We start from the raw sequence: 57,671 nt of genomic DNA, 5'->3' as shown, positions 1-57,671 counted from the left end.
GTGAACGGGACTCTCCCGCCACGCGTCAACGGCAAGTTGTTTGTGACTGCAGTCATAACTTACTCGCCGCGCGCTTGTGGCGCAAATCACAAGCCCATTGGACGTTAGGGAACCATGCAACCGGTCGCCGACAAGGCACACCTGGCGACTTGCAGTTGCTTCACCTTTCAGGTGAGGCATGGGGGCCATCGCGGGCCAGGGATCGGCCGGCCCCGTGGCGTTGCCACGAACGGCATGCGGATCGGTCAGCTGTTGGAGTAGAGCACCTGCAACGCCGCACGCAGGCCCTCGAGGCGGCCCAGGGGGCCTGCCCCCGCTTGGCGCAGCGGTTCGGCTTCGTCCAGCGCCTCCCAGAAACCTTCCGTGGGCATTGACGGCGGCGGGACGATGAACCAGCAGTGGGCCAGCGGGTCTGCGGGGCCACGGATGCCCGCGTCGGCCAGGAAGACGGAGATGTCTTCGGGTACCGTCCCGGAATCCGGCACGCCCCCGGGACGGGCCTCGCGCGGCAGGCAATAGACGGCGTCCGGCACTCCGAGCTCCAGAATGCCGGCGACGGCGAGGAATCCGAAGCCGCTGAGTGGCACCTCGACCGCGCCTGGAGGCGGGTCTGCCACGGGGACGGAATCCCAGTTGACCGCATTCATGCTTCCTCCTTGGTCGGCGGACGAGGCACTGGACCCCGGCGCGGCCAGCCTAGCCGACGCACATCGGCCGCGATAGGGCACGGCCGCTTCGTCTCATGCGGCTGCGGCCGGACTCCGCCGGTCCCGGGGGGACCAACCCGGGATGGGGCGCTCCCCATACCGCCCATCGAGCAGTATGGGCAATGGCAATACCGTGACGGCCCTAGATAACGAAAATCCTGCTGCTGAGGTGCCGGTATTCGATCCCGACAGTCAATCCTGACCGGCGCCCGCGCCTTCAGTCAGCTCATTGATGGCCGCCACGAATAGCGGAAGGCCGCATTGTTCCAAGTGCGACAGGCATTCGGCCATGGTCAGCGCCGGATCCTGATACGCGGCGACCTGCTGCTCAAGACAGCGAAGAACAGCAGACCGGTGGAGATCCAACTGGTCAAGCAGGAAATCATCCGGGCCAACAACTTCCACCTCGAAGGGTTTACTCGAGGCGGGCGGAAAGTCCTTCAAATTGAACGTCACCAACAGCTCGGCGTTTGCTCGCACGGCTGCCGCAAGAACGTGCCGGTCTTTTTCGTCGCAGGTCATTACCCCGGTCAGGCTTTCGTAATCCTCCACGAGTGCGTCCGGGAAATGCTCACGCATGGCGTTGATTCTTCGTCGCGCCGACGTTGGTTCCAGATCGATCTTGAGTATCAGATTTCGTTCCAGTTCGACGAGAATTTCTTCCGACCAGAGGATCCGATACGTCTTGGCCTCGGCCAGCCGGAGTAGCAGATCGACAAGTGTTATTGGCAGCAGGACGCATGTATCCATAAGGACCGGGAAGGGCACGGCTATCGGGTCGAGTGTCCGTCGGGGACTCGGCGGACGGAACCGTCGCGGGCAGATTCCCTTGCCAGCTCGTCCAAAGCGGAACGGCGTTTGCTCCGCGCTTCACTTTCGTATTCAACAAGATCCCGCAACATCACACGGCGATGACGGCCCACCTTGGAGAAAGCAATCTCGCCTCTCTCGAGAAGTTTCACCAAGGTTGGCCTCGAATACCCGAGGAAGTCGGCGGCTTGTTGAGTCGTCATCCGGGTGTCCGTCGGCATGACGGTGACGCCCCGACCGGCTGAAAGCGCCTCAGCAATCTGGAGAAGCGCGTCAAACAGTTCATGAGGCACCTGATGCTGTCTTCCGTCGGCGGCAACAAGCGTTGGAGCGGCCTGTTCCATCGAAACGCTAGCCTTCAGGAACCGAAAGAACTCTTGGTCCTGGTCGGCGTCGTCCGATAAATATGTCTGTTTTGCCAGCATTGTACTCACGGACTCATCCCGTCAATATTCGAAATATTCGAAACTTCTGGTTTCAATCTACTCCGCCTTAGCCACCCGTCGCAATGTCTTTCCTGCGCTGGGGAGCTAGGCCGAGCTTTGGAGCTCACCGGTTCTTCAGGTGAACTTTTCTGAAGCATCGCAGCACCCCATTACCTTTCTAGACATCCCCAGCACCCAACCCGTTGGGCAAGAACCGGGATTGCCGGCCTGTTGGCCCCGGCGCGCGGCCCGCCCGGACAGTTCGGCCCTCGCATTGCGGGCCATCCCGCCCGGACCGGGCCGGCTACCAGGCGTCGCGCGGGCTCAGCCGGGCGGCCGCCATGGAGGCGCCCAGGATGATGGTGCGCATGAAGCGCTCCGCGGCCTCGATGAGCAGGCGCTCCCCGTCGTCCACCGCTTCCTGCAGCGTCATCGGGATCGGTACGATGGAGGCGATGGCGTCGATCCCGATGTCGTGGACGTCGCGGCAGCCCTTGCCCAGCGTCCCGGCCAGCGCCACCACGGGCACCCCGTGCAGCGCCGCCCGGCGGGCGACCTCGGCGGGGACCTTGCCCCGGGGCGTCTGGAAGTCGATGGCGCCTTCGGCGGTGATCACCAAATCGGCACCGCGCAGCAGCCCGTCCAGGTCGATGCCGGCCAGCCCGGAGTCCAGGATCGCCTCGAAGCGCGGCATCAGCACCGCCCCGAGGGCGGCCAGCCCGGCGCCAAGCCCGCCCGAGGCACCGGTTCCCGGCGCGTTGGCGAAGTCGGTGCCGCGGGCGGATTCCAGCGCATCGCGGCGCAGCACCGCCGCCCAGTGCTCGAAGCCGGCGGACATGGCCTCGACCTGCGCCGGGGTGGCGCCCTTCTGCGGGCCGAAGACCCGGGCCACGCCGCGCGGGCCGGTGAGCACGTTGTGCTGGTTCAGCGCGAGCATGATTTCAACGTTTCCCGCGGCGATCGCCGGGTGCAGCCCCTCAAGATCGAGCCGGTCGATGCGCGCCAGGTGGTTGCCGCCGGCCGGGACCTCGCGTCCGGCGGCGTCCAGGATCCGCACGCCGAGTCCCTGCAGCGCGCCCATGCCGCCGTCCGAGGTGCCGGAGTCGCCGCAGCCGACGAGCACCTTGTCGGCACCGGCGTCGATCGCCGCGGCGATGAGCTCGCCGACCCCGTAACTGGTGGTCATCCCGGGGTCTCGTTGGTCCCGCGGGACCAGCCGCAGTCCCGCGGCGGCGGCCATCTCGACCACGGCGGTGCCGGTGGCGTCCCCGCCGAGCATCGCGAAGTGGGAATCGACGGGCGCGCCGACGGGGCCGGTGACCCGTGCCGGGACCAGCCGTCCGCCGGTGGCGCAGGCGAGGGTCTCGGCGGTGCCTTCGCCGCCGTCGGCGATGGGAACGGCCTTGACCACCGCGCCGGGCAGGGCGCGGCGGACGCCGGCGCCGATGGCCTGGGCGACGGCCGCGGCGTCGAGGGATTCCTTGAATCCGGAGGGTGCAACGAGGATGCGTCGGGGCAGGGCGTTGGACATGGTGGTGGTTCCTTAACTGTTGGGGAGGTGCTTGGGGGCGGGGACGGGTGGCTAGAGGAAGAGCGGCAGGCCCATGGCCGGCCAGATCCAGAAGGCGAAGACCAGCACGAGGGCGACCATGAGCGGTCCCAGCACGGCGCTGAGCCGCAAAAGGTCCGCGGGCTTGTAGGTGTCCACGCCCTCGATGTCGGAGAACAGGTTGACGGGTTTCGCGCTGCTGGTCAGCGTGTGGCAGAAACCGGCCGCGGCGGTGGAGGCGAAGGCGATCGTGACCGCGTTGACCCCGAGGCCCGGGGCCAGCGAGACGACCAGCGGGATCAGCACCGCGGAGCGGGCCGAACGCGACTGGATGACCAGGTGCGCCGCGGCGGACATGAGGACCACCAGGACGGTGAACACCCACCCGGCGGCCGCGCCGAGTCCGTCGACCGGGCCCAGTACGCTGGCCGCCAGCCATTGCGCGGCGCCGGTCCCGACCAGCGCGGTGCCCAGGGTCAGCGTGGCGGCCATGAAGATGAGCATCGACCACGGCACGGCCTTCAGCGCCTTGGCCAGGGGCACCGAGCCGAAGCCGGGGCTGGCCACGAGCAGGGAGCCGAGCAGCGCGACGATGGCCGGGTGCAGGTGGTGCAGCGGTTCGGTGCACCAGAGCACCACGACCGCGGAAATCAGCAGGGCTGCCCGGGACTGGCCGACGGTCAGCGGACCGGTGAGCGGGACCGGGGAATGTTCCTGCAGCTGCTCGATGCCCACCGCCAGCGCCAGGCGCCGGTCCCCGGGCCGGGTGAAGAGCCGGAGCACCAACTCGGCGCACAGGTGCGAGGAGGAGAAGGCCAGCGGCAGCCCGTAGAGCAGCCAGCCGGCGAAGGAGAAGCCCTCGTATCCGGAGGTGGTGAGGATCTGGCTGGTGATCAGGTGCGCCCCGGCGCCCAGGTAGGAGGCGACGGCGGAGAGCAGGATGACCGAGGGGAAGACCAGCGAGAGGGCCAGCACCACCCGGCGGCGCTCCTGCAGGGCGCGGGCCAGGGCGATGAACACCGGGATCGCCAGGGCGGCCCGCCCCGAGGTGGAGGGCACCGCGAAGGCGGTGGCGACCAGCACCCCGGTGGTCAGGTGGATGAGCTGGCGGGGGCTGCGGGCGCCGGCGACGATGTAGGCCGCGGCCCGCGTGGCCAGCCCGGTGGCGGTGATGCCGGCGGCGATCACGAAGGCTGCCAGCAGCAGCCAGATGGTGTCCTCGCCGAGCGAGGCAAACAGCTCGTCCTCGGGCAGCACGCCCATCAGCACCAGCACGAGTGCGGCGCCGAGCGCGACGAAGGTGTCGCCGACCGGGGAAAAGATCCACAGCCAGATTGCGACGGCAAAGACGGCCAGCGTCAGCGCGCCCTGCGCCGGCAGTGCCTGGGCGCTGCCGGCGGCCGGCCCGAAGGCGCTCGCGGCGCACCAGAGCAGGAACACTGCCAGCAGCGCGGCGGCGAGCAGGGCCGCGAAGCGGCGGCGGTTCCAGCGCTGCCGCCCCGGGTCTGCGTTGGCGGTTGCCGCCCTGCCTGCCGGGGCCGCCGTCGCATAGCGGAAACGGGCCGGGGTGCCGGTGGCGGTGTCGGTGTCGGTGGTGTTCACGATTCCTCCCCGAGGGTGCTGGCGAGCCGGTCGGCGAAAGCGTCGTCCGGGCGGCGGGCGGGCGCCAGTGCCTCCAGCGGCACCGAGATCCCGAACCGGGTGTCCGCTCCGTCCCCGGATTCGACCCAGGCGGTGCCCTGGTGGGCCTCGGCGACCGCCTTGACCACGGCCAGGCCCAGGCCCATGCCGGGGTCCGTGCCCGCGGCGCTGCGGTAGCTTTCGAGCAGCGCGCGTGCCCGCTCCGGGTCCAGAGGCGCGCCCGGGTTGGCCACCCAGAAGCTGGCGGATCCTTCGTCGACCGAGGAGCCGATGCGGATGGTGTCGCCCGGCCCGGTGTGCCCGACGGCGTTCTCGATGAGTTGGCGCACCGCGTCGGCGATGCGGGCCCTGTCCAGCCACGCGTCGGCATGGCCGGTCGCCTCGATGCGGAAGTGCCGTTCGGGGTGGGTCCCGGGTCGCGATGCCTCCGCGGCGACGTCCGCCGTCACCTCGCCCACCGAGACGCGGGCGGGCTTCACGAAGCCGGGGTTCCCGCTTTGGGCCAGCACGTCGAGGTCCGCGAGCGTCCGTCCCATCCGGCCGATCAGCGCCTGGGCGCCGCAGGCGATGCGGGCGCGCTCGGCACCCGGCAGGTCCTCGTCGATGAGTTCGCGCAGGGCGGCTGCCACCCGGCGCTGGGGCTCGTTGAGGTGCTCGCGGGCCTCGGCAATGAAGTGGCGCTGCGCCAGGTGCGAGGCCTCCACCCGGTCGAGCATGGCGTTGAGCGTCTCGGCCAGCTGGGCCAGGTCGTCCCGGCCGTCCACCGGAATGCGGGCGGAGAGGTCGTGCGCGGTGATGGACTCGGCGGTTTCGCGCACGGTGCGGATCGGGCGCATGATCTGCCGGGCAACCAGCCAGGCGATCCCGGCGGTCAGTCCCAGCCCGCCCACGGCCACGCCGAAGAGCAGCACCGCCTGCCGGTTTGCCTCTTCCTGCGCGGCCCCGGTGAATTGCGCGACGACAAGGTGCGCGCGGCGTTCCGGCGGGGTGGTTGCCGGCTCGCCGGCGGCGACGGCCGCGGCCTTGCCCCAGCGCACCGTCCCGTGGGCGGTCTCGTAGACCCCGGCGGTCTGCGCATCGCGCAGGATCCGTTCGACCAGGGCGGCATCGCCGACCAGGACGTTGCCGGTCGTATCGGCCACGCCCTGCGCCGCCAGCACCCGGCCGCCGGCAACGCCGACGATCGCCTCGCCGGCCAGCGGCTGCTGCCTGGCCAGGTAGCGCTCCATCAGCGCGTCCATCGAGGTGAAGGGCCGGGCCGTCCGCGGATCCAGTCCCTCGGCGGCGAAGGTGCGGAACTCCTCGATCTCCTGCACGACGGCCACGTTGGCCGCCTCGGCAACCTGCCCGGACATGACCGAGCGCATCGTCACCGTCACCGCGAGCAGTGCCAGGGCGGTGGTCAGCACGATCCAGCCGACGATCCGCCAGCGTGCCGACACGGCCGAGCCCTGCCGGTCGCGCCCATCAGTCCTCGCCATGGCTGCGCTCCTCGGTCGGGGCCTGCGCGGTCGGCGCCAGCGGGGACGCGAGCTCGACGACGATGGGCTGCTGGTGCGGCAGCGGCGGGTTGGCGGTGTTTGCCAGGATTTGGCTGGCGGTCGCCAGTCCGGCCGGAATGGCCAGGACGACGAGCAGGAGAAGTATGCGGCGGATCATGCTCCCAACATTAGAAACGCCTTGTGAGAGCAGAATGATGTGGCCGTGAGAGGCAAATGAGAACCGCCTGCAGGAAGCGGGAGGCACCGCACGCCCGCCCGCCCGATCTCCATTCACAGAGAACGCACAGTGCGATGCTGGCATCGATTCGCCGGGACCGGTCGTTGAACCAAGCAGAGATCCCGTCAAACCAACCCCTGGAGCCCTTTGCCTTCAATGAGCACAGCCACGACCGCGGCAACCGCCACGCTACCGAACCCTCGGCACGTCGATGCCGTTTCCGAGGGGTTGCCGCGCCGCCGGACCGTCGTGTTGCTGGGCATCGACGGAGCCGGAAAAACCACGACCGCGAAGGCGCTCGTCGGGACGCTGCGCCATTCCGGAACGCCGGCCCAACTGCTGCGCAACCCGGCCGGGCGCCGTTGGATGTCACGCGTGGGCGATCGCTTCGGAACCGCTTTGACGCCCGCATGGGCCAATCGGCTCGAATCGGTGGTGCGCTGCTTCAATGTCCTTCTCGCGCACGGCCGGGCCTCCGGATTTCCCGGCACCACCGTCATGGACCGCCACATTGCCTGTCAGCTGGTGCTGCGTTCGGTCCGCGGGCTTCCCCGGGGCGCCCTTCTGCAGTGGCTGCTGGCCCGGCTTCCGCGACCCGATGCGACGATCCTGATTGACGTCCCCGCCGAAGTCGCCCACGCCCGGATCCTTGCACGCGGCGAGGACAGCGAAAGCCTCTCCTATTTGAGGTCGGCGCGGGAGGCCTACCTGGAGATGGCGCTGGCCGGGGGCTGGCACATCATCGACGGATCCGGCACGCCGCAGCAGGTGGCCGGCAAGACACTGCGGGCCGCGACGGGCAACGACTGAGACCGCGGGTGCGGACCGGTCTATAGATGGCGGATTCTTGCCGTCCCTCGCATATCCCCTTCTTCTTCGCCGGCATCCGCCCGCGCCGGGAGCATTTTCGGCTTTACCGCCCGGATTAGTGTGCGCACGGCCACAAATTTAGATTTCGCGAAGAAGTGCAAATCTTTCCTCCAAGACCCCCTAGCTGACTCTGGAAAAGTGCGGAAATGTAGTTCCTACGCAGAAAGAACGCCGGAACAACCTACCGGGATCACGAAGACGATCCTGGCCCGGCACCCGGCAATCCAGCAAGGAGAAGGCAATGACCGAGCAAAATTCGACCGAGAACCGCATCGCTGCAATCGAAGAGGATTGGGCAAGCAACCCGCGATGGACCGGCACCACTCGTGATTACTCGGCAGCAGACGTCGTGAAGCTCCAGGGCTCCGTCCAGGAAGAGCACACGCTGGCCAAGCGCGGTTCGCAGAAGCTTTGGAAGCAGCTCACCGAGGAAGCCCCGTCCGGCGGATACACCAACGCACTGGGCGCCCTGACCGGCAACCAGGCAGTGCAGCAGGTCAAGGCCGGCCTCCGCGCCATCTATCTTTCCGGTTGGCAGGTCGCGGCCGATGCAAACCTTTCGGGCCAGACCTACCCGGACCAGTCGCTCTACCCGGCCAACTCGGTTCCGCAGGTCGTGCGCCGCATCAACAACGCATTGCTTCGCGCCGACCAGATCGAGCACGCCGAGGGCATCAAGTCCGTCGAGGACTGGCTCGTCCCGATCGTGGCAGATGCAGAGGCCGGCTTCGGCGGCCCGCTGAACGCCTACGAGCTGATGAAGTCGATGATTTCCTCCGGCGCCTCGGGCGTCCACTGGGAAGACCAGCTCGCTTCGGAGAAGAAGTGCGGCCACCTCGGCGGCAAGGTCCTCATCCCGACCCAGCAGCACGTTCGCACCCTGAACGCCGCCCGCCTGGCAGCAGATGTCGCCGGCACCCCGTCGGTTGTCATCGCCCGCACCGACGCCGAGGCAGCCACCCTGATCACCTCGGACGTCGATGACCGCGACAAGCCGTTCATCACCGGCGAGCGCACCGCCGAAGGCTTCTACAAGGTCACCAACGGCATCGAACCCTGCATCGCCCGTGCCAAGGCCTATGCTCCGTACTCCGACCTCATCTGGATGGAGACCGGCACCCCGGACCTGGAGCTGGCCCGCAAGTTCGCCGAGGCAGTCAAGGCCGACTTCCCGGACCAGATGCTCTCCTACAACTGCTCCCCTTCCTTCAACTGGAAGAAGCACCTGGACGATGCAACCATCGCCAAGTTCCAGCGCGAACTCGGTGCCATGGGCTTCACCTTCCAGTTCATCACCCTCGCCGGCTTCCACGCCCTGAACCACTCGATGTTCGACCTGGCCCACGGCTACGCCCGTGAAGGCATGAGCGCCTACGTCGAGCTCCAGGAAGCGGAATTCGCCTCCGAGGCACGCGGCTACACGGCCACCAAGCACCAGCGCGAGGTCGGCACCGGCTACTTCGACGACATCGCCACCGTCCTGAACCCGAACGCCTCGACCCTGGCCTTGGCCGGGTCCACCGAAGCCGGACAGTTCCACTAAGCACCCACCGGGCGGCTTCCCGCCCACGGCACCGGCGGGGCCGACCCTACACGGTCGGCCCCGCCGGGGCACCCGCCTCGGAGCACCAGCATCCAGGCACACCACCACCCACAAACATTTGATTCAAGAAGGAGTCACAGCCATGAACGATCCAATCACCCTGAACGGTATTACTTTGGTCGCTGCCCCAGTCCGCCGGCAGGAAGAGATCCTCACGCCCCAAGCGCTGGACTTCTTGGCCCAGCTCCACAAGGCATTCGACGGTCGCCGTGCAGAACTCATGCAGACCCGCCAGCTGAACCGCGCCCGGATCGCCAACGGCTCGGACCCGAAGTTCCGCCCCGAGACCAAGTCGATCCGTGACGACGAGTCGTGGAAGGTCGCCCCCATCGCCCCCGGCCTGGAGGACCGCCGCGTGGAAATCACCGGCCCCACCGACCGCAAGATGGCCATCAACGCCCTGAACTCCGGCGCCAAGGTCTGGCTGGCGGACCTCGAGGATTCCTCGACCCCCACCTGGTCCAACGTCATCAACGGGCAGCTGAACCTGCGCGCGGTGCTGGACCGCACCATCGATTTCACCTCCCCCGAGGGCAAGGAATACAAGCTGGCCGGCGAGAAGCTCACCGACCTGCCGACCATCGTGGTCCGCCCCCGCGGCTGGCACCTGCCGGAGAAGAACCTCCTGGTTGCCGGCAAGCCCGTTTCCGGTGCGTTGGTCGACTTCGGACTGCACTTTTTCCACAATGCGCAGCGCCTGATCTCCCAGGGCCGGGGCCCGTACTTCTACCTGCCGAAGATCGAGAACCACCTGGAGGCACGCCTCTGGAACGACGTCTTCGTGCTGGCACAGGACCTGGTGGGCATCCCGCAGGGCACCATCCGCGCCACGGTGCTCATCGAGACCATCACCGCCGCCTTTGAGATGGAGGAGATCCTCTACGAACTGCGCGAGCACGCTTCCGGGCTGAACGCCGGCCGCTGGGACTACATCTTCTCCATCATCAAGAACTTCCGCTCCCGCGGCCCGCGCTTCGTGCTCCCGGATCGCGGCATGGTGACCATGACGGCGCCGTTCATGCGCTCCTACACCGAGCAGCTGGTGCGTGCCTGCCACCGCCGCGGTGCCATGGCCATCGGCGGCATGGCTGCCTTCATCCCCAACCGCAAGGACGAGGCCATCAACTCCGTGGCCTTCGAGAAGGTCCGGGCGGACAAGACCCGCGAGGCCAACGACGGCTTCGACGGATCCTGGGTTGCCCACCCCGACCTGGTCCCGGTGGCCCGAGAGGTCTTCGACGCGGTCCTGGGCCAGAACCCCAACCAGCGTGAGCGGACCCGCGAGGACGTCACCCCGGATGACAAGGAACTGCTGAACATCGCAGGCACCGAAGGCAAGATCACCGAGGGCGGCATCCGCAACAACATCGAGGTGGGCATCCGCTACATGGAGGCCTGGCTGCGCGGCAACGGCGCCGTTGCCATCCACAACCTCATGGAGGATGCTGCAACCGCGGAGATCTCGCGTTCGCAGATCTGGCAGTGGATCCAGCAGGCAGCCATCACCGACACCGGTGAACTGGTATCCCGCGCCTGGGTCGAGGCCATGACCGAGGAGGAATTCGAGAAGCTCTCCCGCTTCGAGGGCGACCGTTTCGAGGATGCCCGCGAGATCTTCGAGGCCTGTGCCCTGCGTGAGGATTTCCCGACCTTCCTCACCGTCCAGGCGTACAACCGATTCCTGCGCGAGGCCAAGTCGTTGGAAACGGCCGCCGCGTAAACAGTCTTAGGTGGCGGGGTCAGGGGGCAAGCGCAACGACGCGACCACCCCTTGGATCCCGCCACCAAGAAACAACTTCATAGACTTCGATCGTCCCCACCGGCAGAGCTGCCATCGGCGGGGACGATCGTCTTTAAGCCGCGATCCCCGCGCCCGATGAGATGGACAACGCACCGGGGTGTCTGCAAGGACACCCCCGGTGCGGCTGCAAATGGCCGGCCGCTCCAATGCCACGGAAGATAATGGGACAAGGCCCCGCCTCGGGCCGAACGCAGAAAAGCCCAAGAAGGAGCCCGGTGAGCCAGCCACACAATCCGCCAACGAAACTCTTCACCCGGGATTTCCTGCTCGCCGCCGTCGCCAACCTCTTCATTTCCATGGTCTTCTACCTGCTGATGACCTCCATGGCGCTGTACGCCGTGGACAGGTTCCAGGCCTCCGACAGCGCCGCCGGGCTGGCCTCGAGCGCCTTCGTCATCGGTTCGGTCGTAGCCCGGCTCTTCGCCGGAAAATTGCTGCAGGTCCTGGGGCGCAAGCGGCTGGCCGTTCTCGCCCTGGGCGTCTTTTCCCTTGCGGCAGTCTGCTACATCTTCAGCAGCACGCTGTTGCTCCTGCTCATCGTGCGCCTTGTCCACGGCATGGCGTTCGGCATGGCCAACACCGCCATTGCCACCGCGGTCCAGTCGCTGATTCCGCAAGCGCGGCGCAGCGAGGGAACCGGCTATTTCGGGTTGTCCACCACCCTGTCCACCGCAGTCGGACCGTTCCTGGCCGTGCTGCTGGCCGGCAATGGCAGCTACACCTCCGTCTTCGTTTTCTGCACCATCTTCTCGACCGCTGCCCTGCTCTTCACCGTGCTGGTCCGCATGCCCGAACCGCCGCCAACGGCACACGTGTCCACGGCGCATGCCCGCCGCGGCAGCTTCATCCGTTCCATCATCAGCCCGGCGGCACTGCCGATTTCCCTGGTCATCCTGGTTTGCGGAATCGCCTACTCGGGCATCATTTCGTTCCTGGCACCGTTCCTGATCTCGAAGTCCATGGCGGAGGCTGCCAGTTGGTTCTTCATCGTCTACGCCATCACCGTGCTCCTGTCCCGGCTCTTCGCCGGACGAATCCAGGACCGTCGGGGCGACAATGCCATCATGTATCCCCTGTTGTTCGTGTTTGTCCTGGGCTTGGCCGCGCTCGCGTTCGAGCCCAGCGGCCTGAGCGTGGCTTCCGCAGCAGCCCTCACGGGTTTCGGCTTCGGTGCATTGATGCCCTGTGCCCAGGCCATTGCCGTGTCCGCGGTGACGCCCGCGGAACTGGGCGTGGCCACCTCGACGTTCTTCCTGATGCTTGATGTCGGGATCGGTTTCGGTCCGGTGGCCCTGGGCATGCTCATCCCCCACCTGGGGTACACCGGCATGTTCGGGATCCTCACCGTGCTGGCGGTCCTTGGCATCGGCCTGTACTTCCAGGTCCACGGACGCCATGCCCGCGGCATGCGGCGCAGAGCGGCCTAGCGCGGGTTCCCGAAAATCCGCCCCGGGCTGTCGCGGACGAAGGCGACGACCGTCCAGGCCGCCAGTGCCAATGCCGCCGCCCACAGGATCAGCAGTCCCACTTGCAGGTAGAGGAAGGCACCGACAAAGGATCCGAGCGTGATCATGGCCCAGAGTGCGCCGTACGGAAGCCACGCCCATTTGGGGCCGCCGACCAGTGCCGCGGCCAGATGCTGCCCCATCTTCACCAAGGCGCCGGTCATGTAGGTCAGTCCCACGCTCACTTCGCCGCGGCGCGTATAGGTCGCGTTGATGGCACCCATGGACATGGCCATCAAGATGGCGGTCAAGAACCCATGGACCGAACCCAAGGTGGTGAATGCCGAGGCCAACAGGAAGACCGAGGACACCGACAGCACGGCCCCGCGCCGGTGCACCGAGGGAACCTGGCTGGCCAGGGTGGCCACGGCCACGCCCAGCACGAAGCCGAGCACCAGCCCAATGGCCAGCGCCCACTCCAAATAGTTGCCTTCTGCGAGTCCCGCGCTGGAGCGGGTCGAGTTGCCGCTCATGAAGGAGACAAAGTATCCGCCGAAGTGGATGAACGCCACGCCGTCAACGAATCCGGCTATTGCGGTCAACCCACTGGCATAGGCGATTCCCCGCCACCCCAACGACCGCGCCACCTGTTTTCTCCTCATCCGCGCCAAGGCACGAAGCAACGCTCCGCCCGGGAACCTCAAAATAATTTGCTGCGGCTGCCATGAACAACGGCATCCGGCTCCTGCCCAGTCTAGTGATCCAGCCAATTCCCGCGGCGCACCTCAGGTGATCCGTGCCACGGGATCATGGCGGAATGAGTCCGCCGACTTACCATTGGAGTACCCCCCTTCCTACCAAAGGTTTGTTTTCGTGCCCCAATTTGCCCAGGCGCTTGCCCGCGGACTCAACGTCCGCCACGTCAGGTTCATGGCCCTCGGTTCGGCCATCGGCACCGGGCTGTTCTACGGTTCCGCATCCGCCATCCAGGCTGCCGGCCCGGCGGTCCTGCTGGCCTACATGATTGGCGGCGCTGCCGTCTTCATGGTGATGCGCGCACTGGGCGAAATGGCGGTGCGACACCCGGTTTCGGGCTCCTTCGGCCAGTACGCCTCCAAGTACCTGGGACCGTTTGCCGGATTCATCACGGGCTGGACGTTTGCCTTCGAGATGGCGATCGTGGCGATTGCCGACGTGACCGCCTTCGGCATCTACATGGGATTCTGGTTCCCGGACGTCCCGCGCTGGATCTGGATCCTGGCCGTGGTCTTCTTCATCGCAGCGTTGAACATGATGAAGGTCAAGGTCTTTGGCGAGACCGAGTTCTGGCTTTCGCTGATCAAGGTCTCGGCCATCATCGCCATGATCGCCGGCGGCGTGCTGATCGTGCTCTTCGGCTTCGGCCTGCCCGCCGAGGCGAACCCCGGCATCGGCACCCTGCTTGCCGCCGGCGGATTCTTCCCGAACGGATTCTGGGGCCTGTTGGCCTCATTCTCGATCGTGATGTTTGCCTTCGGCGGCATCGAGACCATCGGCATCACCGCAGGCGAGGCCGAGAACCCCAAGGCCGTGGTGCCCAAGGCGATCAACACCGTTCCGGTGCGCATCCTGCTCTTCTACGTCTGCACCCTGGGCGTGCTGATGATGATCTACCCGTGGAACCAGGTCGGTTCCGAAGGCAGCCCCTTCGTGCAGATCTTCGACAGCCTGGGCATTCCCGCAGCGGCACACATCCTCAATGCAGTGGTCATCACCGCCGCGATCTCCGCGATCAACTCCGACATCTTCGGTGCCGGGCGCATGATGTTTGGCCTCGCCCAGCAGGGCCACGCGCCCGCCTCCTTCGCCAAGATCTCCCGCAACGGAGTCCCGTGGATGACCGTGCTGACCATGGGCATCGTGCTGCTGGCAGGCGTGGTGCTCAATGCGCTGCTGCCCGAGTCCCTGTTCCTGATCATTGCCTCGATCGCCACGTTCGCCACCGTGTGGGTGTGGGTCATGATCCTGCTCTCGCACATCTCCATGAAGCGGGCCATCGCGCGGGAAAACCTTCCCGCCTCGGAGTTCCCCTCCCCCTGGTGGCCGGCGGCCTCGTACGCGGCGCTGGCATTCATGGGTTTCGTGATCGTGCTGCTGGGCGTCATGCCCGCAACCCGGGTCGCCCTGGTGGTGGGCGTGGTGTGGATCGGGCTGCTGTTCATCGCCTACAAGGTGTGGGTGCGCGGCAAGGGCCACGAACGCGCCGAGCTGGTCGACGAGACCGGGCGCGACTACGTACCCGCCGAATCGCGTTAACGGGTCCCGCCCAACCCCGGCTCTCTCATCGACAGGAAGCCGAGCCGTCTGCACAGCGGCTCGGCTTTCCGCGTACCCCTGCCGGAAAGATCACATCGGCGCCCGCGGCGTGCGGGGAATACGCGCCGCGGGCGGGCCGTTGCCAAGGGCATGACTGAAACCCGCTTGAGCGTTGATATTTATTCCGACATTGCCTGCCCGTGGTGCTTCATTGGCAAGCGCCGCTTCGAGAAGGCCGTCGAGGCCCTGCCCTTCGGCGAGAAGGTCGATGTGAAGTGGCATGCGTTCCAGCTGGACCCGTCGCTGCCCGACCACTTTGAGGGCAGTGAACTGGATTACCTCACGCAGGCCAAGGGCATGTCCTCCGACCAGGTCGCCGGCATGCTCGAGCATGTCACCGCCCAGGCCGCGGGCGAGGGCCTGAAGTACGACTTCGATGCGCTCCACGTTGCAAATTCGTTCACCGCACTGCGCTTGCTGGCCCTGGCCAAGGAACGCGGCCTCGGCAACGAAATGAAGGAGGCGCTGCTGTCGGCCCACTTCGAGAAGGGCCTGAACACCGGCAACAACGAAGCCCTGCAGGGCATCGCCGATTCCGTGGGCCTTGACCCGGCCGAAACGGCCGAGGTGCTCGCCGGCGACAAGTACGCCGATTCGGTGCGGGCCGACGGCGTCCGCGCCCGCGAGCTGGGCGTCAGCGGCGTGCCGTTCTTCGTCCTGGAGAACAAGTACGGGATTTCCGGTGCCCAGCCCTCGGAGGTCTTTGAGCAGGCACTGAGCCAGGTCTGGAAGGAAATCGGCGGCGAGAACCTGCAGATGCTCGGAACCACGTCGGCCGACGGCGCGGTGTGCGGCCCCGAGGGCTGCAACTGAGCCCTAGTTCCCCTTGTTGTCCGTCGACGGTTCCGCCTTGGCCGGGGCCGTCGACGTTTTTGCCGCGGCTTTCGGCTTCGGCGGGGTGCAGCCGAGCTTTCCGGGCTTCTTGTTGACGGATTTCTCCTTGACCAGGTCCTTGTACTTGGTGCCGATGACCACGTCCACGGTCTTCCCGGGACGCTTTGCATCGTAGACATACTTCAGGTCCTTGAGGTGCCGCTGCACGGTCATGGCCTGGGCGTAGCCGTCGGGCCCGGAGGTGATGGCCCCGACCACCTGGACGTTGGACAGGCTCGCGTTGCCCACCTCCCCCACCTTGAATCCGCGCTTCTTCAACTTGGTCGCGGTGGCCCCGGCCAGGCCGTAGATCTGGGTGCCGTTCAGGACGTTCACCGTCATCTTGCCCGGATCGATGTAGCTGAATTGCTTGGTGGGGCACGCCTCGTTCACCGCAACGGGAACCTCGGCAGCCGGCTTGGGTTCAAGCGCATCAATCACGAGCGTGCGCGTATTGACAAGGTAGGCCAGCACCAAGGCTGCTGCCAGCATCAAGACCACCAACATCAGGATGATGCCATGCCGGATGCGGCGTCGGCGCTTGATCCGGTCTTCCGTGGTGAACTCGGGGCTCACCAACTCGTCCTCGGAGATGATGTGGTGGCCGTGCCAGTCGTTCGGATCCTTGCTGCGTGCCAATCTGTCCCCTACTCTTCCAACACCAACACGCGCGCGTGCAGGATCGAACGCTGATGCAGCGCCGTGCGGACAGCCCGGTGCAACCCGTCCTCCAGGTAGCGGGTACCCTTCCATTGCACGACGTGCGGGAACAGGTCGCCGAAGAACGTGGAGTCCTCCGCGAGCAACGCGGCGAGGTCCAGGGTGCTCTTGGTGGTCACCAGCTCATCCAGGCGCACTTGCATGGGCGCGACGGAGGCCCAGTCCTTGGGGGTCACGTATCCGTGTTCCGGATAGGGACGCGAATCGCCGACAGATTTGAAGATCACTGGACCAGCTTAGGAAACTTCGAGCGCCGATGGGGGCGATTGGCTGATTTTTGTGCGAGTCGCGGTTGGACTACGTGACCTCGGGGCCCGCGTCAAGGGTTGCGACGCATGGATTCACAGTACGGAACGTGAAGTAACTTTCGCTGTCACAAACCGGTCACCCGGGTGCATTCTTGAACCATGAGTACAGTTCTCACCACCGTTCCGGTCTTAGACATGTCTACCGCACGTCGCGCCGATGGCACTTTTGATGAAGACTTCATTACTGCGTTGCGCGACGCTGCCCACCGCGTGGGCTTCTTCCAGATCACCGGCTTTGGCGCCGGCGAAGGCACGACGCGGGACTTGCTCAAGACGCTGGCCGATTTCTTCGCCCTCCCCGTGGAGCAGAAGCTGAAGCTGGACAACCGCACCTCGGCACAGTTCCGCGGCTACACCCGGCTCGGTGCCGAAATCACGCGCGGTCGCGCCGACTCGCGTGAACAAATCGACTACGGACCCGAACGCGAGGTCCTCGCCGATGTCCCGGCCGATGCTCCCTACCTGAACCTGCAGGGGCCGAACCAGTGGCCGGAGGATTTCCCGCAGCTGGAAGCCGCTGCCATGGACTGGGCACAGCTGATGAACAAGGTCGGCGCCGAACTGCTCTCGGCCCTGGCCGTGGGACTGGGCCTGCCGGAGGAATACTTCGACGAGCCGTTCGCCCAGAGCCCCGCGTGGATGGGCAAGCTGGTGCACTACGTCGGTGGCGGCATCGTTCCCGAAGCTGGCACCCAGGGCGTCGGCGCGCACGCCGACTACGGTTTCATCACCCTGTTGCTGCAGGATGCAGTCGGCGGGCTGGAAGTCCAGCCCTACGGCCAGGACGAATGGATCTCCGTGGAGCCGATCGAGGGCGCCTTGGTGGTCAACATCGGTGAAATGCTCGAGGTCGCCACCAACGGCTTCCTGATGGCAACCATTCACCGTGTCATCGCTCCCCCGGCCGGCGTGGACCGCTACTCGGTGCCCTTCTTCTACTCGCCGCGCCTGGATTCGGTCATCGGCACCGTGCCGCTGCCGGCCAAGCTCGCGGCCGATGCCCGCGGCGTCTCCGACGATCCGAAGAACCCCATGCTGGCCTCCTACGGCGCCAACGTCCTCAAGGGCTGGCTCCGCGCCCACCCGCAGACCGCCAAGGCGCACTACCCGAACCTGGTGAAATAGCACGACGCGCAGCAATGCGGGGTGTTGGTGGCCATAAGGGACCACCCACACCCCGCATTGCTGTCATATCGATGCCGATCAGGTGACCATTCACTAAGCTGTGTCCATGAGCGCCGCACGAACGGGCGACCAGCGCCATGCGGGCAGTTGGTTGTCGTCGCTAGTCCCCCGGATCATCACCAAGGGTGTGCCCTTTTCCCAGCTGCCCTTGCGCCGCAAGGTCGGGTGGTCGCAAATGCCCATGCTCATTGCCGCGGTCACTTCCTGCCTGTTGGCCACCGTGGCCGCTCCGGCGGAAATCTTCGGTGACCAGCTATTTGTTGCAGGTGTGCTGTTGACGCTGTTCAACAGCGTCTTGGCATGGACCGTCCCGTGGAAGTCCATCGGGCCAGAGCAGACGTATCTGGTCATTCCTGCGTTGGGCTTGATCTCGGCCACCTTGATGGCAGCGGGGGCCTACCCGTGGCTTAGAGGCGTGAGCCTGCTGATAGCCTTCCCGATTTTCTGGTTTGCCTGGTCGGGATTCGTCCCGCGCTTGACACTCCTGCTCTCGTTCGTGGTGCCACTGGCCACGAGCTGGCTGCAGCTGCTGCATCACGGAATCCCCTTCACTACGGAGGTGGTGGTCAATCCGCTGTTGATCCCGCTGACCATTCTGGCCCTGGCAACCACCACAGTCATTGTCGAGCACAATTCCGCGTTGGCGGAGCGGCAACTGCGCGCCACGCTGGCCACCAGCAGGCGCCAGACCCGGTTGCTCAACGCGGTGCTCAATGCCGCCAATGTCGGCGTTGTGGTGGTTGACCGCGACGGCCACGATCTTTTCATGAATGACGTCCAGCGCTTCCAGCATCGGCATGCCACCCCGCCGGGAATTCCCGACCCCAACGAGTCCCAGCTCTTGATCCGTGCCGTCTCCGGCGCCTACGAGCTGGTTCCGGAACTTTTGGCGGCCGAGGACCGGCCCGTCATTCGCTCCATCCGCCAGGAGGAGTTCACCGACGAACTCTTTGCGCTCGGCCCGCTCGAAGACCCCATGTACCTCTCGACCTCGGCCCGGTCCTTCTTTAACGAAGACGGCGAGTACGACGGGGCCGTGACCATGTTCAAGAACATCACCCCGCTCATCGAGGCATCCCAGACCCGGGACCGATTCCTGGCCAACGTGAGCCATGAGCTGCGTACCCCCTTGACCTCGATCATGGGGTATCTGGAATTGTTTGAGGACGACCCGACGCTCAGCGATGACCAGAGACAAGCGGTGGATGTCCTCTCCCGAAATGCCGAGCGGATGCTGCACATGATCACCGACCTGCTCACCGCGGCCGCCGGCCAGCACCAAGTCAATATCGCCACCATAGACCTGGGGTCCGTAATCCACGGCCAACTCGAATCCATGCGCCCGCGCGCCGCATCTGCGGGCATCGACTTGATCGAGGGGAACCTGTGCCACGAACCCGTGTTGGGCGACGCGCTGCGCATCGGACAGGTGATCGACAACCTCGTCTCCAACTCAATCAAGTACTCCGGAGCAGGAGGCTCGATCACGGTGGACATGAACTGCAACAGTGAGGAAATCTCGTTGCGGGTGGCGGACACCGGACGCGGCATGTCGCCCAAGGACCTGACGAACCTCTTCACCCGGTTTTTCCGCTCCGAGGAGGCCCGACGTTCCGGACTTCCGGGTGTCGGTCTTGGGCTGGCGATCAGCCACGAGCTGGTGGCGGCCCACGGCGGGCGGATCACGGCCGAGAGCGCACTGGGCAGGGGAACGACGATGACCGTCGTTCTGCCTCGCAAGGACCCGGGCGGCGGCCCCGAATCGTCCACCCGGCAGCTTGGATTCCCGACCATGCATCCGGACTCACGCCGCTAGCACTTGTGCCTTAACGGCAAAGTGTGGGTTCCAGGTGCACCGGAAACCCACACTTTACGTGGTTCGTCATGTCCACTCACGCCCCCATGAAGCGAGTGAAGAACCCTGTATTTGTATCCGCAGACTCGCCATCTTCCCCTTGTTCGGCGGAAACTGATGGAAAATCCGGCGGCTACCGATGACTATCCCTTGCCAACATCAATTTTCCATCCAGTCGAAGACAATATTGACGCACGGTATGCTCAAGAATTCGCGGCATTTCTTGAGGTTGCCTTGAGCATATTTGGGGCCGGATCGTGAGCTTCGCGCGTCAAGATGGGTGGCATGATGCTCGAGCCGATTTTCCCGGACACTGCGGTATGCGCGCAGACCCTGGGAAAACTGTGCTCGGAAGTCGGTCCGGAGTCGGTCAATGAATTCATCGCCCAGTTCAGCTCGCTGTGGCCCACGCGCATTGCACGACTCAACAAGGCGCTCGCATCCAAGGACGCTGCCGCCGGCGAGGATGCGGCACTCTCCTTGAAGTCGGCGGCGACCATGGCCGGCGCCCACATCCTGGCGACGCTGGCGATCCAGCTGCATGCGGCCTTCCGCGATGGCGACGACGCCCTGCAAGGCGAGCTCATCGGCCGAATTACGCGCGCCGGAACCTCAATCCTGGCGGTATTGGCCGAACCCGGCTTCGCAGAGCGTGCCCTGGGAGCCTATCGTCAGGCCGACTAGCGCCTGGCCACTGACCGATACCCCACGCCGCGCACTGTTTCTATCCAGCGTGGGTCCTGGACCGAATCTCCGAGCTTTCGCCGCAGGTTTCCAACGTGCACTTCCACGGACCGCTCATCCGCCGACGAGACGAATGTCCCGGCGTCCGAGTCCTCGTCGCGCAGCCGCCTGACCAAATCGGATTTGGTGCGAATGTGCCCCCTGGCGCCCAAGAGCAAATCAAGGAGGGTGAATTCGGTAGGCGTAACGTTTACCGGTTCACCATCAACGTGGACCGAATACGTGGCTATGTTCATCACCAACCCATTGAGGGTGCGCACATGGTCGGTGTCTCCCGGCACTTCGGGCTCGGTGCCTGACGTGTTTTCGACAGGCACCGTATTCAATGGCATCGTAGGGTGCGTGGTGCGCCTGCGCATGATTGCATCGACCCGGGCACGTAGCTCTCGGGGGCGGAACGGCTTGGTGACGTATTCGTCGGCACCGGATTCCAGCCCCAGGACCGTGTCGATCTCATCGGCCCTCGCTGTCAACATGAGGATGTGCGCGTCGGAGATCATTCGGATCCGCCGGGCAGTCTCGAATCCGTCAATGTCCGGCAAGCCGATGTCCAGGGTCACTAGATCGGGATCGTGGAAGCCAACCATTTCCACACCCGAGACGCCGGAGTCCGTGGAGTGCACGTCAAATCCCGATTGCTGCAGCACGACCTCTAGCAAACCCCGAATGTCGGCATCGTCTTCCACGACCACTGCGGTACGGGACTTGGTCACCACATTCACCTCTTCAGCTGGGTTGAAACGGCGATCCCGGTGGCTCGCCAAGGGCATGTTCGTTAGTCTAACGATTTTCGGGCCTCAAGGCGCTGCTTAAACGAAATCGGCCCTGACGAGATTTCTCAAGTCAAGACCGATTCCGTATCCGCGGAGGATGGGGGATTTGAACCCCCGAGGGCGTGAACCCAACACGCGTTCCAGGCGTGCGCCATAGGCCGCTAGGCGAATCCTCCAGCTTGCTCCAAAGAGCAGGTTCCAGCATAGCGGACATTTTCGGTGACAACTAATCGATGCGTGAAGACCGCATTGAAATGCCCACTCCCCGCTCCTGAAGCACTTATCCGCACATCCCCAGCCGCGCGCGCTCCGGACCCACAGGGCGCGGTGGGGCCCCGACCGCACACGCCCCTTCCAAGCTGTACTGAATTATGGGAAAGTTCGCGGCTCATCAGAGCAATATGGGACCCGAGGGCGGTGGCGTACCTCCTGCCGGGTCACGCTATTACACCGGATTGGACGGCGCCTGGACGGCTTGCGTGGAAGGGTTCCTTGAGCGAACTCCCCTCATGAGGGCCGTTACGAAGCTCACATCCTCGCAATGCCCCCGGACCCCGGCGCAGGGACTCGGGCAACTCCGTGAGCTCAGCCGGATCCGGGCCATGATTGACGGCCTGGAATCCACTTTGCTGGCAGACACCAGCGAAATGGTGCAACGCGGAATGCCCACCCCGCTTTCAGAGGAAAACCCCACGCTCTTTGACTACAAGCGAGAGATCGAGGAGCACGGCTTTCCCCTTTCCCGGGCGGACCAGGATTTGAACCGCTCCTCGTTTGTCGCCGAGGCCGCCATGGTCACCCGCACCTCCGAACGCTCGGCCTTCAACCGCCTGGCTACCGCCGAGGGCCTGCGGTATGTCCATGAGGAGTCCCTGTTCGCCCTGTACTCCGGCAGCATCACCTCACGCACGGCGGCCGCGCTCGTCAAACAGACGCGCGGCATCCCTCGCGCAACTGCCCGACAAATCGAGGCGGGCCTCCTGCCCACGGCGACCACGGCCTCCGACGCCTCGATGTCCTTGCGCATCAAGCGCGCGCGGGAGCGCCTGCACCCGGAACCGGCCGCAGACCGCCGTACGCGGGCCGAGATGGGGCGCTCGTTGATGTGGTGGCCCGAGGAGGACGGGATGGCGGTGCTGCAGGCCTACCTGCCGGCCGAGGACGTGCTTTCGATCTACAACACCGTCTCCACCCACGCCAACCTGCTGCTTTCCAGCGAACAGGAGCGGCCCCTGGGCCAGTTGCGGGCCGATGTTTTCCGGGATTCCCTGATCGACGGCTGGCCGGGGCGAGTCAAGAGGAAACCCCCGCTCTTCGTGGGGCTGACGATTCCGGCGCTGGAACTGCTGACAAACCCGGATCGCGGAATCGCCAACCTTGAGGGATACGGCCCGATTCCCTTGGGGGTTGCCTTGCGCCTTGCTGCAAGGGCCCCCTCGCTGAAGCCCATACTCACCGATCCGTGGACGGGTTCGATCCTGGATCTGGGCCGCAAACGCTACAAGCCCTCGAAAGCACTGCGTGATTTCCTGCGGGTGCGCGACGAGCATTGCCGCTTTCCCGGGTGCCGGAGGGCCCCGGAGCTGTCCGAGTTCGACCACATCGACGATTGGGCCGCCGGCGGTGGGACGTCGGTGCAGAATGCGCAGCTATTGTGCAAGAGGCACCAGATCTACAAGCACGTGCTGGGCTGGCAGGCAGTCTATCTGGGCAACGGATCGCTCCAATGGCGCACTCCCCACGGCGTGACCCAGCTGGAACTGCCCGACGGACTGCTTTACCCGCGCCCGCTGGGGCCCGAACCGCCACCGGTCCAGTTGATGCTGCCGGGAACCACGATCGACGCGCAGACCAAGAGGTTGCTGGGTTGGGACGAGCCCGAAGGCATCCCGGGGTTTCCGGACGATTCTCCCGAACCGTGATCGGGCTTGCCGGGCAGAGCAAGCGTCGCGGATTTCGGGCCGGGGCCCTTCCTCGGGTAGACTATTTGTCGGCCCCTCATGTGGTGTCATCCTGTTGAACTCCCCCAGGACCGGAAGGTAGCAAGGGTAGATGGGCTCTGGCAGGTGCATGAGGGGCCTTTACTATTTGCCCGGGGATCGTTGAGCCCTTCACCTCGAATCCGGGAGTCGAAAGGGAGTAGTCCATGGGTGCCGGTCGGTTCGCCCCCAGCCCCTCGGGGGACCTGCATCTGGGCAATCTGCGCACGGCGATCCTGGCTTGGCTCTTTGCCCGGTCCACCGAACGGAAATTCCTGATGCGCGTGGAAGACCTCGACCGCGCTCGTGCCGGCTCCGAGGCCCTCCAGCTCGCCGACCTCGCCGCCATCGGGCTCTCCTGGGACGGAGATATTGTGAGGCAAAGCGAGCGGTCCGGACTCTACGCCGCCGCCCTTGACGAACTGCGGGCACGCGACCTGCTCTATGAATGCTTCTGCACCCGGCGAGACATCGCCGAGGCCGCCAGCGCCCCGCATGCCGCCCCCGGAACCTACCCCGGAACCTGCCGGGGGCTCACCGAGGCGGAACGCGACGCGAAGCGCGAATTGCGCCCCGCTGCATTGCGGCTCCGCACGAACGTGGACTCCTTCACCGTCACCGATCAGTTGCACGGCACGTACACCGGGGTCGTCGACGACTTCGTGGTGCTGCGCAACGACGGGGTTCCCGCGTACAACCTGGCCGTGGTGGTCGACGACGGACTCCAGGGCGTCGACCAGGTGGTCCGCGGCGACGATTTGCTCTCCTCCGCCCCACGGCAGGCGCACCTGGCACAACTGCTCGGTTACCGCATTCCGGGTTACGCCCATGTCCCGCTTGCCCTGAACTCGGACGGCAAACGCCTTGCCAAGCGGGACGGCGCCGTCACGCTCGCCCAACTTGCGGCTTCGGGCATTGACGCCGATGCTGCTCGCGGCGCGATCCTGGCCTCCCTGGGACTGCCGACGACCTCGTTGGACGCGGCCCTGGCTGCCTTTGAACCAACCTCGCTGCCCACCGACCCGTGGGTGTTCACAACCGATCCGAATGCGCTTGGCACCGGAAAACCGATAGGGTGGCCCTCGTGAGTACAGCTCTTTACCGTCGCTACCGTCCTGACAATTTTGCGGACGTGATCGGGCAGGAACATGTCACCACGCCGCTGATGACGGCCCTGGAAAAGAACCGGGTCAACCATGCCTACCTTTTCTCGGGTCCGCGCGGCTGTGGCAAGACCACGTCCGCCCGCATCCTTGCCCGCTGCCTGAATTGTGCCCAGGGACCGACGCCGACCCCGTGCGGCACCTGCCCCAGCTGCATCGAGCTGGCCAGCGGCGGCCCGGGTTCCCTTGACGTCATCGAGATCGACGCGGCCTCCCACGGTGGCGTCGACGATGCCCGCGACCTGCGCGAACGCGCGACCTTCGCCCCGGTGCGCGATCGCTACAAGATCTTCATCATCGACGAGGCCCACATGGTCACCTCGGCCGGCTTCAACGCCCTGCTGAAGATCGTCGAAGAGCCACCGGAGCACATCAAGTTCATCTTCGCCACGACCGAGCCGGACAAGGTCATCGGCACGATCCGCTCGCGCACCCACCACTACCCCTTCCGGCTGGTGCCGCCCGAGCCGCTGATCAAGTACCTCGAGTACCTGTGCACCGCCGAGGGCGTCACCGTGGCCCCCGGCGTGCTCTCGCTGGTCATCCGCGCCGGCGGCGGGTCCGTCCGCGACTCGCTCTCCGTGCTTGACCAGCTGATTGCCGGTGCCGGGCCCGACGGCCTGGACTACGAGTTGGCCGTTTCCCTGCTGGGCTACACCCATGCCTCGCTGCTTGACGACGTGGTAGACGCCCTGGGCGCCGGCGACGCCGCAACGGTGTTTGCCGCCGTGGACCGAGTGGTGCAGACCGGGCACGACCCGCGACGCTTCGTCGAGGACCTGCTCGAGCGCTTCCGCGACCTGATCATCGTGCGCGCGGTGCCCGAGAACGCCTCCCAGATCATTCGCGGCCTGCCCGAGGACCAGCTCCAGCGCATGCATGCCCAGGCCGCGGGGCTTGGCCAGGCCGAGCTCAGCCGCTGGGCGGATGTCACCAATGCAGGGCTGACCGAGATGACGGGTGCGACGTCGCCGCGCCTGCATCTCGAGCTGCTCTGCGCCCGACTGCTGCTTCCGGCATCCGATGCCACCGAGCGCGGCTTCAATGCGCGCATGGACCGGGTCGAGCGCCGCCTGGCCTACGCCGGCGACGACCTTCCGCCGATGCCTGCCGGCGACGGCGGATACGCACCCGCAGGCGGTTCGACAGCGCCTTCCGGCGCCGCCGGGTACGAGGGCGAAAACACCGGTCAAGGTGCGGCGGCCGTGCGCGAGGCCCTGCGTGCGGCCCGCGCCCAGAAGGAGGGCGGCGCACCCGATGCACCGTCCGTGCCCGAATCCGTCCCGGCCGCATCGACGGTCCAGGAACCGGTGGCCCGCCAGGCATCCGAGCCTGCACCGGCATCGGCATCGGCATCGGCATCGGCATCGGCATCGGCAGAACCTGACACTGCCGCGGCGTCCGCACCGGCTGCCACAGCACCGTCGGCGCCCGACGAGGCAACCCCCTCCGTGGAGGAATCCACCGGCCACTCCGCCGATTGGGGAGGCACCTGGGGACCCGTTCCCGACGCTCCCGCCAACCCCGTCACGGAACCGGTGTCGCCGGCACAGGGTTCCCCAGTGCAGCCCCCGGCAAATGTTCCGCCGTTCAGCATCCTGCCCGACCGTTCCGCCGAGGCAGAGGGCGAGCCCGCTGCACCCGCGCCCGAGCCGGCGCCGATCCAGCAGAACCAAGCCATGGCCGACTTCGCGAAGAAGGTGAAGGAGGACCAAGCAGCCAAGGAGCGTGCCGCCGCCGAGCAGGCAGCGGCCCAACGCGCGGCGCAGGAAAAGGAGGCAGCCGAACAGCGCGCCGCCCAGGAACGTGCGGCGCAGGAACGTGCAGCTGCCGAGCAGCGCGCAGCGCAGCAACAGCAACAGCAACAGCCACAGCAACAGCAACAGCAACAGCAACAGCAACAGCAACAGCAACAGCATGCTCCGTCCCAGCCCCAAGGCACGCAGCGACCCGACACGCCGCAACAGGCCCAGCAACAACGGCAGCAACAGCCTCCGCAGCAGCCTTCACCCCGGCAACAGCAGGGCCAGGCCCCGCAGCAGGGCCAGCCATCGCAACCAAGCCAGGCTCCGGCCGCGCACTCCGGCGGCACGGGATCCGTTGAGATGTTCCGGCGCGCATGGCCCGACATCCTGGAAGAGCTGAAGAGCAACAAGAAGTTCGTCTGGATGATGGTGGCGCCAAACGCCTCGGTGACCGGGTATGACGGCCGCACGTTGACCGTCAGCTTTGCGCACAGCGGCGCACTGACCGCGTTCACCGCGCGGCAGGAAAATGTCGCGATCCTGGGGCAGAGCATCAACAAGGTGCTCGGCGTCAACGTCGAGTTGGCCATCGCAGCAGGAGGTTCCGCACCGGCGGGTGGTTCTGGCCCAAAAGTTGATCGCCGGCCCGAGCCGGCGGTGACCAATGGTCCAGCTGAATCCGCACCACAGCAGCACACCGCCCCCTCCCCCTCCAGTGCGCCCGCTCCCGGCCACCCCGGACGCGGCACCGCACCGCTTCCGGCAACTCCGCAGGACGCGGCACCGCCTGCCTCCCGGCCCGAGCCGGTAGCACCGGAACCCATGGCGGCACCGCCGGCGGCACCTGCCGCACCGCAGCCCGCGGCCCCCCGTCCCGTCGTCCAACCAGCCCAGCCGCAGGCGTCCGCGCAGCCCGCGGCCCCACGGCCCGTTGTTCGGCAGGAACCCGTACAGCCGCCCGCCGACGTCGTGCGCCAGGATCCGGCCCCGGTGCCGGAGCGGCCGGCACCGGCCGTGGCCCCGTCGGACGAGGATCCGGGCTACGGACCGGAGCCCACCTGGGATTCCGAGCCGTGGGACGATGGCGGCGGCGACTGGGATGCCTCTTCGGTTCCCGTGCCCGACTGGGAACCGGACCTCGGCACCGCCGGGGCGGAGCCTGCCCGCGATCCTGGCACGGCAGCACCCGCCCCCGCTGCCGGCGGGACCTCGCGTCCGGCCGCGCCTGCCCCGACTGCCCCTGCCGCACCCAAGGGCTATGTGGCACCCGCACCGTCGCTGGGCGTTGCCGATCGTCCGGTGGCCCCGCCTCCCGGCGCGTCGGCGGCGACCTGGGGCATGCCGGTTCCGGCCCCGGCACCCGCGGCCGAAAACGCCGCGGTGCCCGGCGCACCCGCCGGTCCGCCCGCCGGCGCCAACGGCGGAAAGCTCAGCCGCTACCAGCGGCTGATGAACCGTGCCGCGGGGATCACCGGATCCGCTCCGGCACCCGCGCCCATCACCACGGACCCGGCGGCCGGCGCCTGGGGCAACCCCGACGACGCCCCCGACTTCGCCCGCCCGCGCCCCGCCGCACCGGATGAAAATCCGCGCACCCCCGAACCTTCCAGGGCCGTAGAATTGGATGACACGGAGTTCGTCCCCAGCGACGACGACATCGAGATCGAGGATTCCTCGCTGATCGGCGTCCCTGCCATCGAGCGCATCCTCAACGGCCGCATCATCGAGGAACGCGACGCGCAGGGCAACGTCATCGAGCGGGCCAACCGGCCCCGCTGACCATAGGGCCCCCGGGCCGGTATCCAGCGTGGGAGCGGGCGTGTAGTGTCTGGTGCACGCAAACATAGTTGCAGCGAACAGCAAGATTAGGCAGTGTGAATCCAAGTGTACGAAGGCGCAGTCCAGGAACTGATTGACGAGTTGGGCAGGCTTCCGGGCATCGGCCCCAAGTCGGCCCAGCGCATTGCCTTCCACATCCTGGAGGCCGACCCGGAGGACATGAAGCGCCTGGCCCAGTCGATCTCCGTGGTCAAGGAACGGGTGAAGTTCTGCACCGTATGCTTCAACGTCTCCGAGTCGGAGACCTGCTCGATCTGCCGCGACGAACGCCGCGGCGATGACATCATCTGCGTGGTCGAGGAGTCCAAGGACGTGGTCGCCATCGAGCGCTCGCGCGCCTTCACGGGCCGGTACCACGTGCTGGGCGGGGCCATCAACCCGATCAACGGGATCGGCCCGGAGCAGCTGCACATCCGCGAGCTGATCGCCCGGCTGGGCGACGAGCGCATCACCGAGATCATCCTGGCCACCGACCCCAACCTGGAGGGCGAGGCGACGGCCACCTACCTGGTGCGCACGCTGCGCCCGCTGGGCATCAAGATCAGCCGGCTGGCCTCCGGGCTGCCGGTGGGCGGAGACCTCGAGTACGCCGACGAGGTCACCCTCGCCCGCGCCATCGAGGGCCGCCGCAACACCGCGCCGGCGGCCCCCGCCGCTCCCCTGGTGCGCACCGCGCTGCCGGCCCAGGAACCGGTTTCCGCCTCCTGAGGTCCGCGGCGACTCAGCCGCGCAGGCGCTCCATCTTCGGGTCGAAGAGCGGATCCGCCGCCACCGTCGCGGGAATCCGGCGGCCGAAGTACTCGATCTCGACCTGGTCCCCCTCCACCGTGGTGGCCGGCAGCCAGGCGTAGGCCAGCGGCGTGCGCACCGTGTAGCCGTACGCCGCACTCGTCACGTACCCGGCCGGGGCGCCGTCGAGGTACACCGGCTCCTTGCCCAGCACCATGGATTTGCCGTCGTTGACCGTCAGGCAGCGCAGGGCACGTGCGGAGGGCTTGTTGCGCAGCGCGTCCACCGCCTCGGCACCCACAAAGCCCGTCTTGTCCTTGGCGATGGAGAACCCCAGGCCGGATTCGAACGGGTGGTGCTCCGGGGTCACGTCGGTGCCCCAGAGCCGGTAGCCCTTTTCCAGGCGCAGCGAGTTGAACGCCCCGCGCCCGGCGGCGATGATCCCGTGTTCGGCCCCCGCCGCAAAGAGCACGTCCCAGAGCCGCTGCCCGTTCTCGGCGCTGGCGTAGAGTTCCCAGCCGAGCTCGCCCACGTAGGACAGGCGCATCGCGGTGACCGGGATCCCGCCGATGACCACCTCCTTGCTGCGGAAGTACTTCAGCGAGTCGTTGGTGAAGTCGTCGGCGCTGACCTTGGCCACGACCTCGCGGGCCAGCGGCCCCCACAGCCCGATGCAGCAGGTGGCCCCGGTGATGTCCGCGACGTGCGCCCATGCCGCCGGGTCAGCCGCCGCCTGCCGACGTGCCTCGACGGTGAAGTAGTCCAGGTCGATGTTCCCGTTCACGCCCAGCTGGAAGCGGTCTTCCCCCAGCCGCGCGATGGTCACGTCGGAGCGGATCCCGCCGTCGGCGTTCAGCAGCAGGCAGTAGGTGACCGCTCCGGGCTTCTTGGCGATGTTGCCGGTGCTCAGTTTCTGCAGCAGCCCCAGGGCGCCGGGCCCGGTGATCTCCAGGCGCTTGAGCGGGGTCATGTCGTACATGGCCACCGCGGTGCGGGTCCTGTGGGCCTCCGCCGCCGAGATCGGTGAATGGAACTGGTCGGACCAGGAGTCGCGCTCCGGGGACCGCCACTGATCGGGCAGCGTGTCGAGCAGGTGCCGGTTGGCCTCGAACCAGTGCGGGCGTTCCCAGCCGGCGGATTCCAGGTGGAAGGCGCCGAGTTCGTCCTGGCGGGCGCGGAACGGGCTGGAGCGCAGGTCCCGCGGGGAGGTGCGCGGCTCGAGCGGGTGGCGGATGTCGTAGATCTCCACGAAGTTCTGCTGCGAGGTCTCCGAGACGTATTCCTTGGTGGTTTGCACCGCCTCGAAGCGGGTCACCTCGCCCTCGTGCAGGGAGATGGTGGACTGCCCGTCGATGAGCAGCTCGGCCACGGCCCGGGCGATGCCGGCCGAGTGCGTGACCCAGACGGCCTCGGCCAGGTAGAAGCCCTCCAGCTGCGGGGCGGCGCCCACCAGCGGGCCGCCGTCGGGGGTGAAGGAGAAGATGCCGTTGAAGCCGTCCTCGATGGACCGGGAGCGCAGCGCCGGCAGCAGCACCCGCGAGTCCTCCCAGGAGTCCAGGAAGTCCTCCTCGGTGAAGTCCAGCCGCGAGGGCATCTGGTGATCGCTCATGTTCTCTGCCGACACCTTCGCCAGTGTGTGAAGCTCCACCGGCATCGGGCGGTGGGCGTAGGAGCCGATGCCGATCCTCTCCCCGTGCTCGCGGTAGTACAGGTCCTTGTCCTGGTGGCGCAGGATCGGCAGCGAGGCCCCGTTGGGCCCGGGGTTGTGCCCGGCGAGCTCGGGCAGCGCGTCGGTGGTGACGTATTGGTGGGCCAGCGGCAGCAGCGGCACGCGCATCCCGATCATCTCCCCGATGGCCGGGCCCCAGAACCCGGCGCAGGAGACCACGATGTCCGCCTCGATGACCTCGTCCTCCCCGATCCGCACCCCGGTGACCTTGCCGTCTTCCTGCTCGATCCCGGTGACGGTGGTGTTCCCCAGGAACCGCACCCCGGCCGCGGTGGACTTCTCGATGAGCAGTTGCACGGCCCGTGCCGCGGATGCCAACCCGTCGGAGGGCACCAGGAAGCCGCCGAGCACCGCATCCTCCCCCAGCAGCGGGTAAAGCGCCTTGCACTCGTCCGCGTCGATGAGCCGCGATTCGAGCCCCCAGGAGGTGGCGAAGCCGTGGCGGCGCTTGAGCTCCTCGAGCCGTTCCGGGGTGGTCGCGACCTCAAGCCCGCCGACCTGGTTGAAGCAGGAGGTGCCGTCCTTTTGCAGGGAGAGCAGCTTGTCGACGGTGTAGCTGGCGAACTCGGTCATCGACTTCGAGGCGTTGGTCTGGAAGACCAGGCCCGGGGCATGGGAGGTGGATCCGCCGGCCAGGTGCAGGGGTCCCTGCTCGATGACGGTGGTGTTTTTCCAGCCGCGGACGGCCAGCTCGTCTGCCAGGTTCGCGCCGACGATGCCGGCCCCGATGATGACGACGCGGGGTGCTTGGTTCATGGAAATGCTCCTTTTCGGGGTTATTAGCGGAAGACGACGGTGCGGGTGTTGTTCAGCAGGATGCGGTGCTGGCAGTGCCAGGTGATGGCCCGGGCCAGTGCCTGGGCCTCGGCGTCGCGCCCGATCCGCGCCAGCGCGTCGGCGTCCGGGACGTGGTCGACGCGGAACACCTCCTGCTCGATGATCGGACCCTCGTCCAGGGACTCGGTGACGTAGTGCGCGGTGGCCCCGACCATCTTCACGCCCCGCGCGTAGGCCTGGTGGTAGGGCTTGGCGCCCTTGAAACCGGGCAGGAACGAGTGGTGGATGTTGATGGCCCGCCCGTGAAGCGCGCGGGTCAACTCGTTGGAAAGCACCTGCATGTAGCGGGCCAGCACCACCACGTCCGCCCGGAGGTCGGCAATGACTTCCTGGAGCCGGGCCTCGGCGGCGGGCTTGGTGTCGGCGGTGACGGGAACGTGGATGAAGGTCAGCCCGGCCGCCTCGGCCATGGGACGCAGGTCCTCGTGGTTGGAGACGACGCCGACGAGTTCGGCCCCCAGCGTCCCGGTCCGCCAGCGATAGATCAGGTCGTTGAGGCAGTGCCCGAACTTCGAGACCATGACCAGCACCCGCTGGGCCCGCCCGTCGTGGAACGCGAAGTCCATGTCGAACTCCCCCGCCAGCTTGCCGAATGCCGCTTCCAAGTCCTCGGCGGTGTCCAGCGGATCCCCGCCGGCCAGCGCGGTGCGCAGGAAGAGCCGGCCGCCGACGTGGTCGTCGAATTGCTGGTGTTCGGCGATGTCGAACCCGCGGTCGTCCAGGAACCCGGTCACGGCACGCACGATTCCGGGCTTGTCGGGGCAGGAGAGGGTGAGGACAAAGCGAACGCTGCGCGGGTGCGTGGCATCGGCGGTCGCGGCCGGCTCGTGGATCATGGTGGTCATGTTTGCTCCCTTGGCTCGTTGAAAGGTGGATGGCTGAAAGGTGGTTGTCTGCGGCTGGATGGTGGCGTGCGGATCGTGGAGGTTCATCGGGCATCGGCCCCGCGGCCCGGGCAGCGGTCCCCGGAGGCACAGTCTTCGGTGCAGTCGTGCTTGGTCACCAACTCGAAGGGCACCCCGCCGTGTTCGTCGACGCCGCTGCGGATGGCCCTTTCGACCACCGAGTCGGCCAGCTTCTTGCGCAGCGCCAGCGGGTCGCGGCGCAGGTCCTTGACCAAGGCGATGCACAGGATGAACATGACGGCGGCGAAGGGCAGCGCCGAGACGATGGTGATGTTCTTCAGGCCGTTCAGCGCCTGATCGGGGTTGTCGCCGCCGGCCAGCAGCATGATGGCCGCAACCGCCCCGGTGAGCACGCCCCAGAACACGATCACGCGCCGTGAAGGTTCCAGCCGCCCGTTGGTGCTCAGCGAGCCCATCACGATCGAGGCGGAGTCGGCCCCCGTGACGAAGAAGATGCCGACCAGCACCATCGCCAGGACGGCGATGGCCAGGGTGATCCCCGGAGACGCGCCCAGGTGCTGGATCAGGTCGAACAGGGCGCCCTGGAAGTCGATGGATGGTTCCCCGTCGACCATGTCCACCATCGAGCCGGTGGCCCCGTTGGAGGCCTCCGCCTTGAGCTGGACGTCAAAGGCGGCCCCGCCGAAGATCGAGAACCAGATGACTGACACCAGGGACGGAACCAGTAGCACTCCGGTGACGAACTGGCGGATGGTGCGTCCCCGGCTGATCCGGGCAATGAACATGCCCACGAACGGGGCCCACGACACCCACCAGGCCCAATAGAAGATGGTCCAGCTCGACATCCAGGCCCGCACCGACTCGTCGCCGGCCGATTCGGTGCGCGAGGCCATCGAGGGCAGGTCGCGGACGAAGTCGCCGATGGCCGACGGAATCAGGTTCAGGATCAGCAGGGTGGGTCCCAGCACGAACACGAGCACCGCCAGCAGCAAGGCCAGCACCATGTTGATGTTGGAGAGCCATTGGATGCCCCGTGAGATCCCGGAGACCGCGGAGAGCACGAAGCAAACGGTCAGTACCGTGATGACCCCGACCAGCACCGGGGAGGCGACCTTGCCGACCCAGCCGTTGAATTCGATGCCGCTGGCGATCTGCATGGCCCCGAGGCCCAGCGAGGCGGCGGTGCCGAAGAGCGTGGCGAAGATGGCCAGGATGTTCACGATCTTGCCTGCTGGTCCCTCGACCCGTGGGCCGAACAGGGAGGTGAAGGCCGAGGAGATCAGCTGGCGTCGCCCCAGCCTGAAGGTCGAGTAGGCCATCGCGATGCCTACCACCGCGAACATTGCCCAGGGATGGATGCTCCAGTGGAAGATGGACGTGGCCATGGCCGTCTGGATGGCTTCGGGTGTGCTCCCGTCAACGGTTTCCGGCGGCGGGGCGACGTAGTGGTAGAGCGGCTCGGCAACTCCGTAGAAGACCAGCCCGATGCCCATGCCGGCGCTGAACATCATCGAGATCCAGGAGACGGTGCGGAACTCGGGTTTCTCCCCGTCGCGACCCAGCGGGATGTTCCCGAACCGGCCCAGGGCCAGCCAGAGCACGAAGACCACGAAGAACGAGGCCAACGAGACAAAGAACCAGCCGGTGTTCTCGGTGACCCATGACAGTGCCACGTTGGAGGCATCCGAGAGCGATTTGGTGTTGACAAGCCCCCAGACGACGAAGGCCAGCGCGAAGGCCCCCGCCACACCGAAGGTGACTTTGTCCAGCCCCTCGGGCAGGCGCGGGATCGTCCTGATGGCCCTACGCTCCGATTCGCTGTCCTTCAACTCCTGCAGGATCGCGGTGTCATCGGGCGGTGGCACCGTTTCCGGGTCCTGGGCCAGGTCCGCGTCCGGCCCCTCCAGTTCATCGGCAAGGGCTTCGTCGGTGTTCAATGCCATGGGGAATTCCTTTGACTTGGGAATGCGAATTGCGTCTTTGGAGCCGAATGTGTCGTGTGCCCGGACGGCGCGCCACGTGCTGGGGCCCTATCCGGGAATGATGGCGCCGGGCGGAAGTTTTGGCTGTTGCGTGGTTGAAGCGGATGTTGGACCTCGCGACCCTCCACCCAGCCTCCTGCCAGCGAGGCGTCCTGGTGCGTGCAAACTTTGTGCATTACTCACCCGGCCCTTCCCGTGGTTTGTTTCGGCAATGAAAAGGGTCGTCTCTGTTTCGTATCAATCAACAGCAAGCGTCTCGAGCAACAATCGTGGCCCACCTCACATCTCAAAGTCAAGGGGTTTGCAAACTAATACAAGCGGCTCGCCGAATGCGATGTGTGCCTGGCGGAGGGCCCCGATAACCTCCGCCCTTCGCCACGGCAATATGCGCGACAGGTGTATTGAACCCTGGGCGCTGAATGGAAACTCGAGGTGTTGCGGCCGGCCGGACGGGCGTCTTGCCGATGGGCGTCGCCGGGGGAATCAGTGTCCCGAGACTTCCGGAATCAACCCCGCGGAAGCAGACTGGCATGGCCCTATTGGCCTCGCCCTCTCTTCCGGACGCGACCAGGGTCGGAGGACGCCAGCGGCGGCTTGTCGATCACTACCCGTCCGCCATCCCCTGATGCCGAAGAACGCGGATACAGTGCCTTGCTCGCTTCCCGGCGGAGGTCGCACAGGATGCTGCCTAACGACCGGCCAACGCCTTCAAGGCGCTTGCTGACTTCGGACCTGCCGGGCCATCGGGTCGCATTGGCACCAAGAAACCGGGCCGATCCTCGTGCGAACTCAGAGGTCATCCTCCAGGCGCTCGGTGAGGATTCGCTTCGCCCTGGCCTGCAGGATCCCGAGGGATTCCTTGACCAGGGGCGAAGCGATGCCGCCTTTACGCACGGCGGCGACGATCCTCCGCGAGGGCTTTCCCCGGCCCGAGATGGGCAGGCGCGTCACGTTCTCCGCGCTTCCCAGGGTCGCCAGGCGCGGCAGCAGGCCAACGCCCATCCCCGCCCCGACGAAGGCGATCTGGGTTTCCCACTCGACGGCCTCGTGGGCGATCCTGGGAGTCACGCCGACGGCGGTGAACGCCGCGGTGAACAGCGCATGATAGGTCGACCCCGGGGCCTCGGTGATCCACGGTTCGGTGGCCAGCTCCTCGAGAGTCACCGAGGCCCGCGACGCCAGCGGGTGGTCGGAAGGCAGGATCACATCCAGTGGATCGTTCAACAGCGTGGTCTGCTCAAAACGCGGATCCTCCTCGACGTGCGTATCGGATTGCATGGCCACGATGACCGCCAAGTCGATACGCCCGGCAACCAACAGGTCGAAGCACCGTGCCGGATTCGCCTCGAGCACCTGGACCTCCACCTCGGGGCGCGAGGAGCGCAGGGCCGCGGCCAGCGGCGCGAGGAGTTGGGCTGCCGCGGTGGAAAATCCACCGAGCCCGAAATGCGATTGCACCTGGTCCCCCGCTTCCAGCGCCGCGGCCCGCAACCGTTCCCACTCCGTGACCAAGGTGTCTGAACCCGTCACCAGATACCGGCCGGTGGCCGTCAGGCGCACGCCCCTGCCGTCCTTGGTCAGCAGCTGCATTCCCAACACGCGCTGCAGCTCGCGCAGCTGCGCCGAGACGGCGGACGGCGAGTATCCGGTGAGCTCCGCGGTTGCCCCGACGGTGCCACATCTGGCGAACACCCTGAGCGTGGTGAGTCGTGGATCAATCATGCACACATTCTGCACCAGTATCGCCAAAATCTTGCGCTTTTATTGCAGGGCGCGGATCCCTAACCTCATGAGTAAGACGATTCCGGCAAACACAGTGACGACGATCACCCTCCAGGGCCCCGGCCCGCATGGGATATCAATGCTCCACAAAACCAGGTCACGGGCAACCGAGACGCGGGGCAGCGAATTCCCAGCCATCACCGCAGTCGGCTTGAAAGCCCTCGTTGCCGTTCATCGATTTGAGCTGCAAGCATCAAATAATCCAACTTGCTTCACCAAAACTGACAACAACAATCCTCATAGACAGTCTGATGCGGGCAGCATCACCGTGAAGGTCTGATCGCCAACTCATAGGAGCCATCCAATGTCAGGTAACAAAGCAGTCGCATACAAGGCGCCGGGGATCGTGGAAATCATCGACACCCCGTTCCCCACCTTTGAATTGCAGGCCGGACCCGGCGTCAATCCTGTCAACGTCGGCCGCAAGGTCCCGCACGGGGTCATCCTGCGCACCGTGGCCACCAACATCTGCGGCTCCGACCAGCACATGGTCCGCGGCCGCACCACCGCCCCCGCCGGCCTGGTTCTGGGCCACGAGATCACCGGGGAGGTCATCGAGACCGGCCCCGACGTGGAGTTCATCAAGGTCGGCGACATCGTCTCGGTCCCGTTCAACATCTCCTGCGGGCGCTGCCGCAACTGCAAGGAGGCCAAGACCGGGATCTGCCTCAACGTGAACCCCGACCGCCCGGGCTCCGCCTACGGCTACGTCGACATGGGCGGCTGGGTCGGCGGCCAGGCCGAATACGTTCTGGTCCCCTACGCCGACTGGAACCTGCTGAGGTTCCCGGACCGGGACCAGGCCCTGGAGAAGATCATGGACCTGACCATGCTCTCCGACATCCTGCCCACCGGCTTCCACGGCGCGGTCACCGCCGGGGTCACGGTCGGCTCCACCGTCTACGTCGCCGGCGCCGGGCCCGTCGGGCTCGCCGCCGCCGCCAGCGCCCAGCTGCTCGGGGCCGCGGTCGTCATCGTCGGGGACATGAACGAGGACCGCCTCGCCCAGGCCCGCTCCTTCGGCTGCGAGGCCATCAACGTCGGCGCCGGGGACCCGGCCGACCAGATCGAACAAATCCTCGGCGTCCGCGAGGTCGACTGCGGCATCGACGCCGTCGGCTTCGAGGCCCGCGGCCACGGACACGGCTCCGAAGCCCGGGAGGCCCCGGCGACCGTGCTGAACTCGCTCATGGACCTCACCAAGGCCGGCGGCTCCCTGGGCATCCCCGGCCTCTACGTCACCGGCGACCCCGGCGCCGTGGACGAGGCCGCCCAGAAGGGCAGCCTGTCCCTGTCCCTGGGCACCGGCTGGGCCAAGTCCCTGTCCTTCGCCACCGGCCAGTGCCCGGTCATGAAGTACAACCGGCAGCTGATGATGGCGATCCTGCACGACCGCATCCACATCGCCAAGGCCGTCAACGCCCAGGCCATCACGCTCTCGGACGCCCCGCGTGGCTACGCGGAGTTCGACGCCGGCGCCGCCACCAAGTACGTCCTCGACCCCAACGGCTACCTCAGCAACTAGCCCGCGGTAAAGGATTGCGGGTTGCCCCGGATCCGCTTACAAGCAGGTTGGAGCGGTCGTTGCACCACCAGTCATTTGGGAGTTGCAACCACGTCGTCCTTGATGAAGAAACCACCCAGCGGCGGCAATCCCCTGGGCCAGGCAAGGCCCTCCTCTGGGAACCTCCAACGCACCACTGAGCGGCCCAGAACGCTTGGATAGGGTTTTCACAGCGGCCAGGGAACTAGGATTCCAGCCCCTCAGATGGTGCCCACGGGTACGAGAGACAGCGGCGGGCCTCGGCTTAGGCGTTTCGCGCGGCGCGCACCGGCGACGCGATGTCGGAGCTGTGGTCCGGCTCGTCAGCCGGCGGTGTAGCCCAGGGACGCGCTGACCTGCAGCCCCGCCTGCTTGAGCCCCTCGAGCAGCCCGGGCTCCTTTTCGGGGTCGAAGCGGAAGCTCGGGCCCGAGATGCTCAGAGCACCGACCACCACCCCCAGGTGGTTTCGCACCGGCACCGCAACGGAATTGATGCCCATCTCGAACTCCTCGCGGGCCTGGGCGTATCCGTTCTTCACGACCTGCAGCAAGTCTTCTTCCAGGGCCGTCCGGGTGCGGATGGTGTTGGCCGTGCGCTGCGGCATCTTGGCGACCTTCAGTATCCGGCCGCGTTCGTCGGCGCCCAGTGCCGCGAGCAGGACCTTGCCGCTGGAGGTTGCGTGCAGGGGCGTGAGGCTGCCGAGCCAGTCGTAGGTCGCCAGGGTCGAAGGGCCCATGGCCTGGTCCACGTTCACCGCGTATTCCTCGCGCAGCACCGCAAGGTTGACCGTCTCCTTGAAGTCCTCGGCCAGCGCCTCGAGCACCGGGCGGGCCAGGCCCACCAACGAGAGCCGACCGGGAATGGTGCTGGCCAGCTTCAGGATGCCGAACCCCAGCTCGTATTTTCCGCGGTTGGTGTTCTGCTGCACCATGCCGCGGGCCAGCAGCGAACCCAGCAGCCGGGATGCCGTCGACTTGTGTATCTGCAGCTCTTCGGCGACCTCGCCGACGCCGGAACTTCCGTCCCGGCCGAGGATTTCCAGGATCGCCAGGGCCCGATCCACCGACTGGACGCCACCGGGCACGGCATCGTCGCCGTCCACTTCCGGGCCATGCGTTTCATCGACTGACAAGGGATCTCCGTCCTTCGTGTTCATCTATGCACTGGGTCTTTTCCTCCAGCTTAGGCTGTGGCCCGGGAAACGCACGTGCCCCGGGCCACAGCGACTAGGCGATCCGGGTGCCGGAGGCGAGCCTTCCGGCGGGGGTTTTCAGCCTGCTTCGACCTGCGACCAGGATTCCGCCGGCCAGCAACACCTGGATGCCAAGCCCCAGCGGCCACAACGGGGCAGGGATCGGCGGCAGACCGGTGGTCTTGACGCCGTTCAGGCAGGGCATTTGGTACGCGGGGCCCGCCTGCGAAAAGCGCACCCCGTCGCTGATGGCCCCCATGGGACCGGTAGCCGCGAACATCGAAGGGCCTTCTGTCGCCGGGCCCCGCGGCGCGGCATCTGCCACCACGACAAACGGGTTGGCCGCCAGCAGCCAGGTGATCCGTTCGGTGGCAAAGGTTTCCTGCGTGTACGTCCGGGTATCGCAGGTGTAGTTGTCGCCGTCCCACTCGACGTACGAGTTCTCGGTCATGTATTCATCGGGCCAGACCTGGTTGGACAACTGGACTTCGGTCTTCACCAACTGCAGGCTCAGCCCATAGGCAACCAACGTCCCGATGCCAAGCAGAGCCACCAACAGGTAGGTGACCATGACGGCGAAGAGCGTGCGGTTGGCAAGCGCCGAGACCCCGACCCCGAGTGCGCAGACGACCGCCAGCTGAAGGGCCAGCATGCCCAGCAACACCGGGGCCGCCGGCAGGTAGACGTCCCCGTAGGTCATGGCCCAGCCGATCAGCGGCAGCGTCACCACCAGGAACCCCAGCGATGCCGCCCACGAGGCCAACCACTTGCCCCACAACAGCTGTCCCGGGGTAAGCAGCGTGTTTTGCAGGATCGCCAGGGTCCCGTTGGCCCGGTCCCCGGTGATCGAGTTGGCACTCAGCGCCGGGGCGATGAGCATGCCGAAGAACAGGACAAACGCGATGACCAGCTCGAACATCACCTGGCCGGGGCCGAATTCGTTCTGGCCCGCGCTCAGGGCGGCAAGGCCCACGACGGCGGCGACCACGACGAACCAGATGCCCAGCATGATGTACCAGCCGCGGTTGCGGACGCGCTGCCGGATTTCCATGCCGAACACGGTGCCGATGCCGGCCAGATAACCCAGGGCCGGGGCGGGGGATGCTGCGCGCGGGGGCGTGGAAACAGTCATGGCATTTCATCCTCAAGGCTCAGGTAGGTCTCCTCGAGAAGTCCCGAGGACGGGGCGAAGGCGGCAATGGGTATGCCGGCACCGACCAGCATGCCCAGCAGTGCCGCAGCCTGCTCATCACCGGAGAGCCTCACCTTGGCGCTGCCGCCGTTGTTTTCAAGGTTCGGGTCGTATGAGGCTTCGAGGCCGCTGGATTCGAGCCCGCGGCGCAATGCCTGCAGGTCGAAGCTCACGATGGTGTAACCACGGCCCTGCGTCCCGGACTCGGCGAGTCGCTGGCTGCGCACGGCCTTCCCCTTGGACAGAAACACTGCGGCGTCTGCCATTTCATCGAGTTCCGCCAGGACGTGGGAACTGATCACCACGGCTTTGCCGCTGTCGGCGAGCTGCCGCAGGAGGGTGCGCAATTGCACCCGCGCGCCCGGGTCCAGTCCGCTGGCCGGCTCGTCAAGAAGCAGCACCGCAGGATCGTTGACCAAGGCCCTGGCCAACGAAAGCCGCTGGGCCTGCCCGCGCGAGAGCACCCGGGCCGGGGTGTCCGCCAGCTGTCCGAGGTTGACCACATCCAGCAGCTCGGCGGCCCGCACCCTGGCTTGCGTCTTGCCGATGCCATAGAGCGCCGCAACGGTGGTGAGGATTTCGCGGCTGGTCAGGCTTTCCCAGACGCCCAGGGTGTCTGGCATCCAGCCAAGGATGGCGCGCACCGCACGGGGATCGCCCACCGGGTCGATGCCCTGGATCCGGATGCTTCCGGCATCCGGGCGCAAGAGCGATGCCAGCATCAGCAACAGCGTGGTCTTGCCCGACCCATTGGGTCCGATCAGCGCCGTGACCTCCCCCGGGGCTGCGTGAAAGTCGATGCTTTCCACGGCCTGCACGGTTCCAAAGGAACGGGCAAGGCCACGTGCCTCGATTCCCGGTTCCAGTCCTTTTTGTCGTCCAGGCATCTTGCCCGGACCAGTTATGACGCTTTCCATGAGTTCCCCCACCGTTGGTAGTTTCGAAGTCCCCCGCCCAGTGCTCTAAAGCTACGGACCAAAAGCACGCAAGTCACCCTTTTATCCAATCCGTTACCAAATAGCACCCTTCATTCCTCAACTGCGGCCTGCCGTCCGTCCAAGGTGACCTCGACGACACCGAACCGAGCAAATAGACCAGCCGAGGCGCCCTTTATGACCTAGAACGGTCACGCATTGGGGTCCCGGTGCATCACAATGGCTAATATGGGTTCGGCGCCAACAACTGCCGCGCCCTTCGAAGTCCCACCTGTTCCCGTCCCATGGAGTGTGCTGACGCATGAGCCTGATTGTCCAGAAATTCGGCGGATCTTCCGTTTCAGATGCCGAAGGCATCAAACGTGTTGCCCGTCGGATTATTGACACCAAGTCCGCCGGCCACGATGTCGTCGTGGTGGTTTCCGCCATGGGCGACACCACCGACGAGCTGCTCGACCTCGCCGGGCAGCTGACCGAAGAAGCCCCGGCCCGTGAGATGGACATGCTTCTGTCTGCAGGCGAACGCATCTCCATGGCACTGCTGGCCATGGCCATCGACGGGCTCGGAGCCAAGGCCGCTTCCTTCACCGGCTCACAGGCCGGCATGTTGACCGATGCCATCCACGGCAAGGCCCGCATCATCGAGGTTTCGCCGCAGCGCGTGCGCCGGGCCATCGACCGCGGCTACGTCGCCATCGTCGCCGGATTCCAGGGCATGAGCAAGGAATCCAACGACATCACGACCATGGGTCGCGGCGGATCCGACACCACCGCGGTGGCGCTCGCCGCCGCACTCGGTGCCGATGTCTGCGAGATCTACACCGACGTCGATGGCATCTACACCGCCGATCCCCGCGTGGTTCCGACGGCCCGCAAGATCGAGACCATTTCCAGTGAGGAAATGCTGGAAATGGCGGCTTCAGGCGCCAAGATCCTGCACCTGCGTTGCGTTGAATATGCGCGTCGTTTCGGGGTTCCACTTCATGTGCGATCCTCGTTCAGCACCAATGAGGGAACCTGGGTCCTTCCCAGCCCCGATGACCAGATCAAGATTCAAGAGGGAGAACCCTTGGAACAGCCCATCATTTCCGGTGTCGCCCACGACCGCTCCGAAGCCAAGGTCACCATTGTCGGAGTCCCCGACATCCCGGGCAAGGCCGCCCAGATTTTCCGTGTCATTGCCGGCGCCCACGCCAACATCGACATGATCGTCCAGAACTTCTCAACCTCGGGTTCGGGGCGCACCGACATTTCCTTCACGCTCCCCATGGTCGATGGAAAGCACGTGAAAGAGGCGCTGCGCTCCGCCCAGGCGGAAATCGGTTTCGAGGACATCTCCTACAACGAGAACGTCGGCAAGCTTTCGCTCATCGGTGCTGGCATGCGCTCGAACCCGGGCGTTTCCTTCACCTTCTTCGAGGCCCTGCACCAGGCCGGCGTGAACGTGGACATGATTTCCACCTCGGAAATCCGCATCTCCATCGTTACCGACGCCAACAAGCTGGATGCCGCGGTGCGTGCAATCCACGCGGCGTTCGACCTGGATGCCGAGGACGAAGCGACCGTCTACGGCGGCACCGGCCGCTAGGGTCCATATCCCTTAACGCCGCGCGGTCCGTGGCACCGGGGCACGCCAAGGGGGCGTGCCTTCGGTACTGCGGACCGTTTTTGGTGGTGGGCGTGGTGCGGTGGCGGATCCCGGCGGCGCTCAGACGGGGGTGCCGGGCAGGGCGGGGGCTGTGGAGGTGTACTGGGCGCCGGTGGGGGTGGTGATCAGGATGGTGTGCCGTCCGCCGGTGTCCAGCACTTGTTCTTCCCAGCCGTCCTGTTCCTTGGTCTGGTTGCAGGCGGCGCAGCGTCCGGCGCCGTTGGCTTCGCTGGTCGGTCCGCCGCGGCTGTGTTGGACGACGTGGTCGAAGTGCTTGATCGGTGCGTTGCAGTAGGGGGTGCGGCAGTACTGGTCGCGGATGCGGATCAGGTCCTTGAGCGCCTTGGGGAATTGGCGGGAGCGTGAGTCCATGCCCACCAGGGCCCCGGTGTCCGGGTGGGTGTAGAGCCGTTTCAGGGCCACCTGTGCGCGGCGGCGTTCCCGGTCCTGCGGTTCGCGTCCGCCGACCAGGTTCCTGGCCCAGGTGGACGGGACGGTGCCGTAGCCTTCCAGATGCGCCGGTTCGCTGCTGCCCTGGAGCAGGGTCCTGTCGCTCATTGCCAGGTACAGCATGAGCTGGGTGCCCTCGGCGGTGGACCTGCCGGTGATCCGGTCCACGGCGACGTCGGCCATGATCTGGGCCCGTGTGCGGGTGTCCCCGGCCGCCTGGAGCCTGTCCGCTTCGAGGGTGAGGGCCTGGCGGACCGCCAGGCCGTCCTCGACCGAGAGCATCCCGGCGACCTGCATCATCGCGTCCCGGGCCGGGAACACCGCGAGGTACCGGCAGGACTTGGCCTCCTCCAGGCGCGTCAGCGCGTCGGAGCCGTCGTAGGCGTAGGCGAGCCGGCGGACCCGGTCCACGACGGCGCGCACGCACAGGCCCTTGAGCCCTTCGGGATCGCGCAGCAGGGCGGCGTCGATCTCGCCGCGCTGCGCCGCGGGGAGGTTCGCGGTTTCGCGGTCGATGGTCCGCGCCTGGGCCTCGCCGATCTTGCCGCGCACCAGGGCGATGAGGGTGAATGGCAGGTCGGCGAGCAGGCGGCCGGAGAAGCCCAGGAAGGCCCTGCCCTGTTCCGGGGATTCGCGGCGTGCCAGGGCGATTTGGGCCCCGACCCCGTAGGACGGGTTGTTTTCCCGCACCCCGGCCTCGGTGCGCCGGGCCACGACGTCGGCCTCGAGCATGGTTGCGGACATGACCTGGGCGCCGGCCGCGGCGCCCTTGACCTCCTCGGCCAGGGCGATCTTCTCGTGAAGCTCCCGGGCGGTGCCGCCCGTGTCCAGGGCGGCCAGCCCGTCGCGCACGTATCTCAGGAACGCCAGGTCGTCGTCGTGGCTTCGCCCCGGCACCGGCGGGAGGCAGGCGGCGGGTGGGGCCGGAAAGTATTCGTCGGGAGGTTCGCCTCTGGATCCTCCGCTGGGATATTTATCGAACATATCTCCATTATACGCCCGAAAACCCCCGAAAAGAAGGGTGAAAAACAACGCAAATCATCACAAATACACACGTCAAGCACGCTTTTCGGTTATCCACAATGCTGCGCGGGGGCCTTGACAAACATCGCCGAACGGGAGGGAACGGTCCGGGGATTAAGCCTTTCCCGGCCGGCCCGGCGATAATGAATGGATGCCCTCCCCCTCGCTTGCCTGGCTGCCCGAAGAGCAGTGGCTGCCGTCCGCCGCCGCCCATCAGGCGCGCGCGAAGCGCTTTGGCGAGCCGTTCACCGAGCGCCGGATGAAGCGCCAGAAGCACCCGATCGAGGACTTCCTCTTCACCTATTACACGCAGAAACCGGGACAGCTTTATCGCTGGCATCCCGGTCCCGGTGTGGTGCTTTCCGGGGACGGCGCGAAGGAACGCGGGAATTGGAAGTTCTATCGCGAGGTGCTGCATCCCGAGACCGGCGAGCGCGGCTACACGGTGGACCTCGAGGCATTTGCGCAAGCGCGGGCCGAGGCCATCCGCTTCGCCAATATCATCCTGGCCGGAACCGCCACCCGGGCCGCCAACTTCGCGTGCTTCGGGCTGCACGAATGGGCCATGGCCTACAAGTCCGCAGACAACGGGATCCGGCACGAATACCTGCCCCTGCGCCTGGGGGCCGCGGGGACCGACGCGGTGGTAGAGGAACACAAGATCCGCTGTACGCACTTCGACGCATTCAGGTTCTACACCCCCGAGGCCGTGCCGCTCAACGAATTGCAGCCGACCCGCGAAACCCAGCGGGACCTTGAGCAGCCCGGGTGCCTGCACGCCAACATGGACCTGTACAAGTGGGCCTACAAGCTCACCCCCGCGGTGCCCAGCGACCTGGTCATGGACTGCTTCGAACTGGCGTGGGACATCCGCACCATGGACATGCAGGCATCCCCCTACGACCTGGCCGACTGGGGACACCCGCCCATTGCCATCGAGACGCCCGCGGGCAAGGCCGAGTACGTGCGCCTGCAAAAGGACTTTGCCGACCGGTCACAGGTGCTGCGCCAACGCCTCTTGGCCGTTGCCCATTCACTGCCGGTGGCACAGACTTAAGAAGGGCCGCCACCGGCAGCCCACGGCAACGTCCCCGGATCGGCGGAGAGAACATGCGGGCGCAGAAACACTTGATCGTCACGGCGTTGTTGGTGGGCGCGGGCGTGCTGCTGGCCGGATGCGCCGATGCCGGCGGACCCGGCGCGTCGCCGGGCGCACCGTCCTCCGGCCAGGCGCCAACCGCGGACCTGCAGATTTCGATCCGGGCCAACGGCACCGACGAAAGCGCGCACCACCACCTGCTGTGCAACGGCCCCCTGGCCCTGGAACAGAGCGAACATCCGCGGGCCGCGGCGGCCTGCGCCCTGCTGGATGCCAGCCCCCAGCTGCTCGCCCCGCCGGCGGCCGGCGCCACCCGGATGTGCACCCAGCAATACGGCGGCCCCGCCGTCGCCCGGGTCACCGGAACGTTGGGCCCACGCACGGTGGAACGCGGCTTCGACCTGCGCGACGGCTGCGGGATCTCCGACTGGACCGCTGCACTGCCGCTGCTGGTCGACCAGCCCACCGGGCAATTGCAATAGGGGGGCGGGCTCAGTCCTGGACCAGGTAGCGGTGCTCGGGCCGCCCCCGGCTGCCGTAGGCCAGCTCCAGGCGCAGCGATCCGGCCTGCACCAGGTTGGCCAGGTAGCGCTGGGCGGTGGCGCGGGAAATGCCCACCGCGGTGACCACCTGCATGACGGTGGCCGGCTCCCCCGCGGCCGCCACGGCCGCGAGCACGGCCTGCTCGGTGGGCGTCGCCACCACGGTGCCGGCCTCCTCGCCGGCCAGCAGGGTGCGCTGGGCCCGGTCGATGGCCTGCTGGTCCAGTCCCGCGGCGGTGTCCAGCTGCCTGCGGTAGCGGGCATAGGCGCGCAGCCGGGAGGCGAGCACCTTCGGGTCGAAGGGCTTGACCAGGTACCCCAGCGCGCCGCGCCGGATGGCGGTGCGCACCGCATCGACCTCGGTCGCGGCCGAGAGAACGAAGGCGTCCACGTCGAGGGTCGCCAACAGGTCGAGCCCGGAGCCCTGCGGCAGGTAGACGTCGAGCAGCAGCAGGTCCGGCTTGCCCTCGGCCACGGCGCGGGGCACCATGCGGGCATCGTGCACCGGTGCCAGGGCGCGGAAGCCCGGCACCTCATCGACGTAGCCGGCGTGCAGCGCCGCCACCCGGAAGTCGTCGTCGACCACCAGGACCTTGTAGTCGGAGTCCTCGTTCATCGTGCATCGGTCCTTTCGGCAGATCCTGCATCGGTGGACAGCACCCCGGGCAGGCGTGCGGCGAAGACCGCGCCCGCCGCCGGGTGCGCGGTGGTTTCGGGGGCCGGGCCGTCGGGGCGGCGGCCGCCGGGGTCGGCGATCCAGACCTCCCCGCCGCGGGTGCGGGCCAGCCGGCGCACCAGCGGCAGCCCCACGCCCTGGCCGCGCTCCGGGGAGTCCGGCAGCGCCCCGGTGCTGACCCCCTCGGCGAAGACATCGAGCCCGGGCTCGACCCCGGCACCGGAATCGGCGACGGCCAGGTGCAGCGTGGAGCCCTCGGAGAGCAGGTCGACCTCGACCCAGCGCGGGGCCGGGCCCTGGACGGCGGCGCGCAGCGCGTTGTCGATGAGGTTGCCCAGCACCGCGGTGGCGTCCTGCGCGTCGATGAGGCTTCCGTACAGCGCGCTGGCATCCCCCACGCGCAGCACCACGCCGCGCTCGTACGCCTGGACGCCCTTGGCCCCGAGGAAGGCACGCAGGTAGGTGTCCTCGATGGCCGCGAGGTTCTGCACGGGTTCGCGCACCGGCCCGGACTCGATGACCTCGCCGAGGTAGTCCTGGGCCTCGGCCACGTCCCCGTGGTGCAGCAGCCCGGAGATGGTGTGCAGCCGGTTGGCGAATTCGTGGCGCTGGGCGCGCAGGGCCGAGGCCATGGTCTCCACCGCGTCCAGCCGCGAGCCCAGGGTCTCGATGGTGGTCACGTCGCGCAGCAGCACCACCTGTCCCAGGTCGGCGCCGTCGCGGCGCACCGGATGCACCGTGGCCACCAGCGCCGCGTGCTCGGTTTCCAGGCGCAGCGTGGCCCCGTCGCACGAGGCGATGGCGGCAACCAGCGGCGCGGGCAGGCGGGCCTCGGTGTAGGGCAGCCCGATGATGTCGTCGGATTCGTGGCGGTGCGGCAGCCCCAGCATGATCCGCGCGGCCCGGTTGCGCACGGACACCCGCCCGTCGGGGCCGATGCCGATGACCCCGTCGGCCACGCCGTAGAGCACCGCGTCGCGGTCCCGCAGCAGCTGCGCCATCTCGGCCGGCTCCAGCCCCAGGGTCTGGGCCTTGAGCCGGCGCACCAGCCAGCGGGTCGAGGCCGCGGACAGCCCCAGGGCGCCAAGCCCCAGCCCGAACACCCAAAAGCCGGCGGTGCGCAGCCGGGCGGCCAGTTCCTGGACCCCGACCCCGACGCTGACCTCGCCGACGACGGTGTCGCCCTGCGGGGCGAAGACCGGCACCTTGGCGCGCACCGACTCGCCCAGGGTCCCGTGCTCGCGGGAGACCGATTCCTGGCCGGACAAGGCAACGGGATCGGTGGAGACCCGCTGGCCCAGCAGTGCGGGGGTCGGGTGTGCCAGCCGGATCCCGCGGTCCTCGGTGACCACGACGAAGAAGGCGCCGGTGCGCGTGCGCACGGCCTCCGCCGCGCCCTGCACGTACCCGGCGCGCAACGCCGCGGGCTCCAGCGAGCCGGCATCGGCATAGCCCTTCACCTGCTCCCGGATCTCGGGGTCGGCGGCCAGCGTGCGCGCAATGGCCAGGGCGCGTTCCTGGGCCTGCTCGTTGACGCGTTCGACGGTCGCCCACATGGCGCCGGCCGCGGCGGCGAGGATCATCAATCCCACCACCGCGAATTGCAGGCTCATGATCCGGGCGGCGAAGCCGCGGGAGGGCTTGGGCTCTTGGGGCATGCAATCAGTCTAGGACCCTCGTGGGCTTTATGAGCAAAAAAGGATTTAGGGGAAGAAGGGTGCTTTGTGGGCACAACCACACCCGCGTGATGCGCACCACGTAGCGTGTATATCCGTGGTGCCAGGAGGGCCGGTTTCCGGCCGCCCAACCCGCACCGACTCCCATCACTCGCGTAATTCGCAACACTTTAGAAGGAGACCCCCATGCTGGTAGCACTCGGGTTCCTGATGGTCGCCACGTTCATGGCGCTCATCATGACCAAGCGCATGACCCCGTTGCTGGCGCTGATCATCGTGCCCACCGTCTTCGGCCTGTTCGCCGGTGCCGGCCTGGGGCTCGGCGACATGGTCATGGACGCCGTGAAGTCCATGTCCGGAACCGCCGCCCTGCTGATGTTCGCCATCATGTACTTCGGCATCATGATCGACGTGGGGCTCTTCGACAAGCTGGTCGACGGCATCCTGAAGCTGGTCGGCAACGACCCGGCCAAGGTCGTCATGGGCACCGCGCTGCTCACCGGCCTGATCTCGCTGGACGGCGACGGCTCCACCACCTTCATCGTGGTCACCGCAGCGCTGCTGCCGATCTACCAGCGCCTGGGCATGAGCCCGGTCGTGCTGACCTGTGTGGCGGGTTTGACCAACGGCACGCTGAACATCGTCCCCTGGGGCGGACCGACCGCCCGCGCCGCAGCCGCCCTGCACGTGGACGCCTCCGACGTCTTCGTCCCGATGATCCCGGCGCTGGCCGTGGGACTCGTCGTCGTCTTCGCCTTCGCCTGGATCATGGGCGTCTCCGAGCGCAACCGACTGCAGCGCGAGGATCCGCTGCGCTGGGGCCCGGGCTCCGTGATGGCTCCGGGAACCGGCGGTTCCACGGGCTCCTCCAACTCCAAGACCCCGGCCGGCGGCCGCGGCGTCGCGCTGCTGGAAAAGGTCGCCGTGCGCGGCGACGGCACCGAGACCCCCACCATGAACGGCACGGTCCTGGACCCGACCCGCGAGACCCTGCGCCCGAAGCTGTTCATCTTCAACCTGGCGATGACCGTGGCCATCTTCGTGCTGCTGATCCTCGACGTGCTGCCGCTGTCCTACCTGTTCATGATCGGCACCGCCGTGGCACTGCTGGTGAACTTCCCGCGCATCTCCGACCAGGCGAAGATGATCGCCTCCCACGCCTCCTCGGTCATCGCCGTGGTCTCCATGGTGCTGGCCGCCGCGGTGCTCACCGGCGTGCTCTCCGGCACCGGCATGGTCGACGCGATGAGCGCCTGGCTGGTCGACGTCATCCCGACCTCGATGGGCCCGTACCTGGCGATCCTCACCGGCCTGATCTCGATCCCCGCCACGTTCTTCATGAGCAACGACGCCTTCTACTTCGGCATCCTGCCGGTGCTCACCGAGGCCGGCGCCCACTACGGCATCCCCGCGGTGGACATGGCCCGCGCCTCGATCACCGGCCAGCCGGTGCACATGCAGTCCCCGCTGGTTCCCGCGATCCTGCTGCTGGTCTCGATGTCCAAGGTCGACTTGGGCGACCACCACAAGAAGGTGCTCTGGCGCGCGCTGGTCGTTTCCCTGGTGATGCTCGCCGTCGGCGTGCTCGTCGGCGCCATCGGCATCGGCTAGGAACCACCGCACACACACCAGGGAACACACCGCACCAGGGGGCGGGGACCGGTTCAAACCGGCCCCCGCCCCCTGCTGCGTGCAGTCACACACCAGTCGCTTAACACCGCCGAAACCGACGTGTGAAAAGCTGGGACCACGGATCAAGAGTGAGGTGACACCGATGGAATTCCTGCTGCTGCTGGTCGGCCTGCTGTTCGGGACGGTGCTGGTGGTCGGGGTGGGCGAACGCATGCGCCTGCCCTACCCGATCCTGATGCTGCTTTTCTCCGCCGGGGCGGCGTTCCTGCCCTTCATCCCCGAGGTCCACATCGACCCGGAGCTCATCCTTCCGCTCTTCCTGCCGCCGCTGCTCTACGCCGCGGCCCAGCGCAGTTCCTGGTCGATCTTCCGGCTGCGCTGGCGCTCGCTGGTGCTGCTGGCGGTGCTGCTGGTGGTCGCGACCACCGCCGCCGTGGCGGGTGTCGCCTGGCTCATGGTCTCGTCCATGGCCCTGCCGCTGGCCATCGCGCTGGGCGCCATCGTGGCCCCGCCGGATCCCGTCGCGGTGGAAGCCATTGCCAGCAAGGTCAAGATGCGCCGCCGGCTGGTCACCGTGCTGCAGACCGAGGGCCTGTTCAACGACGCCATGGCCATCGTGATCTTCCAGGCCGCGGTCGCCGCGGCCATGAGCGGGGGCGAGGTCGGCTGGGACGTCGTGCCCAATTTCCTCATCGGCGCGGCCGGCGCGATCGTGCTGGGCCTGGGAATGGCCTGGGGCATCGGCACGCTCAACCGCTTCGTCCCGAACCTGGTGGCGCGCTCGGCGGCGACGCTGGTGGCGCCCTACGCCGTGTACCTGCTGGCCGAGCAGGTCCATTTCTCCGGCGTGGTCGCCGTGGTGGTCACCGCGCTGGAGCTGGGCCGCCGGGCCCGCCCGCAGGATTCCGAGGAGCGCCTGACCCGCACCGCCTTCTGGGACGTGGTGGAGCTGCTGACCACCGGGGTGGCCTTCGGACTGGTGGGCATCGAGATGCGCTACATCATCCAGGACGAGGGCAAGAACCTGTTGACCTTCGTCCCGGGCATTGCCGCCATCTGCGCCACGGTCGTGCTGGTGCGCTTCTTCTGGATGATGGCGATGTACAAGATCGGCGGAACCGAGCGCAAGTCCAAGACCCCTGGCTCGCTCAAGGAGGTGCTGGTGCTGTCCTGGTGCGGCATGCGCGGGCTGGCGACGCTCGCCCTGGCCCTGGCGCTGCCGACCACCATGGCCAACGGGCAGCCGCTTGAGGGCCGCAACTTCGTGGTGGCCACCGCCTGCGCCGTGCTCATCGTGACCCTGGTGCTCCCGGGGCTGACCCTGCCGGGACTGATGCGGGCGCTGAAGCTGCCCAACGACCACGCCGCGGAGGAGCACCGGCAGCGTTCGCTCGCGCGCCGCGCGGAGAAGGTCGCGCTGGAGACCATGAAGCGGTCCCCGGCCGCGGCCAAGCTGCCGCAAAAGCGCCGCGACGCGCTGGCCCGGCGCATCTCCTCGCTGCACACCATCCTCGAGGCCGACTTCGAAGCGGACCCGGAGAAGATGCTGCGCCTGAAGCAGATCCTCACCGTGATGGACGACGTGCAGCGCGAGGCGCTGGATGCGGCCCGCAGCGAGATGCTCAGGGCCCGCAACGAACCGGGCAACGACCCGGAGCTGGTGGACCGGGTGCTGCGCCGCCTGGACCTGCGCACCGTCACCCTGGACCACTAGCCGGGACGTGGTCGGGAGTCTTCCCGCTCGCGCCTTGCCCCGGCGGTGCCGGCGGGCGCGGGGGCCCGATCGCGATGACTTGAATATTCATGGCCGAAGTGGGGTTGTCGGCACCGACCCGCACGTGGAAGCCTGAAGCATGACTTCCAATTCTTCCGGCACGTTCCCGCGGCGTGCCTTGCTGTTGTCCACGGCGGTCCTCCCCTTCGCCGGGGGCGCGCCTGCGAGGGCGTCGACACGGACATCGCAGGCACCGCCGGGTTCGTTGGACCGTGATTCCAGGTTCAGGGAGCTGGAAAGCAGGTATGGTGCACGGCTGGGGATCTACGCCGTGAATTCGCGCACCGCCGCGGCGGTCGCGTTTCGGGCCGACGAGCGGTTCGCTTATTGCTCCACCTTCAAGGCGCTGGCAGCCGCCGCCGTGCTCGGCCAACGCAGCATCACCGAGCTGGAGGAGGTCATCCACTACACGCGCGGGGACCTTGTGGAGTACTCTCCCGTCACGGAGAACCACGTCAAGGAGGGAATGACGATGCGGGCGCTGTGTGACGCAGCCGTCCGCCACTCGGACAACACCGCGGGGAACCTGCTTTTCGATGCCCTGGGCGGGCCGGAGGGGTTGAACCGGAAGCTGCGGGACCTTGGCGATACCGTCACCCGGATGGACCGTGTTGAGACGGCGCTCAACAGCGCCGTTCCGGGAGATCCGCGTGACACCAGCACGGCGCGGGCCCTGGCCGGCAACCTGGGGCGGTACGCCCTCGGGGACGCCCTCCCGGCCGGCAAACAGAGGATCCTGAATGATTGGCTGGCCGGGAACGCAACCGGCAACACGTTGATCCGCGCGGGCCTTCCCGAAGGGTGGACGGTTGGCGACAAGTCCGGCGCGGGGGCCTATGGCACCCGCAACGATATCGGCATCGTCTACCCGCCGGAGGGCAACCCGATCTGCATGGCGGTTCTATCGACCCGGGCAGCCGCAGGCGCCGCGCACGATGACACCCTCATTGCAGAGGCAGCCCGCATCGCCATTGAGCACCTCGTCCCCTCGGCATTCCCGGGGACGTAGCAGTCCCCGGGGCCGTCCACATGAGGGATCGGACTCGTCCGCCCGGTGTTGAACGGTGTACCGCCAACATTCACGGAACCCCGTTCAAACGGCCAGGAAAAGCCCGGCCCGAGCCTTGGGCGCTTGCCACGAATCCGGCGCGGACGAATCGGACAAGCCAGGGGTCGGAAACTAGCTGGTGAACTCCGTCAACACGATCTTGCCGCCCGCGTGCCCTGCCATGCTTTCACCGAATGCGGCGGCGGCCTCCTGCATGGGGTACGTGGAGACGACGTTGACCTTGAGGGTGCCGTCATCCACCAGCGCGCCGAGGCGGCCAAGCTCCTTGCCGTCGGGGCGCACCCAAATGAAGTGTCCGCCGTGGCCCGTGACCGAGCCATCGGCGATGGAGGCGTGGGCACCGGCTTCCTTGAGCACTGCCAGGGTGGAATCGAGGGCATCGCCATGGAAGTCGGCGACGCCGTCGACTCCCTCCGGCGACAGGTCAACAACCCGCCCAACCAGTCCCGCACCGTAGGTCACGGGTTCCGCGCCGAGCGCGGCCAGGGTCTTGTGGTTCTTTTGGGAGCCCGTGGCCAGGACCCGTAGGCCCCGGGCAACCGCGAGCTGGATGGCCGCTTGGCCCACGCCACCGGACCCGTTGTGGATCAGCAGGGTCTGGCCGGCCTTGAGCTGCAACGCGTCCAGGGTGCGCTGCGCGGTGCCGCCGGCCAGTGGAAGCGCCGCCGCCTCTTCCCAGGACAGGGATGCGGGCTTGCGGGCAACGGTCGCCGCGGGCAGCACCATGTATTCGGCGAAGGAGCCGAAGTGCACGCTGTCGCGGCGGCCGTAGGCATAGACCTCGTCGCCGACCTTGAATTCGGGGGTGTCGAAGCCAACCGCCTCAACCACGCCGGCAACGTCCCACCCCGGAATGACGGGGAAGGTGACGTCCATGATCTGGTCGAGATAGCCGCCCATGACCTTCCAGTCCACCGGGTTCACACCCGCGGCCTTGACGCGGATCAACACGCTGCCCGGCCCGACCTTCGGCCGGGGAAGCGCGAGCTGCTCCAGCTTGTCAACGCCGCCGTAGCTCGCGTAGGCCATGGCCTTCATTTTCTGTTCACTCATCGTGGCGACCTCTTTCTGTGGGGGATACCCGGGGTGGGGCAGCAAGTGCCTTACCTGCCCCAACCGGGCTGCTCCACGAAATATTCTCCGATGAGTCCTATTCCACAGCATCCACGTAGTACCAGCGGCCGCCCTCGCGCACGAAGTCGCTGACCTCGTGCTGGGAACCGGACTGGTTCAGCAGGCGGTAGTGCGCCTCGAATTCGACAACGCCGCGGGTGTCGAAGGGGCCCCCGGCTTCGGTGCGGATGATGTCCAGGGCTCCCCACACGATCGCCTCGTCCAGCACCAGATCCTCCGGACGGGTGTCCGGGTGCCAGGTCGCCAGCAGGAATTCTTCAAGACCCAGGGTGAAGGCGCTGTAGCGCGAACGCATCAGCGCCAATGCGGTTCCGGGCCATGCGGGGGCGTTCGAATCGTTGAACCCCCGGTGATATCGGCCACAGCAGAATTCGTAGGTTTCCCCGGAATTGCAGGGGCAACGCGTATCTTTTTCCATTGAACCAGCTTAAGGGCACCCGGATCGGCGGATTAACGGCAGGCTGCGCGCCATCGGGGGAGGCCGGCAACCCGACACAAAACCGGCTCAGGCACCCCGTGCCGGTAGACTGGGCAGGCAAGCTCGCGGAGCGCCCCCACCTTTGGCGTGAGACGGCACGTCCGCGGGCGATTAACCACCCCTCGCGCACAGGAGAACCCGGATGCCCCGGATCGTTGTTGATGTTATGCCCAAGCCCGAAATCCTTGACCCGCAGGGCAAGGCCATCGTCGGCGCACTTCCCCGTCTTGGCTTCACCGCGTTCAGCCAGGTCCGCCAGGGCAAGCGCTTCGAACTGACCGTTGACGGCGAAGTCACCGAGGAGATCCTGGCCCAGGCCCGCGAGGCCGCCGAGCGGCTGCTCTCGAACCCGGTCATCGAGGACGTTGTCAACGTCGAGGTTGTCGCAGACTAATGAGCGCAACCGAACTTCCCCTGATCGGCGACTATTCGACGCCCGCCGCCGCGCTGTCCGGCGCCCGCATCGGCGTCGTCACCTTCCCGGGCACCCTTGACGACCGCGACGCTGCCCGCGCCGTGCGCCTGGCCGGCGCCGAGGCGGTGTCCCTGTGGCATGCCGACGCCGACCTGCAGGACGTCGACGCGGTGGTCATTCCCGGCGGATTCTCCTACGGCGACTACCTGCGCGCCGGGGCAATCTCCCGCTTCGCACCGATGATGTCCAAGATCATCGACGCCGCGAACTCGGACGCCAAGCTGCCGGTCCTGGGCATTTGCAACGGCTTCCAGATCCTGACCGAATCGCACCTGCTGCCGGGCTCGATGATCAAGAACGATCACCTGAAGTTCCTGTGCCGCGACCAGGTCCTGCGCGTGGAAAACAACACCACCGCCTGGTCCAACCAGTACGCACAGGGTGAGGAAATCACCATCGTGCTGAAGAACCAGGACGGCCAGTACGTGGCCGACGAAAAGACCCTCGACGCCCTCGAGGCCGAGGGCCGCGTGGCCTTCAGCTACGTGGGCTGGAACCCCAACGGTTCGCGCCGCAACATCGCGGGCATCACCAATGCCGCGGGCAACGTGGTGGGCCTCATGCCCCACCCGGAGCACGCGGTGGAGGCCGGATTCGGCCCCGACCACACCGGAACCGACGGGTTGGGTTTCTTCACCTCCGTCCTGACCCACCTTGTTGGAGGCCAGAAGTGAGCGCCGCAGAGCAGACAACAGAGCAGAAGAAGTTCAACATGGACACCGTGGCCAACGCCGCGGCAACCCCGGAAACCGAACTGCCCTGGGCCGAGCTTGGCCTGAAGCAGAACGAGTTCGAAGAGGTCGTCAAGGTCCTGGGCCGCCGCCCCACCGCCGCGGAACTGGCCATGTACTCGGTCATGTGGTCCGAGCACTGCTCCTACAAGTCCTCCAAGAACCACCTGCGCCAGTTCGGCGACAAGGTCAGCGAGGAAATGAAGAAGGACATGCTCGTGGGCATCGGCGAAAACGCCGGCGTGACCAACCTGGGCGACGGCTGGGCCGTGACCTTCAAGATCGAGTCGCACAACTCCCCCACGATGATCGAGCCGTACCAGGGTGCGGCCACCGGCATCGGCGGCATCGTGCGCGACATCATCTCCATGGGCGCCCGCCCGGTCGCCGTGATGGACCCGTTGCGCTTCGGCGCGATCGACCACCCGGACACCGCACGCGTGATCCACGGTGCCGTCGCCGGCATCGGCGGCTACGGCAACTCGCTGGGCCTGCCGAACATCGGCGGCGAAATGGTCTTCGACTCCGTCTACCAGGGCAACCCGCTGGTCAACGCGCTGGCAGTGGGCGTCATGCGCCACGAGGACATCCGCCTGGCCAACGCCTCGGGCAAGGGCAACAAGGTCGTGCTCTTCGGTGCACGCACCGGTGGCGACGGCATCGGCGGCGCCTCGATCCTCTCCTCGGAGTCCTTCGACGACACCAAGCCCTCCAAGCGCCCCGCGGTGCAGGTGGGTGACCCGTTCGCCGAGAAGGTGCTCATCGAATGCTGCCTCGAGCTGTTCAAGGGCTCCCTCGTCGAGGGCATCCAGGACCTCGGCGCCGCGGGCATCTCCTGCGCCACCTCGGAGCTCGCCTCCAACGGCGACGGCGGCATGGAGGTCGAACTGACCTCCGTCCTGCTGCGCGACCCCTCGCTGACCCCGGGCGAGATCCTGATGTCCGAGTCGCAGGAACGCATGATGGCCGTGGTCTCCCCGGAGAACATCGAGGCCTTCGAGGCGACCATGGACAAGTGGGCCGTGGAGTACTCCTGGCTCGGCGAGGTCACCGACACCGGCCGCCTGGTCATCAAGTGGGACGGCGAAGTCATCGTCGACGTCGACCCGCGCACCGTGGCCCACGACGGCCCGCTCTACGACCGCCCGTACGCCCGCCCCGAATGGCAGGATGCGCTGCAGGCCGACACCTTCAAGTCCTCGGAGGCCGGCGCCAACCTGCCGGCCACCGGGGATGAGCTGAAGGCCGCACTGGTCGAGCTGATGTCCAGCCCGAACATGTGCGACAAGTCCTGGATCACCAACCAGTACGACCGCTACGTCGGCGGCAACACCGCGCTGGCCTCCCCGGACGATGCCGGCGTGATCCGCGTGGACGAGAAGACCGGGCTGGGCGTGGCCCTGGCCACCGACGCCAACGGCCGCTACACCTTCCTGGACCCGTACCACGGCGCGCAGCTGGCCCTGGCCGAGTCCTACCGCAACGTCGCCACCTCCGGCGCCGTGCCGATGGCCGTCTCCGACTGCCTGAACTTCGGTTCCCCCGAGGACCCGGATGTCATGTGGCAGCTGGCCGAGGCCATTCGCGGCCTCTCGGACGCCTGCCTCGAGCTCGGCGTCCCGGTCACCGGCGGCAACGTCTCGCTGTACAACCAGACCGGCTCGACCCCGATCCACCCGACCCCGGTCGTGGCGATGCTGGGCAAGTTCGACGACGTCGAGCGCCGCACCCCCTCGGGCTGGCGCGCGGACGCCGACGGCCAGGCCATCTACCTGCTGGGAACCACGCTCGACGAGCTGGACGGCTCGGAGTTCGCGAACATCCGCGGGCACCTCGGCGGCCTGCCGCCGAAGGTCGACCTGGCAGCGGAGAAGACCCTGGGCGCGATCCTGATCAACGCCAGCCGCGACGGCATGATCGACTCGGCCCACGACCTCTCCGAGGGCGGCCTCGGCGCGGCCCTGGGCGAGATGGCGCTGCGCTACGGCGTCGGTGCCCGCGTGGCGCTGGATGACCTGTGCGAGCGCGACGGCGTCGACGCCTTCACCGCGCTGTTCTCCGAATCGCAGGCCCGCGCCATCGTCGCGGTTCCGCGCTCCGAAGAGGTCCGCTTCAACGACATGGCCACCGCGCGCAACTTCCCGGTGGTCCGCCTCGGTGTCGTTGACGCCGCGAGCACCTCGCTGGAAGTCCAGGGCCAGTTCGACCTGGACCTGGCCGAGCTGCGCGAGGCCCACGAGGCCACGCTGCCGAAGTACTTCGGCTAGGCACGTCCGCATCAGCGGGGCGGGCGGGGGGGGGGCCCCCCCGCCCCGGCGACCGGGGGGGGGGGGGGGGGGGGGGGGGGGGGCCGGGCCGGGGGGGGGG

Annotated in this window: 47 protein-coding genes, 1 tRNA gene, 1 other RNA gene and 1 riboswitch (1 of these 50 running past the window's edge); of the genes, 25 read left to right on the top strand and 24 right to left on the bottom strand. The window is 67.0% G+C overall.

Annotated features, from left to right (window positions below; genetic code table 11):
- Positions 1–28: riboswitch (glycine riboswitch) on the bottom strand; it reaches 69 nt to the left of the window's first position.
- A 217-nt stretch (positions 29–245) separates the two neighbouring features.
- From ACIPVK_RS13730 to ACIPVK_RS13700, 7 genes are all read right to left on the bottom strand, one after another.
- Positions 246–647, bottom strand: a complete 402-nt coding sequence (locus tag ACIPVK_RS13730) for a hypothetical protein (protein WP_407612534.1) — start codon at positions 645–647, stop codon at positions 246–248.
- 252 nt (positions 648–899) lie between these two features.
- Entirely contained in the window at positions 900–1,457 is a 558-nt protein-coding gene (locus ACIPVK_RS13725) for a PIN domain-containing protein (RefSeq protein ID WP_407612551.1), read from the bottom strand.
- Positions 1,458–1,477: 20 nt separating this feature from the next.
- The gene (locus tag ACIPVK_RS13720; RefSeq protein ID WP_407612550.1) at positions 1,478–1,942 is read right to left on the bottom strand and encodes a helix-turn-helix domain-containing protein; all 465 of its coding nucleotides are present in this window, start codon (positions 1,940–1,942) and stop codon (positions 1,478–1,480) included.
- 304 nt (positions 1,943–2,246) lie between these two features.
- Positions 2,247–3,473, bottom strand: coding sequence for a glycerate kinase (locus ACIPVK_RS13715; protein WP_407612533.1), 1,227 nt, complete (start codon positions 3,471–3,473; stop codon positions 2,247–2,249).
- A 51-nt stretch (positions 3,474–3,524) separates the two neighbouring features.
- Positions 3,525–5,093, bottom strand: coding sequence for an SLC13 family permease (locus ACIPVK_RS13710; RefSeq protein ID WP_407612532.1), 1,569 nt, complete (start codon positions 5,091–5,093; stop codon positions 3,525–3,527).
- Positions 5,090–6,613: a HAMP domain-containing protein gene (locus tag ACIPVK_RS13705; RefSeq protein WP_407612531.1), complete on the bottom strand. Its 1,524-nt coding sequence runs from the start codon at positions 6,611–6,613 to the stop codon at positions 5,090–5,092. Before ACIPVK_RS13705 ends, ACIPVK_RS13710 begins: the two co-directional genes overlap by 4 nt.
- Positions 6,600–6,791 carry a hypothetical protein gene (locus ACIPVK_RS13700; RefSeq protein ID WP_407612530.1) on the bottom strand — a complete coding sequence of 64 codons (192 nt, stop codon included), beginning with the start codon at positions 6,789–6,791 and terminating at the stop codon, positions 6,600–6,602. Before ACIPVK_RS13700 ends, ACIPVK_RS13705 begins: the two co-directional genes overlap by 14 nt.
- Positions 6,792–7,007: 216 nt before the next feature.
- Here ACIPVK_RS13700 and ACIPVK_RS13695 point away from each other — a divergent pair, with 216 nt between their 5' ends.
- The 4 genes from ACIPVK_RS13695 to ACIPVK_RS13680 all read left to right on the top strand — a co-directional run bounded on the left by ACIPVK_RS13695 (position 7,008) and on the right by ACIPVK_RS13680 (position 12,552).
- A complete protein-coding gene (locus tag ACIPVK_RS13695; RefSeq protein ID WP_407612529.1) occupies positions 7,008–7,661 on the top strand; it encodes a dTMP kinase in 654 nt (217 codons plus the stop codon).
- Positions 7,662–7,962: 301 nt separating this feature from the next.
- Positions 7,963–9,264, top strand: coding sequence for an isocitrate lyase (aceA, locus tag ACIPVK_RS13690; RefSeq protein WP_407612528.1), 1,302 nt, complete (start codon positions 7,963–7,965; stop codon positions 9,262–9,264).
- Positions 9,265–9,406: 142 nt separating this feature from the next.
- Positions 9,407–11,044 (top strand): malate synthase A, encoded by a 1,638-nt coding sequence (gene aceB, locus ACIPVK_RS13685; protein WP_407612527.1) that lies wholly within the window; start codon positions 9,407–9,409, stop codon positions 11,042–11,044.
- A gap of 296 nt (positions 11,045–11,340) precedes the next feature.
- Positions 11,341–12,552: an MFS transporter gene (locus ACIPVK_RS13680; RefSeq protein WP_407612526.1), complete on the top strand. Its 1,212-nt coding sequence runs from the start codon at positions 11,341–11,343 to the stop codon at positions 12,550–12,552.
- Here the strand turns inward: ACIPVK_RS13680 and ACIPVK_RS13675 are convergent.
- Complete coding sequence (locus ACIPVK_RS13675) at positions 12,549–13,172, bottom strand: YoaK family protein (RefSeq protein ID WP_407612525.1); 624 nt, start codon at positions 13,170–13,172, stop codon at positions 12,549–12,551. The two genes, ACIPVK_RS13680 and ACIPVK_RS13675, sit on opposite strands and share 4 nt — an antisense overlap.
- A 328-nt stretch (positions 13,173–13,500) precedes the next feature.
- Here ACIPVK_RS13675 and ACIPVK_RS13670 point away from each other — a divergent pair, with 328 nt between their 5' ends.
- Positions 13,501–14,865 (top strand): amino acid permease, encoded by a 1,365-nt coding sequence (locus ACIPVK_RS13670; RefSeq protein ID WP_407612549.1) that lies wholly within the window; start codon positions 13,501–13,503, stop codon positions 14,863–14,865.
- Between the two features lie 165 nt (positions 14,866–15,030).
- On the top strand, positions 15,031–15,738 hold the full coding sequence (locus ACIPVK_RS13665) for a DsbA family protein (protein ID WP_407612524.1): 708 nt from the start codon (positions 15,031–15,033) through the stop codon (positions 15,736–15,738).
- A 3-nt stretch (positions 15,739–15,741) separates the two neighbouring features.
- Here the strand turns inward: ACIPVK_RS13665 and ACIPVK_RS13660 are convergent, their stop codons facing one another.
- The gene (locus tag ACIPVK_RS13660) at positions 15,742–16,437 is read right to left on the bottom strand and encodes a LytR C-terminal domain-containing protein (protein WP_407612523.1); all 696 of its coding nucleotides are present in this window, start codon (positions 16,435–16,437) and stop codon (positions 15,742–15,744) included.
- Positions 16,438–16,445: 8 nt separating this feature from the next.
- Positions 16,446–16,745 carry a type II toxin-antitoxin system VapB family antitoxin gene (locus tag ACIPVK_RS13655; protein ID WP_407612522.1) on the bottom strand — a complete coding sequence of 100 codons (300 nt, stop codon included), beginning with the start codon at positions 16,743–16,745 and terminating at the stop codon, positions 16,446–16,448.
- Positions 16,746–16,925: 180 nt separating this feature from the next.
- Between ACIPVK_RS13655 and ACIPVK_RS13650 the strand changes: the two genes are divergently transcribed.
- The 3 genes from ACIPVK_RS13650 (at position 16,926) to ACIPVK_RS13640 (ending at position 20,550) form a co-directional block, all read left to right on the top strand.
- A complete protein-coding gene (locus tag ACIPVK_RS13650) occupies positions 16,926–17,951 on the top strand; it encodes an isopenicillin N synthase family dioxygenase (protein ID WP_407612521.1) in 1,026 nt (341 codons plus the stop codon).
- Between the two features lie 106 nt (positions 17,952–18,057).
- Positions 18,058–19,827, top strand: a complete 1,770-nt coding sequence (locus ACIPVK_RS13645; protein ID WP_407612520.1) for a sensor histidine kinase — start codon at positions 18,058–18,060, stop codon at positions 19,825–19,827.
- 324 nt (positions 19,828–20,151) lie between these two features.
- Positions 20,152–20,550, top strand: coding sequence for an Hpt domain-containing protein (locus ACIPVK_RS13640; RefSeq protein WP_407612519.1), 399 nt, complete (start codon positions 20,152–20,154; stop codon positions 20,548–20,550).
- Here ACIPVK_RS13640 and ACIPVK_RS13635 read toward each other — a convergent pair.
- On the bottom strand, positions 20,547–21,323 hold the full coding sequence (locus ACIPVK_RS13635) for a response regulator transcription factor (RefSeq protein WP_407612518.1): 777 nt from the start codon (positions 21,321–21,323) through the stop codon (positions 20,547–20,549). The two genes, ACIPVK_RS13640 and ACIPVK_RS13635, sit on opposite strands and share 4 nt — an antisense overlap.
- 151 nt (positions 21,324–21,474) lie before the next feature.
- Positions 21,475–21,559: transfer RNA gene (locus ACIPVK_RS13630), tRNA-Ser, on the bottom strand.
- A 426-nt stretch (positions 21,560–21,985) separates the two neighbouring features.
- Between ACIPVK_RS13630 and ACIPVK_RS13625 the strand changes: the two genes are divergently transcribed.
- The 5 genes from ACIPVK_RS13625 (at position 21,986) to recR (ending at position 28,817) form a co-directional block, all read left to right on the top strand.
- Positions 21,986–23,305, top strand: coding sequence for a DUF222 domain-containing protein (locus ACIPVK_RS13625; RefSeq protein ID WP_407612517.1), 1,320 nt, complete (start codon positions 21,986–21,988; stop codon positions 23,303–23,305).
- A gap of 67 nt (positions 23,306–23,372) precedes the next feature.
- Positions 23,373–23,469, top strand: an RNA gene (gene ffs / locus ACIPVK_RS13620) — signal recognition particle sRNA small type.
- Positions 23,470–23,529: 60 nt separating this feature from the next.
- Entirely contained in the window at positions 23,530–24,450 is a 921-nt protein-coding gene (gene gluQRS / locus ACIPVK_RS13615; RefSeq protein ID WP_407612516.1) for a tRNA glutamyl-Q(34) synthetase GluQRS, read from the top strand.
- Positions 24,447–28,049 (top strand): DNA polymerase III subunit gamma and tau, encoded by a 3,603-nt coding sequence (locus ACIPVK_RS13610; RefSeq protein WP_407612515.1) that lies wholly within the window; start codon positions 24,447–24,449, stop codon positions 28,047–28,049. Before gluQRS ends, ACIPVK_RS13610 begins: the two co-directional genes overlap by 4 nt.
- 105 nt (positions 28,050–28,154) lie before the next feature.
- On the top strand, positions 28,155–28,817 hold the full coding sequence (gene recR, locus ACIPVK_RS13605; protein ID WP_407612514.1) for a recombination mediator RecR: 663 nt from the start codon (positions 28,155–28,157) through the stop codon (positions 28,815–28,817).
- Positions 28,818–28,830: 13 nt separating this feature from the next.
- Here the strand turns inward: recR and ACIPVK_RS13600 are convergent, their stop codons facing one another.
- The 4 genes from ACIPVK_RS13600 to ACIPVK_RS13585 form a co-directional block, all read right to left on the bottom strand.
- A complete protein-coding gene (locus ACIPVK_RS13600; RefSeq protein ID WP_407612513.1) occupies positions 28,831–31,323 on the bottom strand; it encodes an FAD-dependent oxidoreductase in 2,493 nt (830 codons plus the stop codon).
- Between the two features lie 23 nt (positions 31,324–31,346).
- Entirely contained in the window at positions 31,347–32,249 is a 903-nt protein-coding gene (gene purU, locus ACIPVK_RS13595; protein WP_407612512.1) for a formyltetrahydrofolate deformylase, read from the bottom strand.
- Between the two features lie 83 nt (positions 32,250–32,332).
- On the bottom strand, positions 32,333–34,213 hold the full coding sequence (locus ACIPVK_RS13590) for a BCCT family transporter (protein ID WP_407612511.1): 1,881 nt from the start codon (positions 34,211–34,213) through the stop codon (positions 32,333–32,335).
- An 828-nt stretch (positions 34,214–35,041) separates the two neighbouring features.
- Entirely contained in the window at positions 35,042–35,974 is a 933-nt protein-coding gene (locus ACIPVK_RS13585; RefSeq protein ID WP_407612510.1) for a LysR family transcriptional regulator, read from the bottom strand.
- 67 nt (positions 35,975–36,041) lie between these two features.
- Between ACIPVK_RS13585 and ACIPVK_RS13580 the strand changes: the two genes are divergently transcribed.
- Complete coding sequence (locus tag ACIPVK_RS13580; protein ID WP_407612509.1) at positions 36,042–36,314, top strand: hypothetical protein; 273 nt, start codon at positions 36,042–36,044, stop codon at positions 36,312–36,314.
- A gap of 24 nt (positions 36,315–36,338) precedes the next feature.
- A complete protein-coding gene (fdhA, locus tag ACIPVK_RS13575; protein ID WP_407612508.1) occupies positions 36,339–37,559 on the top strand; it encodes a formaldehyde dehydrogenase, glutathione-independent in 1,221 nt (406 codons plus the stop codon).
- Positions 37,560–37,900: 341 nt separating this feature from the next.
- Here the strand turns inward: fdhA and ACIPVK_RS13570 are convergent, their stop codons facing one another.
- The 3 genes from ACIPVK_RS13570 to ACIPVK_RS13560 form a co-directional block, all read right to left on the bottom strand.
- The gene (locus ACIPVK_RS13570) at positions 37,901–38,710 is read right to left on the bottom strand and encodes an IclR family transcriptional regulator (RefSeq protein WP_407612507.1); all 810 of its coding nucleotides are present in this window, start codon (positions 38,708–38,710) and stop codon (positions 37,901–37,903) included.
- A gap of 94 nt (positions 38,711–38,804) precedes the next feature.
- Positions 38,805–39,902 carry an ABC transporter permease gene (locus tag ACIPVK_RS13565; RefSeq protein WP_407612506.1) on the bottom strand — a complete coding sequence of 366 codons (1,098 nt, stop codon included), beginning with the start codon at positions 39,900–39,902 and terminating at the stop codon, positions 38,805–38,807.
- Positions 39,899–40,879, bottom strand: a complete 981-nt coding sequence (locus tag ACIPVK_RS13560; RefSeq protein WP_407612505.1) for an ABC transporter ATP-binding protein — start codon at positions 40,877–40,879, stop codon at positions 39,899–39,901. Before ACIPVK_RS13560 ends, ACIPVK_RS13565 begins: the two co-directional genes overlap by 4 nt.
- A gap of 319 nt (positions 40,880–41,198) precedes the next feature.
- On the opposite strand from ACIPVK_RS13560, the gene ACIPVK_RS13555 reads away from it, so the two are divergent.
- The gene (locus ACIPVK_RS13555; RefSeq protein ID WP_407612504.1) at positions 41,199–42,485 is read left to right on the top strand and encodes an aspartate kinase; all 1,287 of its coding nucleotides are present in this window, start codon (positions 41,199–41,201) and stop codon (positions 42,483–42,485) included.
- Positions 42,486–42,605: 120 nt separating this feature from the next.
- On the opposite strand, the gene ACIPVK_RS13550 is transcribed toward ACIPVK_RS13555, so the two are convergent.
- The gene (locus ACIPVK_RS13550) at positions 42,606–43,979 is read right to left on the bottom strand and encodes an HNH endonuclease (RefSeq protein ID WP_407612503.1); all 1,374 of its coding nucleotides are present in this window, start codon (positions 43,977–43,979) and stop codon (positions 42,606–42,608) included.
- A gap of 190 nt (positions 43,980–44,169) precedes the next feature.
- Here ACIPVK_RS13550 and ACIPVK_RS13545 point away from each other — a divergent pair, with 190 nt between their 5' ends.
- The gene (locus tag ACIPVK_RS13545; RefSeq protein WP_407612502.1) at positions 44,170–45,075 is read left to right on the top strand and encodes a 3-methyladenine DNA glycosylase; all 906 of its coding nucleotides are present in this window, start codon (positions 44,170–44,172) and stop codon (positions 45,073–45,075) included.
- A gap of 53 nt (positions 45,076–45,128) precedes the next feature.
- Positions 45,129–45,599, top strand: coding sequence for a hypothetical protein (locus ACIPVK_RS13540; protein WP_407612501.1), 471 nt, complete (start codon positions 45,129–45,131; stop codon positions 45,597–45,599).
- Positions 45,600–45,609: 10 nt separating this feature from the next.
- Here ACIPVK_RS13540 and ACIPVK_RS13535 read toward each other — a convergent pair whose 3' ends face one another.
- Positions 45,610–46,275 (bottom strand): response regulator, encoded by a 666-nt coding sequence (locus tag ACIPVK_RS13535; RefSeq protein ID WP_407612500.1) that lies wholly within the window; start codon positions 46,273–46,275, stop codon positions 45,610–45,612.
- Entirely contained in the window at positions 46,272–47,993 is a 1,722-nt protein-coding gene (locus ACIPVK_RS13530; RefSeq protein WP_407612499.1) for an ATP-binding protein, read from the bottom strand. Before ACIPVK_RS13530 ends, ACIPVK_RS13535 begins: the two co-directional genes overlap by 4 nt.
- A 204-nt stretch (positions 47,994–48,197) precedes the next feature.
- On the opposite strand from ACIPVK_RS13530, the gene ACIPVK_RS13525 reads away from it, so the two are divergent.
- The 3 genes from ACIPVK_RS13525 (at position 48,198) to bla (ending at position 52,426) form a co-directional block, all read left to right on the top strand.
- Positions 48,198–49,622 (top strand): CitMHS family transporter, encoded by a 1,425-nt coding sequence (locus tag ACIPVK_RS13525; protein ID WP_407612498.1) that lies wholly within the window; start codon positions 48,198–48,200, stop codon positions 49,620–49,622.
- Between the two features lie 163 nt (positions 49,623–49,785).
- Complete coding sequence (locus ACIPVK_RS13520) at positions 49,786–51,357, top strand: Na+/H+ antiporter (RefSeq protein ID WP_407612548.1); 1,572 nt, start codon at positions 49,786–49,788, stop codon at positions 51,355–51,357.
- A gap of 139 nt (positions 51,358–51,496) precedes the next feature.
- Entirely contained in the window at positions 51,497–52,426 is a 930-nt protein-coding gene (bla, locus tag ACIPVK_RS13515; RefSeq protein ID WP_407612497.1) for a class A beta-lactamase, read from the top strand.
- 171 nt (positions 52,427–52,597) lie between these two features.
- Here the strand turns inward: bla and ACIPVK_RS13510 are convergent, their stop codons facing one another.
- On the bottom strand, positions 52,598–53,524 hold the full coding sequence (locus ACIPVK_RS13510) for an NADP-dependent oxidoreductase (RefSeq protein ID WP_407612547.1): 927 nt from the start codon (positions 53,522–53,524) through the stop codon (positions 52,598–52,600).
- Positions 53,525–53,636: 112 nt separating this feature from the next.
- Positions 53,637–54,038 carry a YchJ family protein gene (locus ACIPVK_RS13505; protein ID WP_407612496.1) on the bottom strand — a complete coding sequence of 134 codons (402 nt, stop codon included), beginning with the start codon at positions 54,036–54,038 and terminating at the stop codon, positions 53,637–53,639.
- A 202-nt stretch (positions 54,039–54,240) separates the two neighbouring features.
- Here ACIPVK_RS13505 and purS point away from each other — a divergent pair, with 202 nt between their 5' ends.
- From purS to purL, 3 genes are read left to right on the top strand one after another with little or no spacing between them, the layout of a single operon-like run.
- Positions 54,241–54,492 carry a phosphoribosylformylglycinamidine synthase subunit PurS gene (purS, locus tag ACIPVK_RS13500; RefSeq protein WP_407612495.1) on the top strand — a complete coding sequence of 84 codons (252 nt, stop codon included), beginning with the start codon at positions 54,241–54,243 and terminating at the stop codon, positions 54,490–54,492.
- A complete protein-coding gene (gene purQ / locus ACIPVK_RS13495) occupies positions 54,492–55,247 on the top strand; it encodes a phosphoribosylformylglycinamidine synthase subunit PurQ (RefSeq protein ID WP_407612494.1) in 756 nt (251 codons plus the stop codon). Before purS ends, purQ begins: the two co-directional genes overlap by 1 nt.
- Positions 55,248–55,285: 38 nt before the next feature.
- Positions 55,286–57,571 carry a phosphoribosylformylglycinamidine synthase subunit PurL gene (purL, locus tag ACIPVK_RS13490; protein ID WP_407612546.1) on the top strand — a complete coding sequence of 762 codons (2,286 nt, stop codon included), beginning with the start codon at positions 55,286–55,288 and terminating at the stop codon, positions 57,569–57,571.
- The last annotated feature ends 100 nt before the right edge of the window (positions 57,572–57,671 follow it).

Origin of the sequence: Paeniglutamicibacter sp. MACA_103 (genome assembly GCF_045798555.1) — a bacterium.
Taxonomy (GTDB): Bacteria; Actinomycetota; Actinomycetes; order Actinomycetales; family Micrococcaceae; genus Paeniglutamicibacter.
This window is presented reverse-complemented; position numbering and strand designations above follow the sequence as displayed.

What these genes read in the sequence shown, in the direction of transcription:
- ACIPVK_RS13730 (WP_407612534.1), bottom strand. Translation starts at nt 647, where the DNA reads ATGAATGCGGTCAACTGGGATTCCGTCCCCGTGGCAGACCCGCCTCCA.
- ACIPVK_RS13725 (WP_407612551.1), bottom strand. Translation starts at nt 1,457, where the DNA reads ATGGATACATGCGTCCTGCTGCCAATAACACTTGTCGATCTGCTACTC.
- ACIPVK_RS13720 (WP_407612550.1), bottom strand. Translation starts at nt 1,942, where the DNA reads ATGCTGGCAAAACAGACATATTTATCGGACGACGCCGACCAGGACCAA.
- ACIPVK_RS13715 (WP_407612533.1), bottom strand. Translation starts at nt 3,473, where the DNA reads ATGTCCAACGCCCTGCCCCGACGCATCCTCGTTGCACCCTCCGGATTC.
- ACIPVK_RS13705 (WP_407612531.1), bottom strand. Translation starts at nt 6,613, where the DNA reads ATGGCGAGGACTGATGGGCGCGACCGGCAGGGCTCGGCCGTGTCGGCA.
- ACIPVK_RS13700 (WP_407612530.1), bottom strand. Translation starts at nt 6,791, where the DNA reads ATGATCCGCCGCATACTTCTCCTGCTCGTCGTCCTGGCCATTCCGGCC.
- ACIPVK_RS13695 (WP_407612529.1), top strand. Translation starts at nt 7,008, where the DNA reads ATGAGCACAGCCACGACCGCGGCAACCGCCACGCTACCGAACCCTCGG.
- aceA (WP_407612528.1), top strand. Translation starts at nt 7,963, where the DNA reads ATGACCGAGCAAAATTCGACCGAGAACCGCATCGCTGCAATCGAAGAG.
- aceB (WP_407612527.1), top strand. Translation starts at nt 9,407, where the DNA reads ATGAACGATCCAATCACCCTGAACGGTATTACTTTGGTCGCTGCCCCA.
- ACIPVK_RS13670 (WP_407612549.1), top strand. Translation starts at nt 13,501, where the DNA reads ATGGCCCTCGGTTCGGCCATCGGCACCGGGCTGTTCTACGGTTCCGCA.
- ACIPVK_RS13650 (WP_407612521.1), top strand. Translation starts at nt 16,926, where the DNA reads ATGAGTACAGTTCTCACCACCGTTCCGGTCTTAGACATGTCTACCGCA.
- ACIPVK_RS13645 (WP_407612520.1), top strand. Translation starts at nt 18,058, where the DNA reads ATGAGCGCCGCACGAACGGGCGACCAGCGCCATGCGGGCAGTTGGTTG.
- ACIPVK_RS13640 (WP_407612519.1), top strand. Translation starts at nt 20,152, where the DNA reads ATGATGCTCGAGCCGATTTTCCCGGACACTGCGGTATGCGCGCAGACC.
- ACIPVK_RS13625 (WP_407612517.1), top strand. Translation starts at nt 21,986, where the DNA reads ATGATTGACGGCCTGGAATCCACTTTGCTGGCAGACACCAGCGAAATG.
- gluQRS (WP_407612516.1), top strand. Translation starts at nt 23,530, where the DNA reads ATGGGTGCCGGTCGGTTCGCCCCCAGCCCCTCGGGGGACCTGCATCTG.
- ACIPVK_RS13600 (WP_407612513.1), bottom strand. Translation starts at nt 31,323, where the DNA reads ATGAACCAAGCACCCCGCGTCGTCATCATCGGGGCCGGCATCGTCGGC.
- purU (WP_407612512.1), bottom strand. Translation starts at nt 32,249, where the DNA reads ATGACCACCATGATCCACGAGCCGGCCGCGACCGCCGATGCCACGCAC.
- ACIPVK_RS13590 (WP_407612511.1), bottom strand. Translation starts at nt 34,213, where the DNA reads ATGGCATTGAACACCGACGAAGCCCTTGCCGATGAACTGGAGGGGCCG.
- ACIPVK_RS13585 (WP_407612510.1), bottom strand. Translation starts at nt 35,974, where the DNA reads ATGATTGATCCACGACTCACCACGCTCAGGGTGTTCGCCAGATGTGGC.
- ACIPVK_RS13580 (WP_407612509.1), top strand. Translation starts at nt 36,042, where the DNA reads ATGAGTAAGACGATTCCGGCAAACACAGTGACGACGATCACCCTCCAG.
- fdhA (WP_407612508.1), top strand. Translation starts at nt 36,339, where the DNA reads ATGTCAGGTAACAAAGCAGTCGCATACAAGGCGCCGGGGATCGTGGAA.
- ACIPVK_RS13565 (WP_407612506.1), bottom strand. Translation starts at nt 39,902, where the DNA reads ATGACTGTTTCCACGCCCCCGCGCGCAGCATCCCCCGCCCCGGCCCTG.
- ACIPVK_RS13560 (WP_407612505.1), bottom strand. Translation starts at nt 40,879, where the DNA reads ATGGAAAGCGTCATAACTGGTCCGGGCAAGATGCCTGGACGACAAAAA.
- ACIPVK_RS13555 (WP_407612504.1), top strand. Translation starts at nt 41,199, where the DNA reads ATGAGCCTGATTGTCCAGAAATTCGGCGGATCTTCCGTTTCAGATGCC.
- ACIPVK_RS13550 (WP_407612503.1), bottom strand. Translation starts at nt 43,979, where the DNA reads ATGTTCGATAAATATCCCAGCGGAGGATCCAGAGGCGAACCTCCCGAC.
- ACIPVK_RS13545 (WP_407612502.1), top strand. Translation starts at nt 44,170, where the DNA reads ATGCCCTCCCCCTCGCTTGCCTGGCTGCCCGAAGAGCAGTGGCTGCCG.
- ACIPVK_RS13540 (WP_407612501.1), top strand. Translation starts at nt 45,129, where the DNA reads ATGCGGGCGCAGAAACACTTGATCGTCACGGCGTTGTTGGTGGGCGCG.
- ACIPVK_RS13535 (WP_407612500.1), bottom strand. Translation starts at nt 46,275, where the DNA reads ATGAACGAGGACTCCGACTACAAGGTCCTGGTGGTCGACGACGACTTC.
- ACIPVK_RS13530 (WP_407612499.1), bottom strand. Translation starts at nt 47,993, where the DNA reads ATGCCCCAAGAGCCCAAGCCCTCCCGCGGCTTCGCCGCCCGGATCATG.
- ACIPVK_RS13525 (WP_407612498.1), top strand. Translation starts at nt 48,198, where the DNA reads ATGCTGGTAGCACTCGGGTTCCTGATGGTCGCCACGTTCATGGCGCTC.
- ACIPVK_RS13520 (WP_407612548.1), top strand. Translation starts at nt 49,786, where the DNA reads ATGGAATTCCTGCTGCTGCTGGTCGGCCTGCTGTTCGGGACGGTGCTG.
- bla (WP_407612497.1), top strand. Translation starts at nt 51,497, where the DNA reads ATGACTTCCAATTCTTCCGGCACGTTCCCGCGGCGTGCCTTGCTGTTG.
- ACIPVK_RS13510 (WP_407612547.1), bottom strand. Translation starts at nt 53,524, where the DNA reads ATGAAGGCCATGGCCTACGCGAGCTACGGCGGCGTTGACAAGCTGGAG.
- ACIPVK_RS13505 (WP_407612496.1), bottom strand. Translation starts at nt 54,038, where the DNA reads ATGGAAAAAGATACGCGTTGCCCCTGCAATTCCGGGGAAACCTACGAA.
- purS (WP_407612495.1), top strand. Translation starts at nt 54,241, where the DNA reads ATGCCCCGGATCGTTGTTGATGTTATGCCCAAGCCCGAAATCCTTGAC.
- purQ (WP_407612494.1), top strand. Translation starts at nt 54,492, where the DNA reads ATGAGCGCAACCGAACTTCCCCTGATCGGCGACTATTCGACGCCCGCC.
- purL (WP_407612546.1), top strand. Translation starts at nt 55,286, where the DNA reads ATGGACACCGTGGCCAACGCCGCGGCAACCCCGGAAACCGAACTGCCC.